54 protein-coding genes (2 of these 54 running past the window's edge) are annotated in these 54,853 nt (G+C 64.8%); 34 read left to right on the forward strand and 20 right to left on the reverse strand.

Annotated elements, in window-relative coordinates; genetic code table 11:
- From sufC to I6F09_RS03185, 6 genes are all read left to right on the forward strand, one after another.
- Positions 1-384: the 3' portion of a Fe-S cluster assembly ATPase SufC gene (sufC, locus tag I6F09_RS03160; protein ID WP_035999976.1), read on the forward strand. 369 nt of this gene lie to the left of the window's left edge; only the last 384 of its 753 coding nucleotides appear in the window; the start codon falls outside the window, past its left edge; its stop codon occupies positions 382-384.
- A gap of 11 nt (positions 385-395) precedes the next feature.
- Positions 396-1,700, forward strand: coding sequence for a Fe-S cluster assembly protein SufD (gene sufD, locus I6F09_RS03165; RefSeq protein ID WP_225187433.1), 1,305 nt, complete (start codon positions 396-398; stop codon positions 1,698-1,700).
- On the forward strand, positions 1,697-2,944 hold the full coding sequence (locus tag I6F09_RS03170; RefSeq protein WP_225187434.1) for a cysteine desulfurase: 1,248 nt from the start codon (positions 1,697-1,699) through the stop codon (positions 2,942-2,944). Before sufD ends, I6F09_RS03170 begins: the two co-directional genes overlap by 4 nt.
- A complete protein-coding gene (locus I6F09_RS03175; RefSeq protein WP_018641712.1) occupies positions 2,941-3,312 on the forward strand; it encodes an SUF system Fe-S cluster assembly protein in 372 nt (123 codons plus the stop codon). The genes I6F09_RS03170 and I6F09_RS03175 overlap by 4 nt, the downstream gene beginning before the upstream one ends.
- Positions 3,313-3,361: 49 nt before the next feature.
- Positions 3,362-3,772: an iron-sulfur cluster assembly accessory protein gene (locus tag I6F09_RS03180; protein WP_074447904.1), complete on the forward strand. Its 411-nt coding sequence runs from the start codon at positions 3,362-3,364 to the stop codon at positions 3,770-3,772.
- Positions 3,773-3,938: 166 nt separating this feature from the next.
- Positions 3,939-4,358 carry a TfoX/Sxy family protein gene (locus I6F09_RS03185; RefSeq protein ID WP_225125543.1) on the forward strand — a complete coding sequence of 140 codons (420 nt, stop codon included), beginning with the start codon at positions 3,939-3,941 and terminating at the stop codon, positions 4,356-4,358.
- 174 nt (positions 4,359-4,532) lie between these two features.
- Here I6F09_RS03185 and I6F09_RS03190 read toward each other — a convergent pair whose 3' ends face one another.
- The 3 genes from I6F09_RS03190 to I6F09_RS03200 form a co-directional block, all read right to left on the reverse strand.
- The gene (locus I6F09_RS03190; RefSeq protein WP_225187435.1) at positions 4,533-5,600 is read right to left on the reverse strand and encodes a GGDEF domain-containing protein; all 1,068 of its coding nucleotides are present in this window, start codon (positions 5,598-5,600) and stop codon (positions 4,533-4,535) included.
- Between the two features lie 164 nt (positions 5,601-5,764).
- On the reverse strand, positions 5,765-7,273 hold the full coding sequence (locus I6F09_RS03195; RefSeq protein ID WP_035999958.1) for a DEAD/DEAH box helicase: 1,509 nt from the start codon (positions 7,271-7,273) through the stop codon (positions 5,765-5,767).
- A gap of 300 nt (positions 7,274-7,573) precedes the next feature.
- Positions 7,574-8,539, reverse strand: a complete 966-nt coding sequence (locus I6F09_RS03200) for a helix-turn-helix domain-containing protein (RefSeq protein ID WP_225125541.1) — start codon at positions 8,537-8,539, stop codon at positions 7,574-7,576.
- A 203-nt stretch (positions 8,540-8,742) separates the two neighbouring features.
- Between I6F09_RS03200 and I6F09_RS03205 the strand changes: the two genes are divergently transcribed.
- From I6F09_RS03205 to I6F09_RS03220, 4 genes are all read left to right on the forward strand, one after another.
- Positions 8,743-10,257 carry a caspase family protein gene (locus tag I6F09_RS03205; RefSeq protein ID WP_225125540.1) on the forward strand — a complete coding sequence of 505 codons (1,515 nt, stop codon included), beginning with the start codon at positions 8,743-8,745 and terminating at the stop codon, positions 10,255-10,257.
- Positions 10,258-10,635: 378 nt separating this feature from the next.
- Positions 10,636-11,076, forward strand: a complete 441-nt coding sequence (locus I6F09_RS03210; RefSeq protein WP_225141822.1) for a hypothetical protein — start codon at positions 10,636-10,638, stop codon at positions 11,074-11,076.
- Positions 11,077-11,287: 211 nt separating this feature from the next.
- The gene (locus I6F09_RS03215) at positions 11,288-12,505 is read left to right on the forward strand and encodes an FAD-dependent oxidoreductase (RefSeq protein WP_225187436.1); all 1,218 of its coding nucleotides are present in this window, start codon (positions 11,288-11,290) and stop codon (positions 12,503-12,505) included.
- Between the two features lie 178 nt (positions 12,506-12,683).
- On the forward strand, positions 12,684-13,451 hold the full coding sequence (locus tag I6F09_RS03220; protein ID WP_036022935.1) for an outer membrane beta-barrel protein: 768 nt from the start codon (positions 12,684-12,686) through the stop codon (positions 13,449-13,451).
- A gap of 111 nt (positions 13,452-13,562) precedes the next feature.
- Here the strand turns inward: I6F09_RS03220 and I6F09_RS03225 are convergent, their stop codons facing one another.
- The 4 genes from I6F09_RS03225 to parE all read right to left on the reverse strand — a co-directional run bounded on the left by I6F09_RS03225 (position 13,563) and on the right by parE (position 17,994).
- Positions 13,563-14,333, reverse strand: coding sequence for a glucose 1-dehydrogenase (locus I6F09_RS03225; protein WP_035999947.1), 771 nt, complete (start codon positions 14,331-14,333; stop codon positions 13,563-13,565).
- A 21-nt stretch (positions 14,334-14,354) separates the two neighbouring features.
- Positions 14,355-14,540: a hypothetical protein gene (locus I6F09_RS03230; RefSeq protein WP_036000069.1), complete on the reverse strand. Its 186-nt coding sequence runs from the start codon at positions 14,538-14,540 to the stop codon at positions 14,355-14,357.
- 188 nt (positions 14,541-14,728) lie between these two features.
- Positions 14,729-15,511 (reverse strand): porin family protein, encoded by a 783-nt coding sequence (locus tag I6F09_RS03235; protein ID WP_225187437.1) that lies wholly within the window; start codon positions 15,509-15,511, stop codon positions 14,729-14,731.
- 440 nt (positions 15,512-15,951) lie between these two features.
- Entirely contained in the window at positions 15,952-17,994 is a 2,043-nt protein-coding gene (gene parE, locus I6F09_RS03240) for a DNA topoisomerase IV subunit B (RefSeq protein WP_035999934.1), read from the reverse strand.
- A gap of 274 nt (positions 17,995-18,268) precedes the next feature.
- Here parE and I6F09_RS03245 point away from each other — a divergent pair, with 274 nt between their 5' ends.
- Entirely contained in the window at positions 18,269-18,799 is a 531-nt protein-coding gene (locus tag I6F09_RS03245) for a DedA family protein (RefSeq protein WP_035999932.1), read from the forward strand.
- Positions 18,800-18,852: 53 nt separating this feature from the next.
- Here I6F09_RS03245 and I6F09_RS03250 read toward each other — a convergent pair whose 3' ends face one another.
- Complete coding sequence (locus I6F09_RS03250) at positions 18,853-19,848, reverse strand: MBL fold metallo-hydrolase (RefSeq protein WP_225187438.1); 996 nt, start codon at positions 19,846-19,848, stop codon at positions 18,853-18,855.
- Positions 19,849-20,216: 368 nt separating this feature from the next.
- Between I6F09_RS03250 and I6F09_RS03255 the strand changes: the two genes are divergently transcribed.
- Both I6F09_RS03255 and argC read left to right on the forward strand, forming a co-directional pair.
- Positions 20,217-20,882 (forward strand): FMN-binding negative transcriptional regulator, encoded by a 666-nt coding sequence (locus I6F09_RS03255; RefSeq protein WP_035999927.1) that lies wholly within the window; start codon positions 20,217-20,219, stop codon positions 20,880-20,882.
- Positions 20,879-21,862: an N-acetyl-gamma-glutamyl-phosphate reductase gene (gene argC / locus I6F09_RS03260; RefSeq protein ID WP_225187439.1), complete on the forward strand. Its 984-nt coding sequence runs from the start codon at positions 20,879-20,881 to the stop codon at positions 21,860-21,862. The genes I6F09_RS03255 and argC overlap by 4 nt, the downstream gene beginning before the upstream one ends.
- A gap of 116 nt (positions 21,863-21,978) precedes the next feature.
- Here the strand turns inward: argC and I6F09_RS03265 are convergent, their stop codons facing one another.
- Together I6F09_RS03265 and phaC are read right to left on the reverse strand one after the other, a co-directional pair.
- Positions 21,979-22,377 carry an MAPEG family protein gene (locus I6F09_RS03265; protein ID WP_035999918.1) on the reverse strand — a complete coding sequence of 133 codons (399 nt, stop codon included), beginning with the start codon at positions 22,375-22,377 and terminating at the stop codon, positions 21,979-21,981.
- A 122-nt stretch (positions 22,378-22,499) separates the two neighbouring features.
- A complete protein-coding gene (gene phaC / locus I6F09_RS03270; protein WP_225171209.1) occupies positions 22,500-24,308 on the reverse strand; it encodes a class I poly(R)-hydroxyalkanoic acid synthase in 1,809 nt (602 codons plus the stop codon).
- Positions 24,309-24,562: 254 nt separating this feature from the next.
- Between phaC and I6F09_RS03275 the strand changes: the two genes are divergently transcribed.
- The 4 genes from I6F09_RS03275 (at position 24,563) to glpX (ending at position 28,778) form a co-directional block, all read left to right on the forward strand.
- The gene (locus tag I6F09_RS03275; RefSeq protein WP_035999913.1) at positions 24,563-24,838 is read left to right on the forward strand and encodes a hypothetical protein; all 276 of its coding nucleotides are present in this window, start codon (positions 24,563-24,565) and stop codon (positions 24,836-24,838) included.
- Positions 24,839-25,066: 228 nt separating this feature from the next.
- On the forward strand, positions 25,067-26,287 hold the full coding sequence (locus tag I6F09_RS03280; protein ID WP_035999902.1) for an LL-diaminopimelate aminotransferase: 1,221 nt from the start codon (positions 25,067-25,069) through the stop codon (positions 26,285-26,287).
- A gap of 28 nt (positions 26,288-26,315) precedes the next feature.
- Positions 26,316-27,632: a homoserine dehydrogenase gene (locus I6F09_RS03285; protein WP_036022941.1), complete on the forward strand. Its 1,317-nt coding sequence runs from the start codon at positions 26,316-26,318 to the stop codon at positions 27,630-27,632.
- Between the two features lie 144 nt (positions 27,633-27,776).
- Positions 27,777-28,778 carry a class II fructose-bisphosphatase gene (gene glpX / locus I6F09_RS03290; RefSeq protein WP_036022942.1) on the forward strand — a complete coding sequence of 334 codons (1,002 nt, stop codon included), beginning with the start codon at positions 27,777-27,779 and terminating at the stop codon, positions 28,776-28,778.
- Positions 28,779-28,842: 64 nt separating this feature from the next.
- Here glpX and I6F09_RS03295 read toward each other — a convergent pair whose 3' ends face one another.
- Entirely contained in the window at positions 28,843-29,865 is a 1,023-nt protein-coding gene (locus tag I6F09_RS03295; RefSeq protein WP_225113557.1) for a hypothetical protein, read from the reverse strand.
- Positions 29,866-30,202: 337 nt separating this feature from the next.
- On the opposite strand from I6F09_RS03295, the gene I6F09_RS03300 reads away from it, so the two are divergent.
- Positions 30,203-30,931 carry a haloacid dehalogenase type II gene (locus I6F09_RS03300; RefSeq protein WP_036022944.1) on the forward strand — a complete coding sequence of 243 codons (729 nt, stop codon included), beginning with the start codon at positions 30,203-30,205 and terminating at the stop codon, positions 30,929-30,931.
- 23 nt (positions 30,932-30,954) lie between these two features.
- Entirely contained in the window at positions 30,955-31,464 is a 510-nt protein-coding gene (locus I6F09_RS03305) for a DUF4269 domain-containing protein (protein ID WP_109143886.1), read from the forward strand.
- 62 nt (positions 31,465-31,526) lie between these two features.
- Here the strand turns inward: I6F09_RS03305 and I6F09_RS03310 are convergent, their stop codons facing one another.
- Positions 31,527-32,498: an MBL fold metallo-hydrolase gene (locus I6F09_RS03310; protein WP_036022946.1), complete on the reverse strand. Its 972-nt coding sequence runs from the start codon at positions 32,496-32,498 to the stop codon at positions 31,527-31,529.
- 218 nt (positions 32,499-32,716) lie between these two features.
- Positions 32,717-33,382, reverse strand: a complete 666-nt coding sequence (locus I6F09_RS03315) for a GntR family transcriptional regulator (protein ID WP_036022947.1) — start codon at positions 33,380-33,382, stop codon at positions 32,717-32,719.
- 117 nt (positions 33,383-33,499) lie between these two features.
- Here I6F09_RS03315 and I6F09_RS03320 point away from each other — a divergent pair, with 117 nt between their 5' ends.
- From I6F09_RS03320 to I6F09_RS03355, 8 genes are all read left to right on the forward strand, one after another.
- Positions 33,500-34,294, forward strand: coding sequence for an enoyl-CoA hydratase/isomerase family protein (locus I6F09_RS03320; RefSeq protein WP_225125518.1), 795 nt, complete (start codon positions 33,500-33,502; stop codon positions 34,292-34,294).
- Between the two features lie 9 nt (positions 34,295-34,303).
- Positions 34,304-35,563 (forward strand): CoA transferase, encoded by a 1,260-nt coding sequence (locus I6F09_RS03325; protein ID WP_074447908.1) that lies wholly within the window; start codon positions 34,304-34,306, stop codon positions 35,561-35,563.
- A gap of 51 nt (positions 35,564-35,614) precedes the next feature.
- The gene (locus I6F09_RS03330) at positions 35,615-36,607 is read left to right on the forward strand and encodes a tripartite tricarboxylate transporter substrate-binding protein (RefSeq protein ID WP_225187440.1); all 993 of its coding nucleotides are present in this window, start codon (positions 35,615-35,617) and stop codon (positions 36,605-36,607) included.
- 177 nt (positions 36,608-36,784) lie between these two features.
- Entirely contained in the window at positions 36,785-37,267 is a 483-nt protein-coding gene (locus tag I6F09_RS03335; RefSeq protein ID WP_225125514.1) for a tripartite tricarboxylate transporter TctB family protein, read from the forward strand.
- Positions 37,268-37,279: 12 nt separating this feature from the next.
- Entirely contained in the window at positions 37,280-38,818 is a 1,539-nt protein-coding gene (locus I6F09_RS03340; RefSeq protein WP_057029102.1) for a tripartite tricarboxylate transporter permease, read from the forward strand.
- Positions 38,815-39,819 (forward strand): 4-hydroxythreonine-4-phosphate dehydrogenase PdxA, encoded by a 1,005-nt coding sequence (locus tag I6F09_RS03345; protein WP_225186002.1) that lies wholly within the window; start codon positions 38,815-38,817, stop codon positions 39,817-39,819. Before I6F09_RS03340 ends, I6F09_RS03345 begins: the two co-directional genes overlap by 4 nt.
- 136 nt (positions 39,820-39,955) lie before the next feature.
- Positions 39,956-40,171, forward strand: a complete 216-nt coding sequence (locus tag I6F09_RS03350; protein ID WP_074447910.1) for a hypothetical protein — start codon at positions 39,956-39,958, stop codon at positions 40,169-40,171.
- 131 nt (positions 40,172-40,302) lie between these two features.
- Positions 40,303-41,364 carry a glycosyltransferase family 4 protein gene (locus tag I6F09_RS03355; RefSeq protein WP_225136037.1) on the forward strand — a complete coding sequence of 354 codons (1,062 nt, stop codon included), beginning with the start codon at positions 40,303-40,305 and terminating at the stop codon, positions 41,362-41,364.
- A 188-nt stretch (positions 41,365-41,552) separates the two neighbouring features.
- Here I6F09_RS03355 and I6F09_RS03360 read toward each other — a convergent pair whose 3' ends face one another.
- Positions 41,553-42,629, reverse strand: a complete 1,077-nt coding sequence (locus tag I6F09_RS03360; RefSeq protein ID WP_225113566.1) for a methyl-accepting chemotaxis protein — start codon at positions 42,627-42,629, stop codon at positions 41,553-41,555.
- A 286-nt stretch (positions 42,630-42,915) separates the two neighbouring features.
- On the opposite strand from I6F09_RS03360, the gene recJ reads away from it, so the two are divergent.
- The 3 genes from recJ to I6F09_RS03375 all read left to right on the forward strand — a co-directional run bounded on the left by recJ (position 42,916) and on the right by I6F09_RS03375 (position 46,544).
- Positions 42,916-44,757 carry a single-stranded-DNA-specific exonuclease RecJ gene (gene recJ, locus I6F09_RS03365; RefSeq protein WP_225187441.1) on the forward strand — a complete coding sequence of 614 codons (1,842 nt, stop codon included), beginning with the start codon at positions 42,916-42,918 and terminating at the stop codon, positions 44,755-44,757.
- A gap of 82 nt (positions 44,758-44,839) precedes the next feature.
- The gene (locus tag I6F09_RS03370) at positions 44,840-45,649 is read left to right on the forward strand and encodes a glucose 1-dehydrogenase (RefSeq protein ID WP_225187442.1); all 810 of its coding nucleotides are present in this window, start codon (positions 44,840-44,842) and stop codon (positions 45,647-45,649) included.
- Positions 45,650-45,746: 97 nt separating this feature from the next.
- Complete coding sequence (locus I6F09_RS03375) at positions 45,747-46,544, forward strand: aldolase (RefSeq protein WP_225187443.1); 798 nt, start codon at positions 45,747-45,749, stop codon at positions 46,542-46,544.
- 37 nt (positions 46,545-46,581) lie between these two features.
- Here the strand turns inward: I6F09_RS03375 and I6F09_RS03380 are convergent, their stop codons facing one another.
- Positions 46,582-47,466 carry a LysR substrate-binding domain-containing protein gene (locus I6F09_RS03380; RefSeq protein WP_225187444.1) on the reverse strand — a complete coding sequence of 295 codons (885 nt, stop codon included), beginning with the start codon at positions 47,464-47,466 and terminating at the stop codon, positions 46,582-46,584.
- 108 nt (positions 47,467-47,574) lie between these two features.
- On the opposite strand from I6F09_RS03380, the gene I6F09_RS03385 reads away from it, so the two are divergent.
- A complete protein-coding gene (locus tag I6F09_RS03385) occupies positions 47,575-48,264 on the forward strand; it encodes an NAD(P)H-dependent oxidoreductase (RefSeq protein ID WP_225187445.1) in 690 nt (229 codons plus the stop codon).
- A gap of 51 nt (positions 48,265-48,315) precedes the next feature.
- On the opposite strand, the gene I6F09_RS03390 is transcribed toward I6F09_RS03385, so the two are convergent.
- Positions 48,316-49,545, reverse strand: a complete 1,230-nt coding sequence (locus I6F09_RS03390; protein ID WP_225113571.1) for a lytic murein transglycosylase — start codon at positions 49,543-49,545, stop codon at positions 48,316-48,318.
- A 191-nt stretch (positions 49,546-49,736) separates the two neighbouring features.
- On the opposite strand from I6F09_RS03390, the gene I6F09_RS03395 reads away from it, so the two are divergent.
- Positions 49,737-49,988, forward strand: coding sequence for a hypothetical protein (locus tag I6F09_RS03395; RefSeq protein WP_035999836.1), 252 nt, complete (start codon positions 49,737-49,739; stop codon positions 49,986-49,988).
- 35 nt (positions 49,989-50,023) lie between these two features.
- On the opposite strand, the gene I6F09_RS03400 is transcribed toward I6F09_RS03395, so the two are convergent.
- Positions 50,024-50,542, reverse strand: coding sequence for a MarR family transcriptional regulator (locus I6F09_RS03400; RefSeq protein ID WP_225187446.1), 519 nt, complete (start codon positions 50,540-50,542; stop codon positions 50,024-50,026).
- A gap of 54 nt (positions 50,543-50,596) precedes the next feature.
- Between I6F09_RS03400 and I6F09_RS03405 the strand changes: the two genes are divergently transcribed.
- Together I6F09_RS03405 and I6F09_RS03410 are read left to right on the forward strand one after the other, a co-directional pair.
- Positions 50,597-51,082, forward strand: coding sequence for a carboxymuconolactone decarboxylase family protein (locus tag I6F09_RS03405; protein WP_225187447.1), 486 nt, complete (start codon positions 50,597-50,599; stop codon positions 51,080-51,082).
- A gap of 14 nt (positions 51,083-51,096) precedes the next feature.
- Positions 51,097-51,600, forward strand: coding sequence for a cupin domain-containing protein (locus tag I6F09_RS03410; RefSeq protein ID WP_225141852.1), 504 nt, complete (start codon positions 51,097-51,099; stop codon positions 51,598-51,600).
- 29 nt (positions 51,601-51,629) lie between these two features.
- On the opposite strand, the gene I6F09_RS03415 is transcribed toward I6F09_RS03410, so the two are convergent.
- The 3 genes from I6F09_RS03415 to efp all read right to left on the reverse strand — a co-directional run.
- Positions 51,630-52,616, reverse strand: coding sequence for a DUF808 domain-containing protein (locus tag I6F09_RS03415; RefSeq protein WP_035999800.1), 987 nt, complete (start codon positions 52,614-52,616; stop codon positions 51,630-51,632).
- Between the two features lie 80 nt (positions 52,617-52,696).
- Positions 52,697-54,298 carry a M23 family peptidase gene (locus I6F09_RS03420; protein WP_225113574.1) on the reverse strand — a complete coding sequence of 534 codons (1,602 nt, stop codon included), beginning with the start codon at positions 54,296-54,298 and terminating at the stop codon, positions 52,697-52,699.
- Positions 54,299-54,343: 45 nt separating this feature from the next.
- On the reverse strand, positions 54,344-54,853 hold the 3' portion of the coding sequence (gene efp / locus I6F09_RS03425; RefSeq protein WP_028136595.1) for an elongation factor P. The gene runs 57 nt beyond the window's last position; 510 of the gene's 567 nt are visible here — the last part of the coding sequence; the start codon falls outside the window, past its right edge — the gene reads right to left on this strand; it ends in the stop codon at positions 54,344-54,346.

The raw sequence follows: 54,853 nt of genomic DNA on the forward strand, positions 1-54,853 counted from the left end.
AAGAAGGTCCGCGAAGTCTCGAAGTCGCTGAACATCCCGCAGGACATGCTCAAGCGCGGCGTCAATGTCGGCTTCTCCGGCGGCGAGAAGAAGCGCAACGAGGTGCTGCAGATGGCGCTGTTCGAGCCGAGCCTGTGCATCCTCGACGAGATGGATTCGGGCCTCGACATCGACGCGCTGCGCATCGCGGCCGACGGCGTCAACGCACTGCGCTCGCCGGGGCGCGCGATGGTCGTCATCACCCATTATCAGCGGCTGCTGAACTACATCGTGCCCGACGTCGTGCACGTGATGTCCAGGGGCCGCGTCGTGAAGAGCGGCGGCAAGGAATTGGCGCTGGAGCTGGAAGCCTCCGGCTACGCCCAGTTCGAGGATGCCGCGTAAGGAATTTTAAGATGAACGTTGCTGTGGCAAAGACCGGGAGCGGCCGCGCGGTGAGCGATCTCTTCGCCAGCGCCGAAGGCCGCCTGCCGGGTTCGCCTGACGTGATGGCGGCGCGCCGCGAGGCGTTCGAGACCTATGAGCGTCTCGGTCTGCCGCACCGCCGGATCGAGGAATGGAAATACACCGATCTGCGCGCGCTGGTCGGCGAGGTGCTGCCGCTGGCGGCCGTGCCCGATGCGACCGCGCTGAAGCGCGCCGCGGACGCGGTCAAGGCGCATGCCATCGCGGGCGCCCGCAAGCTGGTCCTGGTCGACGGCGTGTTCGCGGCTGAGCTTTCAGACGTGAAGGCGCTTGCGTCCGAGGTCGGCTTCAAGACTCTGCGCGAGACGCTGGATAAGGATGCCGGTCTCCTCAAGACCGCGTCCACCGATGCCGTGATCGCGGTCAACGCGGCGCTGGCGACCGACGGCGCGGTGCTGTCGATCGCGGATGGAACGCAGCTCTCTGCGCCGGTCCAGATCATCCATGTTGCGACCGCCGCATCGGCCTCGGCTTTCACCCGCTCGCAGGTGGCGATCGGGAAGGGCGCCCGCGCCACCATCATCGAGAGCTTCGTCGCCGCCGGCGCTGCGGCCTACCAGGTCAACGACGCCGTTATCATCTCGGTCGGCGACGACGCCGACGTCGCGCATATCCGCCTGATGGACGATGCCGCCGATGCGGTGAACATCACCTCGCAGTTCGTTACCGTCGGCGCCAACACCAAGCTGAACGTCTTCAACATGACCAGCGGCGCTGCGGTCAGCCGCTTGCAGGGCTTCATTACGCTGGCGGGCGAGGGCAGCGAGCTCTCGGTCAACGGCGTCAACCTCCTGAAGAAGACCGAGCACGGCGACACCACGCTGGTGGTCGACCATGCCGTGCCGAACTGCGTCAGCCGCGAGATCTTCCGTGCGGTGATCGACGACCGCGCCCATTCGGTGTTCCAGGGCCGCATCATCGTCCGTCCCGACGCGCAGAAGACCGACGGCAAGATGATGACGCGCGCGCTGCTGCTCTCGGACGAGGCCGAGGCCGACAACAAGCCCGAGCTCGAGATTTTTGCCGACGACGTCTCCTGCGGCCACGGCGCCACCGCCGGCGCGCTCGACGACAGTCTGCTGTTCTACCTGAAGGCCCGTGGCCTGCCGGAGAAGCAGGCCCAGGCGCTGCTGATCCAGGCCTTTGTCGGCGAGGCGATCGAGCAGATCGCCGATGATACTTTGCGCGAGCACGTGATCGGCATCGCCGAGCGCTGGCTGGAGCGGCGGTCATGAGCACGCATCCGGCGGTCAAGAACGGCGCCTATGACGTTGCGCGCGTGCGCCAGGATTTCCCGGCGCTCGCCATGCAGGTCTACGGCAAGCCGCTGGTCTATCTCGACAACGCCGCCTCGGCACAGAAGCCGAGCGCTGTGCTCGACCGCATGACGCAGGCCTATAGGTCCGAATACGCCAATGTGCATCGCGGCCTGCACTACCTCGCCAATGCCGCGACCGAAGCCTATGAGGGCGGCCGCACCAAGGTGGCGCAGTTCATCAACGCGGCGCGCACCGAGGAAGTCATTTTCACCCGCAACGCGACCGAGGCGATCAACTTGGTCGCGTCTTCGTGGGGCGCCCCCAATATCGGGGAAGGCGACGAGATCGTCATCTCCATCATGGAGCACCACTCGAATATCGTACCCTGGCACTTCCTGAGAGAACGCCAGGGCGCGGTGATCAAGTGGGCACCGGTCGACGATGAGGGCAATTTCCTCATCGACGAGTTCGAGAAGCTGCTGACCTCGAAGACCAAGCTGGTCGCGATCACGCAGATGTCGAACGCGCTCGGCACCATCGTCCCGGTCAAGGACGTCGTGAAGATTGCCCGCGCCCGCGGCATTCCGGTGCTGGTCGACGGCAGCCAGGGCGCCGTGCATCTGCCGGTCGACGTCCAGGACATCGGCTGCGACTTCTACGTCTTCACCGGCCACAAGGTCTATGGCCCGACCGGCATCGGCGTGCTCTGGGCCAAGTACGACCACCTCGTCGCGATGCGCCCCTTCAACGGCGGCGGCGAGATGATCCGCGAAGTCTCGCGCGATGTCGTCACCTATGGCGATCCCCCGCACAAGTTCGAGGCGGGCACGCCGGCGATCGTCGAGGCCGTCGGCCTTGGTGCCGCCATCGATTACGTCAACTCGATCGGCAAGGAACGCATCGCCGCCTACGAGGCGGACCTCACCGCGTACGCCCAGGAGCGCCTGCGCGAGATCAACTCGCTGCGGCTGATCGGCACGGCGCGGGGCAAGGGCCCCGTGATCTCCTTCGAGCTCAAGGGCGCGCACGCCCACGACGTCGCCACCGTGATCGACCGCCAGGGCATCGCGGTGCGCGCCGGCACCCATTGCGTCATGCCGCTTTTAGAGCGGTTCAACGTGACGGCGACATGCCGGGCCTCGTTCGGCATGTATAATACGCGGGAAGAAGTCGATCATCTGGCACAGGCGCTGCTGAAGGCGCGGGATTTGTTTGCATGAGTGACACGGCCGAAATCAAAGCCAATCCGATGGAGACCCATTCGGCATTGCCGCCGGAGGAGACCGAGCGGCTGACCCGCGAGATCATCGCCGGGCTCAAGACCGTGTTCGACCCGGAAATCCCCGCCGACATCTACGAGCTCGGCCTGATCTACAAGGTCGAGATCAAGGACGACCGTTCCGTGGACGTGCAGATGACGCTGACGACGCCGAACTGTCCGGCTGCCGGCGAGCTGCCGACCATGGTCGAGAACGCGGTCGCGAGCGTGCCCGGCGTCGGCGTGGTCGACGTCAAGGTCGTCTGGGAGCCGCCGTGGTCGCCGGAACGCATGAGCGACGAGGCCCGCCTCGTGCTGAACATGTGGTGACGCCCTCGGGCCGCATTGAATTCGCTCCGCAACGGACCACATAGACAACATGACCCAGATTTCGTCAGGCTCGACACCAGCATCCACTCCGAAGCCGCGGCGCCCGCGCCCGCAGGTGATGCGGCTGACGGATGCCGCTGCCCAGCGCATCACCGAGCTGACCCAACGCGCGGACTCGGAGATCGTGGGCTTGCGCGTCGGCGTGAAGAACGGCGGCTGCGCCGGCCAGTCCTACACGGTCGAATACGCCCACGACATCCGCCCGACCGACGAGGTCGTCGAGGATAAGGGCGTCAAGATCCTGGTCGATCCCAAGGCCGTGCTGTTCCTGCTCGGCACCGAGATGGACTACAAGGCCGACAAGATGCAGGCCCAGTTCGTCTTCAACAATCCCAACCAGGTCTCCGCCTGCGGTTGCGGCGAATCGGTCGAGTTGCGGCCGGCAAAGATCGACGGGTAGACTTTCCAGCGTCACTGCGAGGAGCCCGCGACAAAATTGCGAGCAATTTTGCGCTGGCGACAAAACAATCCAACCTGCCTCCGCGGCGGAAGTCTGGATTGCTTCGCTTCGCTCGCAATGACGGAAATGCTATGAAGGCTCACTTGCTTGCGCAGGGAAGCCTCCGATGGACCGCGAATTCCTGATCGACCTGTTCGCCGATTTCGGCCCGGTCACCATCCGGAAAATGTTCTCCGGCTACGGCATCTCCGCCGACGGCGTCAATTTCGCGCTGTCGCTGCGCGCCGGCCTGTTCTTTCGCGCCGACGAGACGACCATTCCCGACTTCGAGGCCGAAGGCTCGAAGCCGTTCCAGTATTCGACCCGCGCCAAGACCGTGGTTGTGAATTCCTACTGGGAGCTGCCGGCGCGCCTGTTCGACGATTCCCAGGAGCTTGCGCAATGGGCGAGGGCGGCGCTCACTGCCGCCCAGCGCGCCAAGGTGAAGAAGCGACCGAAGGCGAAGAAGGCGGCGGCGAAGAAGCCCCTTGCAAAGAAGCGACCGGCCAAGAAAACGGCGCGTAAGGCGGGTCGCCGTAGCTCATAAAGCGACGGCTGAATCGCGCGCATTACCGAGGCGGAGGTCTCGCTCTCAGGTCGCGGTCATTCCGGGGCGCGGGTATCGCCGCGAGCCCGGAATCCATAACCACCATCGGGAGTATGGATTCCGGGCTCGCGCCAAGAGGCGCGCCCCGGAATGACGGCGGGGAATTGATTTAGCCTACGCCACCCGGCTGTGGCTCTCGATCGCGAATTCCGGATCGGCTTCGCAGATCACGCGGTTGCGGCCGTTGCGCTTGGCGGCGTAGAGGCAGGCGTCGGCACGCTCGATCAGCGCGTCGGTGTCGTCGCCCTCCCTGAGCGTGGAGACGCCGACGGAGATGGTGACGCGGCCGAGGATCTCGCCGGTCGATTTCTTCTTCAATTCCTTCGCCATCACGGCGCGGCGAATGTGGTCGGCCACCGTCAGTGCCTGGCGCATCGCGGTGTTGGGGAGAACGACCGCGAATTCCTCGCCGCCGTAGCGCGCCGTGATGTCCTGGCCCTTGATGGTCTGCTTCAGCGAAAGGCCGACGAGCCGCAGCACCTGGTCGCCGGTGAGATGGCCGTAGGAATCGTTGAACGACTTGAAGTGATCGATGTCGAACAGCAGCAGCGACAGCGGCTCGCCCGAGACGAGCGCGCTCTGCACTGCGATGCCGATCATGCGGTCGAAATATTTGCGATTTCCCAGGCCCGTGAGCGGATCGGTCAGGCTTTCGGCGCGGATCGCCTCCAGGCTCTGCTGGAGATTGCTGATCTCGTTCTTCGACAGCGTCAGCCTCTCTTCGAGCGCCTTGTTGGTCTCGCGCATCTCGCTGGTGGAGCGCAGCAGCGCCTCGACGATCGCCTTGACCTGGTCGCGGTTCTCGACCGACGACAGTTTCTCGGTCGCATCCGACAGACTGGTATCGTAGGCCCCGGTCATGCCGAGCGCCTCGCCCAACACCTTCACGACGTCGTCGATCTCGCCGACGACGCGCGCGCCGACCTTGTCGATGCGGTCGGTGGTCTTGATGTGGGAGAGATAGGTCTCGTAGATCTGCTCGAGATCGGCCTCGGTCAGCTTGCCGCTGCGCGCCAGCGTCTCATTGATGATCTTGTTGAGCGGTGCGTTGTAGCCGGTGGCGTAGACGTACCAGATCTCGTAATTGCGGGGAATGGCCGTCTGTCGAAGCGATCGGATCTGACCGAGCGCCACCTCGGCGAACGCCAGGGTGCGTTCGTGTTCGTCGAGTACCTTGATCACTGAACATCCCCACAGCGGCCGACGCGCCATCGACCGCAGCAATCCTTAAATTATGTTCGTAGGCTAACGGACGATCGTGAACGCCCCGTAAATATACGTTCACGGGGCATCCAAAAAATTGTAGATCGAGGATCTTCAACCGAAATCTGGCGCGCCAGCGCGCTTCAGGCGCCGGCGGGGGAGCGCACCGGCCGCAGAAGAAACGCCGGCAGATGCGAGTGATCGCCCGGCTCGCTGTCGATCTCGCGCTGGCGGCGCGGCTCGGGACGGCCGATCGAGGGCACATGCGACGAATTCGCTTGCGGGCGCACACCATTGCGCGGCTCGGATGATTGCCTGGCTTCGCGCGGAGGCCGTGCCTCGCGTGCCGGCCTCGCCTCGGGAGCCGCCCGTGCCTCGCCACGCGCCTCGCGCGGCTCGTGGCTGCGCTCGCGGTCATGACCGCGCCGCTCGCCGCGCTGCGGCTTGCCGCGTCCGCCGCGTGAACGCTCGCGGCCGCGCTGCTCGCGCGGACGCTCGCCTTGTTCGCCCGCTTCGGCGTGGACGTCATAGTCGCCTTCGGCGCGCGGAATGCTCTGGCCGATCAGCTTCTCGATCGCCGCCATCGACTTCTGGTCGAGCGGTGTCACGATCGAGATCGCGGTGCCGGTTCGGCCGGCGCGGCCGGTGCGGCCGATGCGGTGGACGTAATCGTCGGCGTGGTGGGGAACGTCGAAATTGAAGACGTGGCTGACCTCGGGAATGTCGAGGCCGCGGGCGGCGACGTCGGAGGCGACGAGGAGGGGCAGCTCACCCTTGCGGAACTGGTCGAGCGCGGCCATGCGGGCCGGCTGGTCCATGTCGCCGTGCAGGGCACCGACGCTGAAGCCGTGCTTCTGCAGCGATTTGTGAACGATCGCGACCTCGCGCTTGCGATTGCAGAAGATGATCGCGTTCTTGAGGTCCTTGGCCTCGCGTAGCAAACGGCGGAGCAATTCGCGCTTCTCGTGCGCCTCGCGGCCGGCGGGCACCTGGGCTTGCGTAACGGTGACGGCGGTCGTGGCGGGCTTGGAGACCTCGACCTTCTGCGGATTGTGCAGGAAGGCTTCGGTGATGCGCCGGATTTCCGGCGGCATGGTCGCGGTGAAGAACAGGGTCTGCCGCGTGAAGGGAACGAGCTTGCAGATGCGCTCGATGTCGGGGATGAAGCCCATGTCCAGCATGCGGTCGGCTTCGTCGATGACGAGCAGTTCGACGCCGGTGAGCAACAGGCCGCCGCGCTCGGTATGGTCGAGCAGCCGGCCGGGGGTGGCGATCAGCACGTCGACGCCGCGCATCAGCTTGGCATCCTGGTCGCCGAAGGAGACGCCGCCGATCAGGAGGGCGACGTTGAGCTTCTGGCCGGCGCCGTAGCGATCGAAGTTTTCCTTCACCTGGGCCGCGAGCTCGCGGGTTGGCTCGAGGATCAGCGTGCGCGGCATGCGCGCCCGGGCGCGGCCCTTTTCGAGGATGGTGAGCATCGGCAGCACGAAGGCCGCGGTCTTGCCGGTGCCGGTCTGGGCGATGCCGAGCACGTCCTTGCGTGCGAGGACGTGGGGGATCGCCTGTTCCTGAATGGGGGTGGGGGTGGTGTAACCGGTGGCCGCCACTGCGGCGAGGACTTTTTCGGACAGTCCGAGATCTGAAAAGGACATTGAGCCTCTGGTCGAAACCGCCGTTCGGAATCGAGGGTAATAAGGCTGTCGCGTTCCACCCCGAAACGGCGCGCTCTCGAAGAAGCTGGGGGTGCTGACTCACGCGGACAAAGCGCAAGGCTCAGGAATCGCTCTTCGATCTGAGCCGCGTCGACCCGGAACATAGGCGGGAATTGGCCAAAGTCAATGGAGCGGGCGCGGGAAGAGCCTAAAAAGCCTGAGGTTTTTGCCCAAATCACGGGCGCGGCTGGGGTTTTCCCCCGAGCCCCCTCCGCTTGGCCGCAACCGCCAAGACAGCAGCTAACGGCCGTCCGTGCCTTTGGCCCGGAAATCACCTGGGGCCATGCCATAGGCGGCGTTGAACACCCGGTAATAGGTCGCCAGGCTCTCGAAGCCGCACGACGACGCGATGTCGGCGATCAGCCGTTCCGGCGCCTCGCGCAGCAGGCGGCGGCTCTGTTTCAGGCGCTCGTCGGTCACCGTCTGGGAAAAGCTCTTCTCTGCCATCTCGAACAGCATGTGCAGGTGACGAACGGAGACGCCGAGCAGGTCGGCCACCATGGCCGGCGCAAGATTGGGGTCCTGAAGGTGGCGCGCGATCAGCCGCCGGGCTTGCGAGAGGCGGGCGGTCCGCAGTGCCTGCTGTCCCCGCCGGCTGCCGGGCCGCACGACGCCGCGCTCGATCAGCGCCAGATGGGCCAAAGCCTGGACCAAGGACGCCTGGACGGCAGAGGCCGTATCGTCCGTGGCGATTTCGTTGAGATCGGCAAAGCAGGCCGCGAGCAGGGGCACCAGGGCCGGATCGTTGAAGGTCCGGGGCGCTAGATCGCGCATGCGCTTGTCCTGCACCGGGATGTGGCTCACGGGGATCTTGAGGATCCGCAGGTGGAAGCCCCCGGTGCCCAGCGGGGCGGTGCGGTACGGCAGGTCGGTATGGCTGGTGGCGAAGCTGCCATTGGCAATGGCAAAGTCGCTTGCGCGCATGCCGCCGAACCAGCCGCCGCTGCCAAGCTGTTGGTAGACGCAGATCGCCTCACCCGGGGCATAGGCGATGTCCGACGCGCTGCGCTCGACCGCGTAGGGCGAGGCCTTCAGCTCGACGAGGCCGGCGCCGCCCAGCTTACGCAGCGAGAATTCGCCGAAGAAGTCCGCGCGCCGCTCGCGCGCGAGCTCGGCGGTGACACCGAACAACCCCTTGGCGCGCACCTCGCGCCAATAGTCGAAGCGATCCTTCGGGTCGACCTCGTCCGTACACCAGTGCAACACGGCAGCCCCTCGCTTCCGGCGAAATTGTCCAAAAGGAAACAGATTCCAGCGGAATCGGCCATAGTCGGATCGTACAATCGGAGCCCCCGGGGTCCTTGAACCGTCGTCAGGTCTGGGCCGACTATCACACAGCGGCAGGGGGTCCCATGAACTGCCGTTCGAAGATCGGTGGCAGGGCCGGTTCTGCAACGGGAAATTTTGCGATGACGCGTCGGCTTTTCAGAATTCTGGCGGCCCTTGGCCTCGCGGTGGGCCTGAGCGGTTTCGCGGGGCCCGCCTGGGCCGCTAAGCGTGTCGCGCTCGTCGTCGGCAACAACGACTACAAGAACGTGCCGAAGCTGCTCAAGGCGGTCAACGACGCTCGCACCATGGGCGACACGCTGAAGCAGCTCGGCTTCTCGGTGATGGTCGCCGAAAACCAGAGCCGGCAGCAATTCTCCGAGACGCTGCTCGCCTTCGACAAGGCCATCGAGCCCGGCGACACCGCCTTCTTCTTCTATGCCGGCCACGGCTTCGAGATCGCGGGCCAGAACTATCTGCTGCCGACCGACGTGCCGGCTGCGACGGAAGGGCAGGAGGAGCTGGTGCGCGACGCCTCGATCCTGGCCGACCGCATCGTCGAGCGGCTGCAGAACAAGAAGGCGCGGACCTCGATCCTGGTGTTCGACGCCTGCCGCAACAATCCGTTCGAGCGCAAGGGCACCCGCGCGGTTGCCGGCGCCGGCGGGCTCGCGCCGATGACCCAGTTGCCGGAGGGCGTGTTCTCGGTGTTCTCCGCGGGTCCCCGCCAGACCGCGCTCGATCGGCTCTCCAATGACGACGCCAATCCAAACTCAGTGTTTACGCGCACCTTCGCCAAGGAGCTGCTCAAGCCCGGCGAGAATCTGGTGCAGGTGGCGCAGCGTACCCGCCGTGCCGTCAGCGAGCTCGCCGACACCGTGAAGCACAGGCAGGTGCCGGTCTATTTCGACCAGATGGTCGACGATGTCTTCCTCAGCGGCCTCGCCAAGGACACCGCCGCGCGTTCGGACGATCCGCCGCCCACGAAGCTTGCGGCGCTGCCGCCGGTGTCGGTGCCGCAGATGCCCAAGGAGGAGACCCTCAACGCGCCGATCGCGAGCTTCTCGCGTCACAATGGCGGCTGGAGCGTGACCTTCTCTTTCGCCGATCCGACGCTCGGCATTTCCTGGCGCATTGCCGGCACGGGCGATTTCCGCGAGACCGGGTTCATCGACACGCTCGATCCGCGCACCCGCAAGCGGATGCCGAACCCGTCGATCGAGCTGCCGCCGGATGCGCAGGCTGGCACCATCGAGGTCCGTTATGTCGATCAGTCCGGCGACATGCAGGGCCCGTTCCCGATCAGGTTCGATCCCGAGGCCGCGCTGATCCGCGACCAGCGCAAGATCCTCGACATGACCTCGACGAGCTGGCTGTCGTTCCGCGAGTTCAACGGGCTGCTCGTCTACTACACCCATCTCGTCTCCTACCGCTGCGCCATCCGCGAGGTGCGCATCGGCGTCGACAGCGCCGTGCCCAACCAGGTGCTGAAGATGCCGCCCTGCGACATGCGCGACCCCAGCGCGGTCAGCGCCGGCATGCCGCTCTACATGAAGCTCGCGCCAAGCACGAAATCCGTCTCGGTGGAGCTGACCTATCGCGACGGCAGCGTGTCGGAGATCAAGAGCTTCAGGAGCGCGAACCGGAGTAATAATTGACGTCCTGTTCGATTGTGACGGGATGATCTTGCGCAGCGGCCGAACTTAAATCGGACAAGCCAAGGTGAAAGTGCTAGAGCCGGGAATGACAAAATTCATTATTGTCGCGCTCCTTACGACGCTTCCGGTTCTGGCTCAAACGAATCCAGTTCCCACAGCCCCACCTCTCACCGATCGCGAACGCGTCCAGGCGGACCGCGCGAAGGCTGCCGAGGATGAGAAGGGGGCTCCGGCCACGCGACCATGGGATCGCGACGCCGATGGCAAACGGCCGTGGGACCGCAAGTCGCCAAAGTCCTGAGACGCGAAGCTCGCTTCCCCCGCGGAAGGAACAACTCCTGCCGGGCTGGATTGTCTGCCAAACCAGGGAGACGATCCATGATCCGTAAATCCATCCTCGTCACGATCGCTTGTGCTGCGCTTTCGACGGCCGCCCTTGCTCAAGGAGGCGGTGGTGGCGGAGGCGGTGGGGGTGGCGCAGGCGGCGGTGGCGCAGGTGCGGGTGCCGCGGCAGGCACGGGGACCGGCGGAACCAGCGGCGGATCTGCGGCCTCATCGGGCGCGGGAATTGGAACGTCACCCAGCAGTGCCAATTCCGGGCCGTCGGCTCCCTCCGGCATGGGAACGCAGGGCACCACCACAGGCGCCAACATCAACACCAATAACAGCCCGACCAATCCCAACGTTCAGGCGCCGACTGCCGCCGGCAAGTCGCCCACGGCAGCTCAGGCCGAGCGAAACATGGGTGCCGGGCGCGCTCCGAATGGGGTGCCGATCGGCAGTCCGGGGTCCGGGACCAGCAACGAGGATCAGAAATAGTCGAACGCGATTGTCACGGAAGGCCCGCACGAAGCGGGCCTTTCATTTGGCGCCGGTCTGCTGCTCCCAACCGGCATTGATCCAACTGCGCCCTGCATAATTAGGACTCTCTTTGACCTGAATCGCGCTAGTATCGGCGGACATCTCTTCATCGATACTCACCTCGCGGTTCGCGTCTGCAGTGACACCCAACCCACAATCTGACAGGACCATGAAAGTCCGCTGCTGCGTCGTCGGCGGGGGACCTGCCGGCATGATGCTCGGCTACCTCCTGGGACGCGCCGGCATCGACGTCGTGGTGCTGGAGAAGCATGCGGATTTCTTCCGCGACTTCCGCGGCGATACCGTGCATCCGTCGACGCTTGAAGTGATGGATGAGCTCGGCCTGATCGACGGCTTCCTGAAGCTGCCGCACCAGCGCCTGCAAAAGATGGACGGCCTGTTCGGCGGCACGCCTGTGCGCATTGCCGATCTCAGCCGGCTCCATACCAAATACCCCTTCATCGCCTTCATGCCGCAATGGGACTTCTTGAATTTTCTGCGCGAGGCGGGCAGGCGCTTTGCCTCGCTCGAGGTGATGATGAGCACGGAGGCGATCGATCTGATCCGCCGCGGCGAGACGATTGCCGGCGTGCGGGCGAAGACGCCTGAGGGCATCATCGACATCGAAGCCGATCTCACCATCGCCTGCGACGGCCGGCATTCGACGGTGCGTGAGCGCGCCGGCCTTAGCGTCGAGGAGATCGGCGCGCCGATGGACGTGCTGTGGTTTCGCGCCGGCCGCAAACCCGACGAAACCGAGAACGTGTTCGCTCGGGTCGAGCCCGGCAAGATGATGATCACCTTCGACCGCGGCGAATATTGGCAGTGCGCCTATGTCATCGCCAAGGGACAGTACGATGCGGTGAAGGCGAGGGGACTTTCGGCGCTGCTCGACGACGTCGTGCGCATGGCGCCGATCCTCCGCTCCGGCATCGCCGAGGTGAAGAGCTTCGACGACGTCAAGCTGCTCACCGTCGCGATCAACCGCCTAGCGCGCTGGACGCAGCCGGGCCTATTGTGCATCGGCGACGCCGCGCATGCGATGTCGCCAATCGGCGGCGTGGGCGTCAATCTCGCCGTGCAGGATGCGGTTGCGACCGCAAACCTCCTGGCGCACAAGCTGCAGCATGGCTGCCCGTCCGAGCACGAGCTCGATGCCATCAGGCGCCGTCGCGCGTTCCCGGTGAAGATGACGCAAGCTATGCAGGTGGTCGTGCAGAACAACATCATCAGTGGCGCCTTGCAGGGCGGCGACCGGCCGCTGAAGGTGCCGCTGGTCGTGCGCCTCATCACCGCGCTGCCATGGCTCCAGGGCATTCCAGCGCGCCTGCTTGCGCTCGGCGTGCGGCCCGAGCACGTGCATTTGCGCGCCGCGCCGCAATCCTAGCGGAGGACTTCGGTAGGGATAACGCGGCGTGAATTCGCGCGCGATGCGTTGCACGCTTGCAACATCGCCATCGGATTCACGGCGCGATGCGGGCCCAACCGCCACGTTAACCGTGTTGATTTCAATTTTAGTAAGAGCCGTCTGTGACCGTGCGTCCATCAAGGACACGGGGTGTACCATGCGTAATAAGTTGATTGCCGCCTTTGCCTGCACGACGGCTCTGGTTTCGACCGGTGCGGCCTCCGCCGCCGATCTCGGTGCGCGTTACACGAAGGCGCCCGCCTATGTCGAGCCGCTTTTCAACTGGACCGGCTTCTATGTCGGCGGCCACATCGGTGGCGCATGGACCAACCAGCAGTTCATCAACAACGGCACCGGCGCGGCGTTCGGCGATCTGCTGCCGGGAGAGGGCTATCGCCAGCGCAACGCGGGCGTCATGGGCGGCGCGCAGATCGGCTACAATTGGCAGGCCAACAATTACGTGTTCGGCGTGGAAGGCACGATTTCGGGTCTCGACAACAAGGGCTCGTTCACGAACACCGTGTTTGGCGCCGCGGATGACGTGTTCTCCTGGCGTACCAACGTGCTCGCGACCGTGGTCGGGCGCGCCGGCTTCGCCGTGCAGAACAACCTCTTCTACATCAAGGGCGGCTATGCCGGCGCGAACAACCGCCTCTCGGTCACCGACACCGTCGGTGTGGCGACGGGCTCGGGCGGACAAACCCATTGGGCCAACGGCTGGACCGTCGGCGCCGGCTGGGAATACGGCGTCACCCGCAACTGGATCGTCGGCCTCGAATACAATTACGCGGCCTTCACCAGCCAGACCTATCAGCTCGGCGGCACCTCCGGAAACTACACCTTCGATGCCAAGCCGCGCGACATCCAATGGGCCGTGGTGCGCGCGAGCTACAAGTTCGACGCACCCACCATCGCCCGCTACTGAGCACGTCGACGCAACGCGACCAACGATCAAGAAAAGCACTGTCTCAATTCAAAAGCCCCGGCGTCGTCCGGGGCTTCTTTTTTGCGTTGTTGGATGGCGGGCAGGCCGGCTTCAGGCCATCACCGAGAATCCGCCGTCGACCGGGATCGCCGTACCCGTGACGAAATTCGACGCGGGCGATGCCAGGAACACGGCGATGCCGGCGAAGTCGTCGATGTCGCCCCAGCGCCCCGCAGGCGTGCGCGCCAGCACGCGCTCGTGCAGCCCCGAGACCTGCTGTCGCGCGCCGCGGGTGAGATCGGTGTCGATCCAGCCCGGCAGGATGGCGTTGACCTGGATGTTGTCCGGCGCCCAGGCATTGGCGCAGGCGCGCGTATACTGCACGATGCCGCCCTTGCTGGCCGCATAGGCGGTCGCGAAGCTCGCGCCGAAGATCGACATCATCGAGCCGATGTTGATCACCTTGCCGTTGCCGGACGCCTTCAGCGCCGGATAGGCCAGCTTCGAGCACACGAAGGCGCTGGTGAGGTTGGTGTCGATCACCTTGTTCCACTCGTCGAGCTCGAGCTCGTGCGGCGGCTTGCGGATGCTCATGCCGGCATTGTTGACGAGGATGTCGATGCGGCCGAGCTCCTTGACGACACGGTCGATCATGGCTGCGACCGCCGCCTTGTCGGTCACGTCGGTGGCGACGGCGATCGCCTTCACGCCGCGCTGCCTGAGATCGGCCACGGCGGCGGCGGACTTGCTCTCGTTGCGTCCGACCACGGCGATGTCGGCGCCGGCATCGGCGAGGCCGCGCGCCATGCCGAGCCCGATGCCGCCATTGCCTCCCGTGACGATCGCGACCTTGCCGCGGAGATCGAACCGGCTGGATGTCATGCTTGGATTCCCTGGTTTCTTCTATTGGTTGCTCTGCCAGATCAGCACCAGCCCGAACCCGGCCATGGCTGCGCCATAGCCGGCCCAGTGCAGCTGGTTGACCATGAAGCTCGATCGCGGCCACGGAACCGTGCCCGTGCCCTGTCCGATCCAGAGCAGCCCGAGAGCGGTTGCAAACAGGCCTGCCACCAGCAGAAATCTGCGCATGCCTTCCTCCCATCGGTCCGCTTCTGTCGCGCTCCACGGCATCAACGACTGCCGCAGCCACGAAAACTTGCCGACAGACTAGCCGTAGCTCTGGTACGGACACAATGGGCCGTGGCCGCAAGGACGCTAGGCCCAAACGAAAAAGCCCCGGCGATGCCGGGGCTTTGACGCTTGATCGTGCGATCAGATCAGTACTTCGCGACGACCGGACCGGTCCAGTTGAAGCGGTAGACCAGCGAGGTCGAGATCGTCTGGTTCCAGCTGTTGGCGCGCACGCTGTTGATGGTCGGGAGGTCGCCGATATCGGTGCGGATAGCCTCAGTCTTGGCATTGTAGAAGGCCGAACGGTACTCGGTCTTCATGAACCAGCCGGGCGAGGTGATGCCGAAGATGTTCAGGCTGTTCTCGACGCCGCCGCCGATGAACCAGCCGTGACGATCGTAGCCATTGAGGTGAACACCGGCCGGGGTACCGCCGAGCGTCGTGAAGTTGGTGCGGCCGAAGTGAGCGCCGGAGTAACCGCCGTTGACGTAGGAGAGAACGTTCGGAGCGACCAGCCAGCCGAGGCGCACGCCCGCCGCCCAAGAGGTCTCCAGCTTCTGGTTACCAGTGATGTCGAAGGTCGGATCCTGGATGGTGGAGCGGATGCTGCCGAACTGAGCGTCGCCAAACACACCGGCGACCCAGGTGCCGCTGAACTGCCAGTCGTAACCAGCGCCGACCGTACCAAACCAACCGGAACCGCCCTGACGCTGGGTGATGGTCAGCGGGGTACCCGTGGCGGTGTCGACAATCTGCTGGTCAGCATTGGAGAGGCCGCCGCCGCCGCCGCCGAAGACGTAGAAGCCGGTCCAGTTGGCGACGGGCGCCGGCATCGGGGCCTTCGCGTAGGGACGGGCGCCCAAGTCGGCAGCCGAGGCCGAGCCGGTCATCGCCGCAACCGCGGTCAGAGCGAGCAATGTCTTCTTCATTTTAAATCCCCAAACCTTGTCGGCGCGAGCGCACTGAAGTCCGTGTCATCTGATGACCGGACTATAGACGGTTCTTGCCGAAATGCTGTTGCCGGACAGGCACAGTCGCCGGAAAACGCCGGTGTGGGGGTATTTTGCGGCGGCCTCGCCCAGATCTAGAAAATTGTTATGTTTCAAGGCCTTGACCGAATTCTGGCGACTCGATTTTGAGTAAGGTTTCGTTAGTAAATTCGGTTTTGTCCGAGACGGAGGCAATCCTGCTCCCGGCCGCAGCATCCGCTGAGTCGCTGGCCGAGTCGCCGCGAGACGAATCCGGAAAGCAACGAAGATCCCGGCAGCACACAAGGCAAACTGGTCCGAAACGGCGGCCGCTGCCCCAAAGACACAGCCCCGGCTTTGGGCCGGGGCTGTGTTGGCGTGCAGCCGGTTTGGTTGCCGCCTCAAACGTCCAGCAGCTCGTCGCTGGCAAACTCGGCCTTGTCCGAGATGAAGGCAAAGCGCGCCTCGGCCTTGGTGCCCATCAGCCGCTCGACCGAATCCGCCGTGGTGTCGCGGTCGTCGGCCAGCAGCACCACCTTGAGCAACGTCCGCCTGGCCGGGTCCATGGTGGTCTCCTTGAGCTGCGCCGGCATCATCTCGCCGAGCCCTTTGAAGCGGTTCACCTCGACCTTGGCGTTGGCGTTGAACGCGCTCTTGAGCAGCGCCTCCTTGTGCGCGTCGTCGCGGGCGTAGACCGACTTGGAGCCGTGGGTCAGCTTGTAGAGCGGCGGCACCGCGAGGAAGAGATGGCCTTCGTCGATCAGCCGCGGCATCTGGCGATAGAAGAAGGTGATCAGGAGCGAGGCGATGTGGGCGCCGTCGACGTCGGCGTCGGTCATGATGATGATGCGCTGATAGCGCAGATCCTCCTCGCGATATTGCGCGAGCGTGCCGCAGCCGATCGCCTGCACGAGGTCGGAGAGCTGCGCATTCGCCGTCAGCTTGTCCTTGCCGGCGGAGGCGACGTTGAGGATCTTGCCGCGCAGCGGCAGCACGGCCTGGGTCTTGCGGTCGCGCGCCTGCTTGGCGCTGCCGCCGGCCGAGTCACCCTCGACGATGAACAGCTCCGAGCCCTCGGTGCCGGCATCGGTGCAGTCGGCGAGCTTGCCGGGCAGGCGCAGCTTCTTGCCGGCCGTCTTGCGTGCGGTCTCCTTCTCCTGCCGCCGCCGCAGCCGCTCCTCGGCGCGGTCGATGACGAAGTCGAGCAGCCGGTTGGCCATGTTCGGATTGCCCGACAGCCAATGGTCGAACGGGTCCTTCATCGCCTGCTCGACGATGCGCTGCGCTTCGGCGGTGGCGAGGCGATCCTTGGTCTGGCCCTGGAATTCGGGCTCGCGCACGAACACCGAAAGCATCACGGCGGCGCCCACCATCACGTCTTCCGAGGTGACGGAGGCGGCGCGCTTGCCCTGGCCGACGCGCTCGGCGTGATCCTTCAAGCCGCGCAGCAGCGCGCTGCGCAGGCCGGATTCGTGGGTGCCGCCGTCGGGCGTCGGCACGGTGTTGGTATAGGAGGAAAGGAAGCCGTCGGCATCCGCGGTCCAGGCCACCGCCCATTCGCAGGCGCCGTGCGCGCCGTTGCGTCCCGACTTGCCGGAGAAGATGTCCGGATGCACCAGCGTGTCGGCGTGGATCGCAGCAGCGAGATAGTCCTTGAGGCCGCCCGGGAAGTGGAACGTCGCTTCCGCCGGCACGTCCTCTACGCCTTTGAGCAGCTCGGGCGCGCAGTTCCAGCGGATCTCGACGCCGCCGAACAGGTAGGCCTTCGAGCGCGTCATCTTGAACAGGCGCTGCGGCTTGAACGCGGCCTTCTGCCCGAAGATGTCGGTGTCGGGCTTGAAGCGCACGCGCGTGCCGCGGCGGTTGTTGACCTTGCCGAGGTCCTCGAGCTTGCCCTTGGGATGGCCGCGCTCGAAGGTCATGCGGTAGAGCTTCTGGCTGCGCGCGACCTCGACCTCGAGACGCGAGGAGAGGGCGTTCACCACGGAGATGCCGACGCCGTGCAGACCGCCCGAGGTCTCGTAGACCTTGCTGTCGAACTTGCCGCCCGAATGCAGCGTGCACATGATGACTTCGAGCGCCGACTTCTTCGGGAATTTCGGATGCGGATCGATCGGGATGCCGCGGCCGTTGTCGGTGACGGTCAGGAAACCGTCCGCACTCAGCTCGACTCCGATGAAGGTCGCATGCCCGGCCAACGCCTCGTCCATCGAGTTGTCGATGACTTCGGCGAACAGATGATGCAGCGCCTTCTCGTCGGTGCCGCCGATATACATGCCAGGCCGACGCCGCACCGGTTCCAGCCCCTCGAGCACCTCGATGTCGGCTGCCGTGTAATCGGCTTCCCCGCCACTGCGCGGCGCCGCCTTGACGGCTGTGCGGGGCTTCGGCTCGTCACCGCCGAAGAAATCGTCTTTTGCTTTTGGCTTCAACTGCTTGGACATATATCTTGATACGTTTTGAGGGCCGCAGAAGCGGCGAATCGGTTAAGCCGACTATGCCACTTCTGACTTGGAAAGGTTACCGTAGGGCGGACTGGGCGCTGTGGGTTGGGAGCGAATCCGGGCGATTTTACGCCGCAGCCTCGCCATTTCCCGGCAATTTGACGTGCCGGCTTGGTGATGTCGGGGTTTTGTGACTTGATGTCACACAAGTCCTTGGCTTACCAGTCCTTTTCATCGAGCAGCACCTTGAGACGGGGCGGGAAGGCTATTTTGGATGGAGCAGTTTGCGCACGCCCTCACTGACTTCGTGCGCGTTCACCAGGCTTGGGCAGCGCCAATCGTGTTCGTGCTGGCCTTCGGAGAGTCGCTCGCCTTCATCTCGCTGCTGGTCCCGGCCTGGGGCGCGCTGGTGGCAATCGGTGCGCTGATCGGGGTCAGCGGCATCAACTTTTTTCCGGTCTGGATTGCCGGCGCCCTCGGCGCGGCGCTGGGTGACTGGGTCTCCTACTGGTTCGGCTACCGCTACAAGGAGAAGGTCGCCGAGATGTGGCCGCTCTCGCGCTATCCGGGACTGCTCCCCAGAGGCGAGGCTTTCGTGCGCAGCTGGGGCGTCCCCAGCATATTCATCGGGCGCTTCTTCGGACCCCTGCGCGCCTCGGTGCCGCTCGCGGCCGGCATCTTCGAGATGCCCTATTGGACCTTCCAGGCGGCCAATTTCGTCTCGGCCCTGATCTGGTCGGCCGTGCTCCTGCTGTTCGGCGACGTGCTCGCCAAGATCATGGAATGGATCTGGCGGGTGATCTGACCGGGCAACGGGGCCGCCCGGTCAGGGCGTCAGGCCAAGCCTTCTAAGCAAGCCTACAGCGATGCGTTCCAGATCGCGGGGATCCAGCGATATCCGGAGCCGTCCTTCTCGACCCGGACGAGACCGGGGAAGGCGGCGTGGAAGGCCTGGATCGGCATCTTCTCGGCAATCGCCATGTCGTAGAGCTTGCGGCGCGTCTGCTGGGCCAGCGGTTTGTCGACGTCGGATGCGATGTTCCATTCGGGATGCTTCACGAACAGGAACGCTGCGCCCGCGGTGATATCCACCTGCACCAGCACCTTCTCGGCGCCGGAGGCGACGATGAAGGAATTGTGGCCTGGCGTGTGGCCGGGGCTCGCCACCGAGGTGATCCCGGGCGCGACTTCCTTGCCGGCCTCATATTGCGTGACCTTGCGGCCCAGGGCATCGAACACGCGGCGGATGTTCTTGAAATTGTTCTCGAGGATCGGATTGCCCATCCCCTTGCTCATCTCGCCGTCATCCATCCAGAACTTCCATTCCACCGCCGGCACCATGATCTCGGCATTGGGGAAGGCGGGCTTGTTCTCGGCCGCCAGCAGGCCGTTGATGTGGTCGCCATGGAAGTGGGAGATGATGACGGTATCGACCGCCGTGCGGTCGATACCGGCGGCGGCGAGATTGTTCTGGAATTGGCCGACCTTGCCCTTCGAGTGCGTGAACTGGTCGGGACCGAGCCCGGTATCGATGACGACGAGCTTCGGTCCGGTGTTGACCACGACCGGGTTGAAGGTGTGGGTGACCTTGTCGGCCGGCAGGTGGTGCTCGGCGAACACTTTGTTGATGTCATCCTTGCTGGCGCCGGCGGCGTAATTGTCGGTCAGATTGACGGTCGCAACGCCGTCGCAGACCACCGTGACCTGGTGGGTGCCGACATTGTAGCGATAGAAGCTCGCATTCTGCTTCTCGGCCAGCGGCGCGGCGGCGCCCGCGGGCGAAATCTTCACGAAAGGCAGGAGCGCCGATGCGGCGGCGCCGGCTAGCGTTGCGCGACGAGTAATCTCGGTCATGGTGATGTCCTGAGGCTGGGTGCGAACGGCTCGGGGCCGGCGAAGAGGTTGTGTCCCGCCGGTCGTTCTCGAAAACCCCTACTTCTAGTAGAAATTCCACGGCGGTCCGATGACATCTGTGTGCATCCTGCCGTCCCACTGAACCGATTTGCTCTTGACCATGGAACCTGGTGGCATTATAGCCGCGCGCCATGATCAACGCCGCGACCATTCTGTTCGCCCGTCGCCGCCGCCGCAGCTTAGCGGTTTGGGCGGTCGATCGCGTTTGAGATCATCGTCTTTGCCGCTGGACCAGATCCGCGGCATCCTCTCTCCTGTCAGCGCGATCTGATCCGGCGGCCCCTTAGGAGGCCCAGCAGGAGACCACGATGTACACGCCACCCTTTTTCAAGCAGGACCGCGCCGCGAGCCTGAAATTCGCCGAGGAGCGCGGCTTCGGCACGATGTGCGCGTTCGATGGCAAGCGGCCGATCGCCTCGCCGTTGCCGTTCTATTTGACCTATGCCGCAGATGGCACGCCGCAGGCTGCCTTTCATCTCGCCCGTCACAATCCGCTGCTAAAGCTGGCGGGCGGCGAGGCGTCGTGGCTGCTCGCGGTCAACGGCCCGGATGCCTATGTATCGCCGGACTGGTACGTCTCGCCGGATCAGGTTCCGACCTGGCTCTACCAGTCGGTGCATCTGAGCGGGCCGGTTCGGCTGTTGTCGGATGACGAGCTGGCGGTGCAGCTCGAGGTGCTCAGCGCCAAGTTCGAGAGCTGGCTGCTGCCGAAAAAGCCGTGGACGTCGGCCAAGATGACGGCGGGTCGGCTGGAGACGATGAAGAAAGGGATCGTTGGGCTGGTCATGACCGTTGAGGAGGTCGAAGGCAGCTTCAAGCTGAACCAGCACAAGTCGGATGCCGATTATGCAGCGATCGCGAATGCGCTTGACGGCGGCGATGCCGATGCCAAGCGGATCTCACAATTGATGCGGCAGGCAAGGCCGCAGATTTTCGCAGACGACACGAACATGCTCGAAGGGAGCGCATCATGAGCCTCGCTGACACCACCAAAGCTCCGGCCACCAGCGCGGCCAAGAAGCCGGCCACCGTCTTCGTCGATGGCGGCTCCGGCACCACCGGCCTCGGCATCAATGAGCGGCTGAAGCTCCAAAGCGACGTCGCGGTGAAGACCATTGCCGACGACAAGCGCAAGGATCCCGCGGCCAAGAAGGCGCTGATGGAGGAGGTGGATCTCGTCATACTCTGCCTTCCCGACGATGCCGCCAAGGAAACCGTTGCCCTGGTCGACGGCATGGGGGCTCACGCGCCCAAGGTGCTGGATGCCTCGACCGCCTACCGGGTCGCGCCGGACTGGGCTTACGGCTTTGCGGAGCTCACGCCTGACCAGGCCGGCAAGATCAAGGCGGCGAAGAAGGTCTCCAATCCCGGCTGCTATCCGACCGGCGCGATCGCGCTGCTGCGGCCGATCGTCGATGCTGGCCTGCTGCCGCCTGATTATCCCGTCACCGTCAACGCGGTGAGCGGCTATTCCGGCGGTGGCAAGTCGATGATCGCAAGCTTCGAGGATGGCAGCGCCCCGTCCTTCGAGCTCTACGGCCTCGGCTTCGAGCACAAGCATCTGCCGGAGATGCAGCTCTATTCGAACCTGACGCGGCGGCCGATCTTTATTCCCTCGGTCGGCAACTACCGGCAGGGCATGCTGGTCTCGGTGCCGCTCCAGCTCGACACGCTGCCGGGCAAGCCTGGCGGCGCCGACCTGCAAACCGCGATGGCAAAGCGTTACGCCGGCTCGAAATACGTCAAGGTGATGCCGCTGCAGAACGAGGCGAGCAAGGGCGGCCGGCTCGAGCCGGAGGCGCTCAACGAGACCAACATGCTCGAGCTCTACGTCTTCGCCAGCGACAAATATCACCAGGCGCTATTGGTCGCCCGGCTCGACAATCTCGGCAAGGGGGCATCCGGCGCAGCCGTGCAGAACATGCGGCTGATGCTCGGCCTGCCGGAGGAGTGAGGCAGGCCTCTATCCTCCGTCATTGCGAGCGAAGCGAAGCAATCCAGAGCTTCCACCGCGGAAATAGTCTGGATTGCTTCGTCGCAAGGGCTCCTCGCAATGACGTGGAAAGTGCTTCAAACCACCCTGAAGATCGCCAGCACCAGCACGGCCTGGGCGAAGAAGCCGACGGTGAAGGCGAGGGTGCGGAACACCGGAATTCCGAGCGCATAGACGATGATGTGCGCGATGCGCGACCAGAAATAGACGGCGCAGGCGAGCACCGTCCATTTCGTGGAATAGTCGATCGCGTTCAGGATCAGCACCAGCGGGGCGAAGATGACGAGGTTCTCGACCGCGTTGTCATGGGCGAACATCAGCCGGTTGGCCCACTCCGCCTGCGGCTTGTCGCCGCGCGAGGGGTTGGCCATGGCACCGCTCAAACCGCGAACCTGGCAGCGGTTGATGATGTAGGGAACCCACAGAACGCCCGTCAGGATCACCGTCAGTGTCAGCCAGAACAATTCGCGTGTCATAGTGCCGGTCCCCTGTGTCGTCGCTGGATTGAGGCTAGAGCATGATCCGGAAAAGTGAGTAGCGGTTTTCCGAAAAGATCATGCTCAAACAATTAGTCTATACGAAAGCGCGCCGGATTCCGCTACGCGCGAACTCTGACATAGCTGCCGGGCGCGTCCTCGATCGGCGGAAATGCGTCGCTGCCGACCACGCGCGCCGGGACTTCCTCGGGGTCGAGCTCGCCCAGCCACTCCCGCCAGTCCGGCCACCACGAGCCCTTGTGCTCGGTGGCGCCCTTCATCCACTGCGCGACGCTGACGTTCTTGATGTTGTCGTTGGTCCAATACTGGTACTTGTTCGCGGCAGGCGGATTGACCACGCCCGCGATGTGGCCCGAGCCGGACAGCACGTATTTCACCGGGCCGCCGAAGAATTGCGAGCCGTAGAGCACCGATTCCGCGGGCGCGATGTGATCCTCGCGGGTGGCGAGATTGTAGACCGGCACCTTCACCTTGGAGAGATCGAGCAGGGTGTTGTCGAGCGCCATCGTACCGGTGGAGAGCCGGTTCTCCAGATAGCAATTGCGCAGGTAATAGGAATGGTTGGCCTGGGTCATCCGTGTCGCATCGGAGTTCCAATGCAACAGGTCGAATGCGCTCGGCTGCTGGCCCTTCAGATAATTGCTGACCACGTAGGACCAGATCAGGTCGTTGGACCGCAGCATGTTGAAGGCCATGGCCATCTTCGAGCCTTCGAGCACACCGGCCGTCTTCATGTCCTGCTCGATCGCGGCGATCTGCTCCTCGTCGACGAACACGAGCAGATCGCCCGCATGAGTGAAGTCGACCTGGGCCGCGAAGAACGTCGCGGACGACACGCGCTGGCGGCGCTTCTCGGCGAGCCAGGCCAGCGTGGTCGCGAGCATCGTGCCGCCGACGCAATAGCCGGCGGTGTGCACCTTCATCTCGCCGGTGATCTTCTCGATCACGTCCATCGCCGTGAGCGGGCCTTCCTTCATGTAGTCTTCCCAGCCCTTGTTGCCGAGCCGCTTGTCGGGATTGACCCATGAGATCACGAAGACGGTGATGCCCTGATCGACGCACCACTTGATGTAGGATTTCTCCGGCTTGAGATCGAGGATGTAGAACTTGTTGATCCAGGGCGGCACGATCAGGAGCGGGGTGCGCAGCACCTTCTCCGTCGTCGGCGAATACTGGATCAGCTGCATCATCTCGTTCTGGTAGATCACCTTGCCCGGCGTCGTCGCCATGTTGACGCCGACGACGAGATTGTCCGGGTTGGACTGGCGGATCTTCAGCATGCCCTTGCCGGCGGCGATGTCCTCGGCCAGCATCTTCAGGCCGCGCGCGAGGTTCTCGCCGCTGGACGCCACCGTCTCGCGCAGCACTTCGGGGTTGGTCAGCACGAAGTTCGACGGCGAGAGCGCGTTGGTGACCTGCTGGACGTAGAACTCGGCCTTGCGGCGCGTGTGCGGATCGAGCCCTTCGGCGTCGCGCACCAGCTCCTGCGCCCATTTGGTCGTGAGCAGATAGAGCTGCATGACGAAGTCGAAGAACTGGTTCGACTTCCATTCCGGATCGGCAAAGCGCTTGTCGCGCGGCGAGGGCGCGATCGCGGGCTCGGCGTCCTGACCGGCCATGCGACGCACCGCCGAGCCCCACAGGTCGAGATAATCCTTGGCAAGCTTGGTCTGGAGATCGGACGAGCGGGACGTGTCCGACAGCCAATATTCGGCGACCGACGTGAACGTCTTGACGACCTCGGCAAGCTCGGCCGGCGGGCGGTCCTGCACCTCGCCGCTCTCGCGCGGCTTGAGATAGGCGGCGAGCGCCTTGCCGCCGCTCTCCATCGCCCGCGCGACGTTCATCGCAAAGGCTTCGGCGTCGAACTTCGTCTCGGGTTTCGGCGTATCGGTCGTGGCCATACTCATGAGCAGAACAGTAACGATTCATTCCGTATTCGTCACCGCGAAGCTCGCATGTTTGACGTTAAACACTCTCGAAGATGTGTTGCACTGCGACAAATCTTCTTGGTTCCGTCACAATGGAGCCGCACGGCTCGGCTTGTTGGGCATCGGTTGTTTTCTCGCTCGCACCATTTGGGCAGCAATGGTTTGAGCTTGGGCACGGTCTTGGGTAAGCTTGCCCCGGGGCCGTGCATTGGGACGAGTAGGGGATTTCCCAAGTGTTGGCGTTGTGGGACCTGCAAAAGACGCTGCCGATCTGCGGCGCGGTGCTGATCGCGGCGCTCGCCCTGGGCGGGTGTTCGAGCCAACTCGCGGATCTGGCGCCCGCGGATGCGCCGCCGCGTACCAGGGAGCCCGGCAGCTATCTGCCCGTGCACGATCTGCCCCCGGATCGCGATCAGGCGATCATCCCGCTGGAGCAGCGCGCCAAGATCGAGGCCGAGCTCGCCGCCGCGCGCGATCGCCAGGCCGCTGCCGCCAAGGACGCCAAATAGGCCCGTGGCCGCGAGACTGCCAACGTAATCGCTGGCGCCTCCGCTTTGCCGTGCTAAAAGACCTCGGTTCAGCCTGGAGTCAGGGCGAACGACTTCAATCTTCGTTGCCGACGATTGCTCTAAGTATTTGATTCTGAGTAATTTTCGCGATGGAGCCTGAGTGCTTTCGTGCCGGCCCTCGCGGCCCGTCGATTCTGTCCTGACCGGTTGCCCGGAGCCTAGAGAGCCATGGAAGAATTTTACCGCATTCGCCGCCTTCCGCCTTACGTGTTCGAGCAGGTCAACCGGGCCAAGGCGGCTGCGCGCAATGCCGGCGCCGACATCATTGACCTCGGCATGGGCAATCCGGACCTGCCGGCGCCGGCGCATGTGCTGGACAAGCTGAAGGAGACGCTCGGCAAGCCGCGCACCGACCGCTACTCGGCCTCGCGCGGCATCCCCGGGCTGCGCCGGGCCCAGGCCGCCTATTACGCCCGCCGCTTCGGCGTGAAGCTGAACCCCGACACCCAGGTCGTGGCGACGCTGGGCTCGAAGGAAGGTTTCGCCAACGTGGCGCAGGCGATCACCGCGCCGGGCGACGTCATCCTCTGTCCGAACCCGAGCTACCCGATTCACGCCTTCGGTTTCTTGATGGCGGGCGGCGTCATCCGCTCGGTGCCGTCGGAGCCGACGCCGCAGTTCTTCGAGGCGGCGGAGCGGGCGATCGTGCATTCGATCCCCAAGCCGCTCGCGCTCGTCGTCTGCTATCCCTCGAACCCGACCGCCTATGTCGCGAGCCTCGACTTCTACAAGGACCTCGTCGCCTTCGCGAAGAAGCACGAGATCCTGATCCTGTCCGATCTCGCTTATGCCGAGGTCTATTTCGACGAGAGCAACCCGCCGCCCTCGGTGCTGGAGGTGCCGGGCGCGATGGACTGCACCGTCGAGTTCACATCGATGTCGAAGACCTATTCGATGGCCGGCTGGCGCATGGGCTTTGCAGTCGGCAATGAGCGCGTGATCGCCGCGCTCGCCCGCGTCAAATCCTATCTCGATTACGGCGCCTTCACGCCGGTGCAGGTCGCGGCGACCGCGGCGCTGAACGGTCCGGACGATTGCATCAAGGAGATGCGCGACACCTACCGCAAGCGCCGCGACGCGCTGGTGGAATCGTTCGGCCGGGCGGGGTGGGAAATCCCGGCGCCGGAGGCCTCGATGTTCGCCTGGGTGCCGCTGCCGGAAGCCTTCCGCAGCGTCGGCAGCATGCAGTTCGCGACCCTGTTGGTGGAGAAATCCGGCGTCGCGGTCTCGCCCGGCGTCGGCTTCGGCGAGCATGGTGAAGGATATGTCCGCATCGCCATGGTGGAAAACGAGCAACGGATCAGGCAGGCCGCGCGCGGCGTCCGCCGCTTCCTTGAAAGCGGCATCGAAACGTTGCACAACGTGGTTCCTCTCGCCAATCGGCGGTAATTCTCTTCTGCAGGTTTTCTGAAGTATCATGGTCGCACCGCTGAAAGTGGGCATAGCGGGGCTCGGCACCGTGGGTGCCGAGGTTATCCGCTTGATCGAAACACAGGCGCGCGTGCTCGCAGGGCGCAGCGGCCGGGGCATCCGCGTGGTTGCGGTCACAGCGCGTTCGAAGGCGAAGAAACGCGGCATCGACCTGCGCGGCTTCGATTGGGCGAAGGACCCGATCGCGCTCGCCACGCATCCGGAGGTCGATTGCTTCGTCGAGCTGATGGGCGGCGCCGGCGATCCCGCGCTGTCGGCGGTGGACGCTGCGCTCGGTGCCGGCAAGTCGGTCGTCACAGCCAACAAAGCGCTGCTCGCCAAGCACGGCCTCAAGCTGGCCAAGGCGGCTGAAAAGCACGGCGGTGCGCTGAATTTCGAGGCAGCGGTCGGCGCCGCGATCCCCGTCATCAAGACGTTGCGCGAAGGGCTTGCCGGAACCGGCGTCAACCGCGTCTACGGCATCCTCAACGGCACCTGCAATTACATCCTGACCCGGATGGAGCAGGAGGGCCTGTCCTTCGCCGAATGCCTCAAGGATGCCCAGCGGCTCGGCTATGCCGAGGCCAATCCGTCCTTCGACGTCGACGGCCACGACACCGCGCAGAAGCTCGCCATTCTCGCCAGCCTCGCTTTCGGCACGAAAGTTGCTCAAAGTGCGGTGTATGTCGAAGGCATCTCCTCCATCGCGCCGGAAGATCTTCGCGCCGCCGACGATCTCGGTTATCGGCTCAAACTGCTCGGTGTCGCCGTTCGCACCGCCAAGGGCATCGAGCAGCGCGTGCATCCGACCATGGTGCCGAAATCCTCCTCGATCGCGCAGGTGATGGGTGTCACCAATGCGGTCACGATCGATGGCGAAGGCATTCCGCCGATCACGCTGGTCGGCCCCGGCGCGGGCGGTGCCGCGACCGCATCCGCCGTCGTCGCCGACATCGCCGACGTCGCGCGCGGCATCCGCGCCAATCCGTTCGGCCGGCCGATCGGGCAGCTGCGCGACACCAAGAAGGCGCCGATGGAGCGCCACGAGGGCGGCTATTACATTCGCCTGCTCGCCCGCGATTTCCCCGGCACTGCGGCCGCGATCGCGACGCGGCTTGCCGAGCAGAAGATTTCGATCGAGTCGATCGTGCAGCGTCATCCCAATGGCGGCGCTGCGCCCACTGACGGCAAGGCTGTCCCGGTGCCCGTCATCCTGATCACCTATGCCACTCACGAGGATGCCGTGCGCCGTGCGCTCGCCGCCGTGCAGAAGGACAAGGTGATCAGCGGACGGCCGCAGGTGATCCGGATCGAGAAGAACTAGAGCATGACCTCGGAAAAGTGTGAGCGGTTTTCCGGTAAGGTCATGCTCAAGCCATAAGGCGGTCGTTCGTTCGAACGAACACCGGGCGTTGTGAGTTGATGCGGGCGGAGATTTCCGTCCCAAACGTTTCGAAGGAGTAAGCCGATGTCGACCCATATTGAAGTCCCCCCGCACGCCTTGCTCGAGCGCATTCTCACGCTGGAGATCGTGCGGGTGACGGAGCGGGCGGCGGTGTCGTCGGCGCGGTTGCGCGGCCACGGCAACGAGAAGGCGGCCGACCAGGCCGCCGTCGACGCCATGAGGCGCGAGCTCAACAAGCTGCCGATCCAGGGCACCATCGTGATCGGCGAGGGCGAACGCGACGAGGCGCCGATGCTCTATATCGGCGAGCAGGTCGGCCTCAAGGCAGGTCCCGAGGTCGATATCGCGGTCGACCCGCTCGAAGGCACCACGCTGTGCGCCAAGAACATGCCGGGCTCGATCGCCACCATGGCGATGGCTGACGGCGGCACGCTGCTGCACGCCCCCGACGTCTACATGCAGAAGCTCGCGATCGGCCCCGGCTACGACAAGGGCGTCGTCGATCTCGATGCCTCGCCGGCCGACAATGTCCGCCGCCTCGCCAAGGCCAAGGGCGTGAAGCCCGAGGGCATCACCGTTCTCGTGCTCGACCGTCCGCGCCATGCCGACATCATTTCGAGCGTGCGCTCGACCGGTGCGGCCGTACGCCTGATCACCGACGGCGACGTTGCCGGCGTCATCCATTGCGCCGACCCCGACAACACCGGCGTCGACATGTATCTCGGCACCGGCGGTGCACCGGAAGGCGTGCTCGCCGCCGTGGCGCTGCGCTGCATCGGCGGCCAGATGCAGTGCCGCCTCATCCTCGATTCCGAGGAGAAGCGCGAGCGCGCCGCCAAGATGGGCGTCAACGATCCCAAGATGATCTACGGCATCGAGGACATGGCACGCGGCGACTGCCTGTTCGCCGCCACCGGCGTCACCACGGGCTCGCTGCTCTCAGGCGTCAAGTTCCGCAAGGATGGTGTGATCGAGACCGAGACGGTGGTGATGCGCTCCGTCACCGGCACCGTGCGCTACATCAAGGCCGAGCATCGCGAGCTGGCAAAGTTCCATCTGGATTGAGGCCGCGGTCATCCGCGCGCGATTGCTCGGCGCTTTGGTCGCAGACGGATCCGTCGTCTGTCTGCTATGGGCTGCGATGCGGTGCCGGGGCGAACATGTGCAGGTCGCGCAACATCAGAGCCAGCATGACGGCCCCCTGGAGCTGCCCAACCTCATCGGCCCAGGGCTGAAGAATGGACTTCGCGGTCGCCATGTCTCCGCGCGCGAGCGCGCTGCGCGCGTTTATGTCGGCCTCGGCATAGGTGTCAGTTGCAATCATACGGGACAGCGCCTGCGCGAGGCCTTCATCGAAGCTCTCCAGGCGTACTTCGGAGACGTAGTGATCAGGCTTGAGACCGATTTTGTTTCTTGGATGCGCCGGATCGAAATGCCCAACCTTTGCCAGCATGATCAGCAGAGGATGATTTCCGGCGATGGAAGGAGGAATGATCGGATAGGTCCTGATTCTCCCCGATCGATCATCAAGAGATGAGAAGGAGATGACCGGCCCAAGGTTGAAGCGCGACTTGCGATGGAGCACAGCAACGCGATGGTCGATCTCGGAGTCCGGTTTGAACACCTCACCGTTCTTGAAGCTCGCGTCGGGGTCGGCAGCGATGAGAAATGCCGAGAGCTGGGCAACCCGGCCGGTGACGGTGCGTTCGTCAAGCCCGTCCACCTCAAACTCGATCTCTCGTCCAGCGAACGCGGACAATCCGAGCGTATAAGCTCCCAGGGTCTTGCCGGAACGGAAGGGGACGATGTCCATCCACAATCCGAACGGCTGATCTGGATACGCCTCGAACGCGCGGCTTGACTGCTCCAGCCACATCTCGGGGGAACGGCCGATTTTTCCGTCCCAGATGACGGCGACAACATTAGGCAGTGCCGCAACCACGGCACCCACAAAGGCGGTCGTGAGGTACGTATTCTCGGCAAAATCCAGCGCTTTCGTTTCCGTATTGCCTTCGGCAGAGCCCATCGGCGCGACCACGAGGTGCGCACGATGGCGTCGAGCGGCGTGGAAAGCTTCCGGCCACAGCCAGGAAGCCCGCTCCCACAATTGCTGATCGAAAGGTATCGGCGCAGGCATCAGGAGGATCGTCATGAGATGATCTCCTGCGCGGATGAACAGGGGACCGTCAGCACCGTCGCTCGGTGCGAAGGTGCTACGGTTCCAGCGTATGTCGGCATGACGAACGCGTAAGAACTGGATCAAAGCCTCCTCGTCCGGGAGGCGGGCATCCTCGAGCAATATGTATGCGACAGAGACGGTTGTCATGGCCGGTGCGCTTCACCCCGACGAGTTGAGGTAGGCGACCAAACTCGTCCCTCACGTGCTTGATGCGCCGAACTAGCGCTATTGTTGCATGGAACGGATCATGCTTTAAAGCCCTCGATCTCGGCCGGCTAGCCGGGCCAAAACAAAATCAGCGGAGCGAAGCATGACCACACCATCCAATCTCTCCGCCGTCAAAGCCCTCGTCTTCGACGTGTTCGGCACAGTCGTGGACTGGCGCACCAGCCTGATTACCGACTTCATGTGGTGGAGCAAGCAGCGCGGCATCACCGCCGATTGGACCGCGCTGGTCGACGGCTGGCGCGGCATGTACATGGCCTCGATGGACGACGTGCGCCAACATCCCGAGCGCGGCTACGTCATGCTCGACGATCTGCATCGCCGCTCGCTGGAGCAGCTGGTCGATCAATTCGCGATCAGGGGCCTCACCGAGGCCGATCTCGACTACCTCACCAAAGGCTGGCACCGCCTGCATCCCTGGCCCGACAGCGTCGCCGGCTTGATGCGGCTGAAATCAAAGTTCGTGATCTCGCCGCTCTCGAACGGCAACGTCGCGCTGCTCACCAACATGGCGAAGTTCGCCGGCCTGCCGTGGGACCTCATCATGTCGGCCGAGCTGTTCGAGCACTACAAGCCCGATCCGGAAACCTATCTCGGCGCAGCAAAGCTGCTCTGCCTCAAGCCGGAAGAGGTGATGATGGTCGCGGCCCACAATGGCGATCTCGCTGCCGCCCAGAAGAACGGATTGAAGACCGCCTTCGTGGCGCGACCGACCGAATACGGCCCGCTTCAGAAGGTCGATTTCGAAGCAACCGGCAAGTGGGACATCGTCGCGAAGGATTTTGGCGGCATCGCCGATCAGCTCGGCTGCTGACATTCGCGGCGCAGCGGCGATCAATGGACTACGAAAGTGCGATCGGCAGTTCGGGATTGCTCGACGAGCTGCGGGAGTTCGATCCACGCGTGGTCGGGACGCTGCCTTTGGGGCTTGCGACGCCATTGAGCGACATCGATGTCGTCTGCCATGTTCTGGACGCGGTGGCTTTCGCCGAAGTGATCTGGCGCCGGTACCGCGCCTGTGGCGGGTTTGCGCTCTACCAATGGTGCTCCAGCCGGCGGCCGGTGGTCGCCCGCTTCGAGTGGGACGGCTGGCCGTTCGAGCTGTTCGGCGATCCCAGGCCGGTCGATCAGCAGGAAGGCTGGCTGCACTTCGAAATCGAGCGGAGATTGCTCGCGCTCGACGACGGGCGTCTGCGCAAAGCCGTGGCCGACCATAGGGCGCGCGGGATGAAGACCGAGCCCGCGTTTGCCGCCGCGCTCGGCATTGCCGGGGACCCGTATTCCGCATTGCTTGCATTGGGCCGTGAGAGCGACGCCCAGCTGCGGGCCCGCCTGGAGTGCCTGTAAGGTTCGCCGCGTGGGACCGCACAGATCCGGGCGGCTCGCGCCGCCCGGATCTGAACTGACGGCTACAACGTCATCTTCATCGGCTCCGGATAGTAGCGGAAACCATCTCCGGCTTTGGCGACATGGCCATAGCCTGGCCAGGCGAAGTGATAGGACATCACCGGGATCTTGTTCGCCGCCAGCATCGTCAGCAGCTTGACGCGCGACTCCGCCGCCTGCTTCGGGTCGGAATCGTAGGAGAACTCCATCCGTGGCTTCTCCAGCAGCAGCACCGAATGGTGCGAGAGATCGCCGAGGAAGGCGAACGACTTGCCGGCCGACGTCACCATGAAGATGGTGTGGCCGACGGTGTGGCCGGGGGCCGCGATCGCCTGCACGCCGGGCAGGAATTCCTCGCCATCCTTGAAGAATTTGATCCGATCCCGGACCGGCAGCAGGTTCTTGCGGGCGTGGATGACGAAATCCTTGGCCGCGCTGCCGAGCTTGCCTTCGTCGGTCCAGAAGTCGAAATCGCTCTGGGCAATGTAGACTTGCGCGTTGGGGAACAGCGGCTTGCCGCCCTCGTCGACGATGCCGCCGATATGATCGATATGGGCATGCGAGCATACGACGGCATCGATGTCGCCCGGCTTGATGCCGGCCTCCGTCATGCTCTTCTGCTGCCGTCCGGTGCTGGCGCCGAACATCTTCGATGAGCCCATGCCCGTGTCGAACAGGATGAGCTTGTCACCGGTGTTCACGATCGGAGAGTTCTGTTCGAGCACGACATTGTCCGGCGACAGGAAATTGTCGGCCAGCATCTTCTTGACCTCTTCCTTGGGAACGCCGGTGAAGGTCCCGGAGGGATCGCCGAGCGGAAGCGGTCCGTCGGATACGACGGTCACCTCGGCATCGCCGAGAATGAAGCGGTGCCAGTAGGGCGTCTGAGTGCCGAGCTTGGGCGCCCGCGCCATCGCGCTGCTGCCGAGCATGGCGCTGGCGCCGAGACCGGCCCCAAGTGCGAGTAGGGACCGACGCGAGACATCGAGTGTCATTCTTTTCCTCCGCTTTCGTCTTCTGTTTTGCGCAATCGTTGGCGCGGTAAGCGGCCGCCCGATCGGCCACGTGGCCGGAGGGCGGCGGAAAGCATGCTGCGCCGGTTGCGACAAGCTAGCAAGTGGAATTACCCGGTACGGCACGCTGAACGAGAACGATAGCCGGAGCGCGAAAGCGACGTCCAAAGGCAGGCTGCGCCAAGGCGCGGAATTGCGCGTTACGCAATTCTCAACGTGACGTCATTGCCTTCCGTCTCGGCAAAGCCCGCCTGCAGCACCTCTTCGCGCTTGTGACGCAGATGCGCACGCAGGATGTGGGCGAGCCCGACACCGTCGCGGCGCTGAAGCGCGTTCAGGATTGCCTCGTGCTCCTTCACGGCGAGCGCCCAGCGCTGCGCCGTCATCGGCGTGACATAGCGCGCGCGCCGGATGCGCGCGGTCACCGAGGCGTAAAGCCCGGCGAGCACAGGATTTCCCGCTGCGGTCACGATGGCTTCGTGAATCGCACGGTTGCCGCGGTAGTACTGGATCAGGTCGCGCTCGCGATAGTGCTGCACCATGTCCGCGTGCGCGGCGGCGATCGCATCGATCTCGGCGTCGCTGATGCGCTCGCAGGCGAGTTCGCCCGCGAGAGCCTCCAAGCCTTGGCAGACCTCGAACAGGTCGCGCATGTCCTTGTCGGTCAGCTTTGCTGCCCGCGAGCCGCGATGCGGCAGCAGCTGCACGAGCCCTTCCGCCGCCAGCACCTTGAGCGCCTCGCGCAGCGGCGTCCGCGAGATCTCGAGCCGCTCGCACAGCTCGCGCTCGGGAATCCGCGCGCCCGGCGGGATTTCGCCGTCGAGGAGGATGGCGCGGATGCGGTTGACGACCTCGTCGTGAAGCATGGCTCTGAGCTCAGTTTTGAATGCAAAAATGAACTTATACGCCCATATGGCCAAGTTCCAGCTTGAAAATCCAAAGTTTTGCATTCAAAAATGTAAAAAACAGAAAGGTATGAGGAAATGGATCTGCAAGTGGAGGCAGAAGACCTCGTGTTCGAGCGCGACGGCGGCATCGGGCGGATCACCTTCAACCGCCCGCAGGCCCGCAACGCCTTCACCTTCGCCATGTACGAGCGGCTCGCCGCGATCTGCGAGGAGGCCAACCGCGACCATGACATCAAGGTGCTGGTGCTGCGCGGGGCCGGCGACAAGGCCTTCGCCTCGGGCACCGACATCAATCAGTTTCGCGAATTCAGGACGCCGCAGGACGCCATCGACTACGAGAACCGTATCGACCGCGTTCTGACCACACTCGAGCAATGCCGGGTCCCCACGATCGCGGCGATCAACGGGTTCTGTACCGGCGGCGGGGCGGGCATTGCCGCGGCCTGCGACCTCCGCATCGGCACAAAAGCTGCGAAGATCGGATTCCCCATCGCCAGGACGCTCGGCAATTGCCTGTCGATGTCCAATGTCAGCCGTCTCACCGCGCTGATCGGCGCTGCGCGCGTCAAGGATCTCATCTTCACTGCGCGCCTCGTCGACGCCGCGGAAGCCGCAAGTGTCGGGCTGCTCGGTGAGGTCGTCGACGATCTTGCCGCCCTTGAACGACGCGCCGACGAGGTGGCCCGGCTCGTCGCGAGCCATGCGCCGCTGACGCTGAACGCGACCAAGCAGGCTGTCAGCCGTCTGCAGCGCCGGCTGACGCAGGACGAGGGCGAAGACCTCATCCTGATGTGCTACACGAGCCAGGATTTTCGCGAAGGGCTCGATGCTTTCCTCAACAAGCGCGCGCCGCAATGGCGCGGCCAATAGGACGAGCCGATGCAAAGCGATCCATCGCAATCCACCTCCCGCCGTTCGGGACCGCTGGCCGGCCTCAAGGTCATTGATCTCACTCACGTCATGGCGGGACCGACCTGCACCTTGATGCTCGCCGACATGGGCGCCGACGTGATCAAGATCGAGAAATGGCCGAACGGCGACGACACCCGTCATTCGGTGCCGCCGAAGATCGGGGACGAGGCGGCCTCCTTCCTGATGATGAACCGCAACAAGCGCGGCATCGTGCTGGACCTGAAGACCGACGGCGGCAAAGAGGTGCTGCGCCGGCTGATCGCCGATGCCGACGTGCTGGTCGAGAACTTTGCGCCGGGCGCGATGGAGCGCCTCGGCTTCGGCTATGAGGCGCTGCACGCGGAATTCCCGGCGCTGATCTATTGCTCGCTGTCGGGCTTCGGCCGCACCGGCCCCTACAAGCATCGCAGGGGGTTCGATCTCGTCGCGCAAGCCATGAGCGGCATCATGAGTTTTACCGGCGAGCGGCCCGACGGTCCGCCCGTCAAGTGCGGCCCGCCGCTGTCGGACATCACCGCCGGCCTGCTCGCGAGCATGGGCATCCTGGCCGCCTACACCCATCGCCTCAAGACCGGTGAAGGCCAATGGGTCGAGACCTCGCTTTATGAAGCCGCCTTGGTGCAGACCTATTGGCAGTCGACCATCGCGCTCGCCGCGGGCACCGCGCCGCGCGCGATGGGCTCGGCGCATCCGCTCAACGCGCCGTACCAGGCGTTTGAAGCCTCGGACGGCTGGCTCGTGGTCGGCGGCGCCAACAAGAAGCATTGGCTGTTGATGCTGGAAGCGCTCGGCGCGAGCGAGCTCGCCGACGATCCGCGCTTCGTCACCGGTGCCGATCGCATGGCCAACCTGAAGGAGCTCGAAGCCGTCCTCAGCGAACGCTTCCGCAAGCAATCGCGGGCGCATTGGCTCGCGGCGCTGGACGAGAAGGGCGTGCCGTGCGGCCCCGTGCACGACATGCTGGAGGCGCTGAGCGATCCGCAGACGCTGGCGCGCGAGATGGTCGTCGAGGTCGAGCACTCCACGCTCGGGTCCGTCAAGACGATCGGGCTTCCCATCAAGTTTTCGGAGACCCCGGGCAAAGTGCGATCAGGCGCACCGGTCTATGGAGAGCACACGAAAGAGGTTCTGGCCGAGCATGGGTTCGACCAGTCACGAATCGAAGCGCTCGAAAAAGAAGGCGCAATCGTCTCGGCCCGGGAACGACGCGAGGAACACGTCGCCTGACCGGACGTCGATACGACAACAACAAAAGATAAAGATCAGCTGGAGGAAATCATGGGTCGGACGCCAACATTTCTGCTCTCCGCAGCCGCAGCCGTGCTCGCCGGCACCATGCCGGCGCTCAGCGCCTGGCAACCGCAAAAGCCGATCGAGTTCGTGGCCACCGCCGGCCCCGGCGGCGGCACCGACAATCTCGCGCGCGCGGTGCAGAACATCATCACCAAGCACAAGCTGATCGAGCAGCCGATCGTCGTCGTCAACAAGGGGGGCGGCAGTGGCGCTGAAGGCTATGTCTACGGCAAGGCCTCCGCCGGTGATCCCTACAAGGTGATCTTCGGCACCTCGAATGCCTGGCAGCAGCCGCTCGTCTCCAAGGTCGCCTTCAACTACACCGATCTCACGCCGATCGCGGCGATGGCGCAGGACGAGTTCCTGCTCTGGGTCAAGCAGGACGCGCCGTACAAGACTGCGAGCGATTATCTGAAGGCGGCCGCATCGGGCGAATTCAAGATGGGCGGCGCGCAGTCCAAGGACACCGACGAGGTGCTGACGCGCATGATCGAGAAGGCCGGCAAGGTCAAGCTGACCTATATCCCGTTCAAGAGCGGCGCCGAGACCGCCGTGCAGCTCGCCGGCGGACACCTCGATTCCCACGTCAACAACCCCAGCGAAAGCCTCGGGCAATGGCGCGGCAGCACGCAGCGCCCGCTCTGCGTGTTCAGCCCGAAGCGGCTGCCGCAGGGGCCGAAGGTCACCGCGACGGAAGGCTGGGGCGACGTTCCAACCTGCGTCGAGCAGGGTCTCGACATCAACCAATATGAGCAGCCGCGCACGGTGTGGCTGCCCGGCAAGGTCGCGCCGGAGCAGGCCGCGTTCTATGTCGACCTCATGAAGAAGGTGCAGGCGACGCCGGAGTGGAAGGACTACATCGAGAAGACCTCCCAGGTCGACACGTTCCTCACCGGTGCCGAGCTCGAAAAATTCATCAAGGAGGACCTCGAGCGCATCAAGCAGGTCGCGGGCGAGCAGGGCTGGCTGGTCAAGTGAGGCCGAGGATGGGCTTCGATCGCGCCGCCAACTGTAGCCCTGGTCCTCATCCTGAGGGCCCGCCGGAGGCGGGCGTCTCGAAGGATGGCCGCGGATGCGATGTCGCCTGGAGCCGTCCTTCGACACGCGCGAAAAAGCGCGCTCCTCAGGACGAGGACTGTTTCGCCGGAGCTGCCCATGATCTCCCGTCGCGCGCTTGAACTTGCGACCGCCGTGCTCACCGGCAGCTTCGGCGTAGCCGTCGTCGTCTCCAGCCTCGACAACGGCATCGGCTGGTCGAGCGCAGGCGTGGACGCCGGCACATTCCCGTTCCTGACCGGGATCATCGTCGTGCTCGGCAGCCTCTACAATCTGGTGCGAGGCGTGGTGCCGGCCGCGACGCTCGCAAACGTTCCCATCGCGATCACGTCGATCGAGCTGCGCCGGCTCGTCGGCCTGTTCGTGCCGGCTGCCATCTTCGTCGCTGCGATCCCGCTCGCCGGGATGTATGTCGCCTCCGCTCTCTATGTCTTCGCGGTGCTGGCGATTCCCCGACACCAATCCGTGCCGCGCGCCCTGGCTATGGCAGGAGCTACGGCGCTCGCGCTCTACCTCGTGTTCGAGCGCATGTTCCAGGTCAGTCTGCCGCGCGGCGCACTGGCTTCCGCGCTCGGGTTCTGAGGGAGCAGCGGGATGGACAATCTCCAGGAGCTCCTGCACGGCTTCACCATCGCGGTCACGGTGCCGCATCTGGTCCTGATGGTGGTCGGCGTGCTGCTCGGCATTCTCGTCGGCGTGCTGCCGGGGCTGGGCGCGCCGAACGGCGTGTCGCTGCTCCTGCCGCTCACCTTCGGCATGCAGCCGGTCTCGGCCATCATCCTGCTCTCCAGCATGTATTGGGGCGCGCTATTCGGGGGATCGGTGACCTCCATCCTGTTCAATATCCCGGGGGAGCCGTCGTCGGTGGCGACCACCTTCGACGGCTATCCGATGGCGCGCGACGGCAGGCCGACCACCGCGCTCGCGACCGCCTTCGGTTCGGCGGCGTTCGGCGCGCTGGTCGGCGTCATCCTGATCACCTTCCTCGCCTCCTGGGTGGCGCAGGCTGCGCTCGCGTTCGGGCCGGCCGAGTATTTTGCCGTCTATTTTCTCGCCTTTGCCAGCTTCGTCGGCATGGGCGGTGCGGCGCCGATCAAGACCGTCGTGGCGCTGGCGCTCGGCTTTGCCATCGCCGCCATCGGCATCGACACAGTCTCCGGCAGCGTGCGCCTCACCATGGGCGTGGACGAACTCGTCAAGGGCGTCAGCTTCGTCGTGGCGGTGATGGGCCTGTTCGGCATTGGCGAACTGCTTGTCGCCGTCGAGGAGGAATTTCACGCGCGCGCCGTCTCGTCCAAGATCGATTGGCGCGAGGTGTTTCGCGCCGTCGGCCGCCTGCCGCGGCACGGCGTCGCCCTGCTGCGCAGCGCCGCGATCGGCTGCTGGATGGGCATCACGCCGGGCGGCCCGACCGCGGCCTCCTTCATGAGCTACGGCATCGCGCGCCGCTTTTCACGGCGCGGCCGACATTTCGGCACGGGCGAGGTCGAAGGCATCGTCTCGCCGGAGACGGCCGATCATGCCGCCGGCACCAGCGCGCTGCTGCCGATGCTCTCGCTCGGCATTCCGGGCTCGGCAACCGCGGCCGTGATGATGGGCGGGTTGATGATCTGGGGCCTCAATCCCGGGCCCATGCTGTTCGTGGACCAAAAGGATTTTGTCTGGGGCCTGATCGCCTCGATGTATGTCGGCAACATCGTCGCCGTCGCCCTGGTGCTGCTGACGGTCCCGGTGTTCGCCGCCCTGATGCGGATTCCCTTCGTGGTGATCGCGCCGCTGATCGTGATCATCTGCGTCGTCGGCGCCTATTCGGTGTCGAACTCCTATCTCGACGTCGTCATGATGCTCGGCTTCGGGGTCGTCGGCTATCTCTTCAAGAAGCTGTTCTATCCGCTGGCGCCGCTCGTGCTCGCGATCGTCATCGGCGACAAGGCCGAGGACGCCTTCCGGCAGTCGATGCTGATCTCCAAGGGATCTCTCGGCATTTTCTTTGCGAACAAGCTGGTGACGTGCTTGATCGTGGGCGGCATCGCGCTGCTGCTGCTTCCGCTTCTGTTGCAGCTGCCGCGGCTCTGGCGCAAACCTGCGTCGCCCGCGACCGATGCGCCAGTCCAGGAAAGGGCGATCATATGACCGCAAAGCCGCTGATTGCGCTGGCCATGGGAGATCCAGCCGGCATCAGCCCGGAGCTGACGGCCAAGCTCGTGGCGCAGGACGACATCCGCGCGCGCTGCCGGCTCGTCGTCATCGGCGACCGCCGCATTTTCGACGAGGGCGCGCGCATTGCCGGCGTCAAGCCGGAGCTGAAGATGCTAGAGCAGGGCGCCGATCTTCGCGCAGCGCAGGAAGATGCGCTGTTCGTCGATCTCCGCCACCTCGACCCCAGAGAGGTCGAGCCGAAGAAAGCGACCCTTGCCGGCGGAAAATTTGCGCTGGCCAATTACAGGCATGCGCTCGAGCGCGGCCGCGACGGCCATGTCGACGCGGTCTGCTTCACCCCCTTTAACAAGCAGGCGATGCGCCTTGCCCGTGCCGAGTACGACGACGAGATCGCGTTCTCCGCCGAGGTCGTCGGTCTCAAGACGCCGGCAAGCGAATTCAACGTGCTGGACCGGCTCTGGAACGCACGGGTCACCTCGCACATCCCGCTCAGGGACGTCGCTGCGAAGCTATCCGGCGAACGCATCCATCGCGCGCTCAGACTAACCGATTCCTGCATGCGCAACGCCGGCTTTGCGCGGCCACGCATCGCGGTCGCAGGCCTCAACCCCCATGCCGGCGACGGCGGCAATTTCGGCCGCGAGGAGATCGACGTGATTGCGCCGGTGGTCGCAGCAAGCCAGAGCGAGGGCATTGCCGCGGAGGGACCGTTTCCGGCCGACACCGTGTTCCTGCGCGCCAAGGCCGGCGCCTTCGATGCCGTGCTGACGATGTATCACGACCAGGGCCAGATCGCGATGAAGCTGATGGGTTTCGCTCGCGGCGTGACCTTGCTCGGCGGCTTCCCGTTCCCGATCTGCACGCCCGCGCACGGCACCGCCTACGACATCGCGGGTCAAGGTATCGCATCGATTGGCGCCAGCCGCGCGGCGTTGCTGCTCGCCGCGGAGATGGCGGCGCGTCGTCTCGGCTGAACTTGCACGCGCGAAGGGAGCGACCGCTGATTGCGCTCGCCTTGCGCGCAGACTTAGACTTTAGGGAAAAACTGGAAACTTCCGCCGTCGCGAGGAGTTGGCGCCCCATGAACATCTTCCACGTCGGAGCTGGAACATGGTCGACGACAGCCCGCTACGAACAGCGGTGGACACCGCTTGGTGCGTGTACCTTGCCCGGCATCGCAGCGTCGATGCAGCGGATGGCCGTCGTTGCCTGCTCGAGCGTCATCTGCAAGGGAGGCGGGAAGCGCGCGAGAGTAACGGTGATGCCCAGGAACTCGCAGCATTCGGGCTTGCCTATCTCGAGCGGCTTTCCGATGACGAATGTTGAGGCTCATCGAGGGCGGTATCTGTCGGCTGGCTAGCGCGAGCGCAAGGCCGGATTGGACCTTGCTCGCGATTTCGAACCTTCTGTCTGCGGCCATCGTGCTGATCGTGCGTTCAGCGATATAGCGAGCTCCAATGCGTATCGCCCAGCTGGCTCCGCTTGCCGAAAGCGTCCCTCCGAAGCTCTACGGCGGCACCGAGCGGGTGGTAGCCTGGCTTGTGGATGAGCTTGTCGAGCTCGGTCACGACGTCACGCTGTTTGCCAGCGGTGACTCCCGAACGAGAGGCAAACTCCACCCGGTATGGCCACGCGCGCTGCGTCTCGGCCGGAAGGGCGCCGATCCGAACGCAGCCTGCGCGATGCTGCTGGAAGCGATCGCGAGACGAGCCAACGACTTCGACGTGATCCACGCCCATCTCGACTGGCTTCCGCTGCCGTTGCTCAGTCGCGTTGGCGTACCGTTCCTGACGACCATGCACGGCCGCCTTGACTTGCCTGGCTTGCCTGACGTGGTTCGGCAGTTCCCAGAAGCATGCTTCGTGTCGATCTCGGATCACCAGCGCCTGCCGCTTCCGGATGCGAAATGGATTGGGACGATCCAGCACGGGCTGCCGTCGGAGCTGTTGGACCCATCCTATGAGGAGGGATCCTATCTGGCGTTTCTTGGCCGTCTCACGGAGGATAAGGGTCCGGAGGACGCCATCCGCATCGCGCACGCAGCCCGGATGCCTCTTCGCATCGCCGCGAAGATTCCACGCGCCGAGACTGCCTACTTCAGGAAACACCTTGCGCCCCGGATCGACGGCGAGATGATCCAGCTTATCGGCGAAGTCGACGACGTGAAGAAGCAATCATTCCTTGGCGGAGCAGCCGCTCTGCTATTTCCGATCGCTTGGCCGGAGCCTTTCGGGCTGGTCATGATCGAGGCGATGGCGTGCGGAACGCCCGTGATCGCCTATCGCTCCGGCTCTGTCCCTGAGGTCATCGAGCACGGCCTAACCGGTTTCATCGTCGAGAACGAGGAGCAGGCGGTCAAGGCGGTCGGCGAATTGGGCAAGCTGGATCGAAGGAGAGTGCGCGCCCGCTTCGAGGAACGCTTCACCGCATACCGAATGGCGCGCCAGTACGAAGATCAGTACCGCAAGCTGGCTGCCGCGGCAGCTCGGAAGGTCAACACGCAAATGTCGGAAAGGTGAAGGGAGGCGGCGATGTCGCTGTGCTAGATCGCCGCGCCCAATGAGGTGTCGCCGAGCCGGATTCCTTCTGTTTTGCCCGACGTGTCAAAGAATCTTCGCGCGTGCAAAAACAGCGAGGTAAGACAACCCCTTGGCTACTGTGCATGGGGTTGTTTTCGCGAGTTTTGATCGAGGCGGGCCCGCTCGCCTCACGCGCCGCAGACGATCACGCCGTACCAGCCGAGCCCGCGATAGGTCTCGTAGCCTGGGGTGGCATGGAACGCGACCAGTGTGCCCGTGCGTTCCTGATAGAAGCCGGAGCGCTGGCCGTTCAGCGACAGCGAGATGCGTTCGCTGAGGATGCCCTGGCCGTCGGAGGCCGCGATCACGCGAAAATTGGAATCGACCAGCAGCACGCGCGCCTTGTCGCTGTCGCCGACGCGCACGCCCTGCACGATGGCGCGGGCCTGCGGCTCCCAGTCGAAATGGATGGCGAGCACCCCGATCGGTGCGCCATGAGCCTGGCCGCCGGCGCGGACGCTGGCGCAATAGGTCGCGACCTGCGCATTGCCGAGCAGCGGCTGGTTCTCGACGTCGCCGGCGACATAATCGTCGCCGGAGCGAAGGCCTTTCGCATCGCGAAACCATCTGGTGTGGGCGACGTTCTGGCCGACGACGCGGAAGCGGTCGGCGCGGCCGTTGGCGATGACGTTGCCGTCGAGGTCGCAGAGCCAGAGATCGAGATAGACGGTGTAGGCCCCGAGGATCACGCCGAGGCGCTGCGAGGCATGGGAGACGGCCGCAGCACTGGGCGAGGCCGCGCAATCGACCACGGCGGAATCGGTCGCCCACCAGCGCACATCGCAGGTGCGTTCGTAGAGATTGCGGTCGATCAGCTCGATCGCGTTGAGCGACAGGTCGACCATGCGCTCGCCGCGGGAGCGCTGGCTCATGCGGTCGATCGAGGCGACGAGATCGCCGGTGCGTTTGGTCAATTGGGTCTCGAGCTCGCGGGCGATGGTCTCGACCTGCTGGCCGACGCCGCGCACCTCCTGCGCCACCACCGCAAAGCCCGCGCCTTGCGCGCCGGCGCGCGAGCTCTCGATCAGCGCGTTGAGCGCCAGCATCTTCATCTGGTTGGTGATCTGCTGGATCGACTTGGTCTTGTCGACCGCGATCTGGTTGACCTCGGCGGTGAGACGGTTGATCAGCGCGGAGATGTCGGAATCATCGTCCGCGGGCTCGGTGGCGATCGGCTTGGCTTTCAGACCCAGCGCAGCAGACATCGGGGACTTCCCTTGGCAATGAGGTCTGATCTGCAATGAACCCGGAACAACGACTTACAGATCGAATACGATTCTTTTTCGAGGATTCCGCCTAACGCCTGCTTAATTTGCTGTTTGACGGGATGCCTAAATGATAGTCAGTGCGCCCGTCGGGGCGGCCATCCACCGCTTTGTGCGGCCGGACCGTTGCAAATCCGTCCCGGATGCCGACCAATCCCCTGAAGCCAGTGACTCTGCGTTCGCGTGACCGCCTGGCCCTTCGAGTTCCCCAACATCTGCCTCTGTCATGACGCCGCCAGCCACCGCCTTGCCTATCGAAGCGCCCCAGGCCTTCCTGGGCGTGGCGCGCTCGCTCACCGACAAGCTGTGGCGCGACCGGCTTGATGCCCGCGGGGCAGCCCAGGCGCTCGCCATCGTGCAGCGGCACCAATTGCCGGAACTGCTGGCGCGGGTACTGGCGGGCCGCGGTGTCGACATCGACGCGGTGTCCGACTTTCTCGATCCGACCATCCGAAAGCTGCTGCCGGACCCGTTCACGGTGACGGAGATGGAGGCCGCTGCCAAACGCATTGCGGATGCCGCGACCAAGGGCGAGAAGGTTGCGATCTTCGGCGACTACGACGTCGACGGCGCGACCTCGGCGGCGCTGCTGGCCTGGCATCTGCGCCATTGCGGGCTCGATCCGCTGATCCATATTCCCGACCGGATTTTCGAGGGCTATGGCCCCAACACGGAAGCGGTGCGCGCGCTCGCGGCCAAGGGCGCCACGCTGCTGATCACAGTCGATTGCGGCACCACCAGCATAGAGCCGCTCGCCGAGGCCAAGCGCCTCGGCATGTCCGTGGTCGTGATCGACCATCACCAGGCTGGCACGGAGCTGCCGGTGGTGGATGCGCTGGTCAATCCGAACCGGCTCGACGATCTCTCCGGCCTCGGTCATCTCGCCGCCGTCGGCCTCGTGCTGGTGACGCTGGTGGCGGTCAATCGCGAGCTGCGCCAGCGCGGCTTCTGGACCAGCGAGATGCCCGAGCCCGATCTCCTGGGCATGCTGCATCACGTCGCGCTCGGCACCGTCGCCGACGTCGCGCCGCTGATCGGTCTCAACCGCGCCTTCGTCGCCAAGGGGCTGATCGCGATGCGGCGGCGCGACCATGTCGGCCACACCGCGCTGATGGACGTGGCGCGGCTCAATGGCCCGCCGGAGGCCTGGCATCTCGGCTTCATGCTGGGCCCGCGTGTCAATGCCGGTGGCCGTATCGGCCGCGCCGATCTCGGCGTGCGGCTGCTGCTCGAAGGCGACAGCGTCGAGGCAGCGCGGATCGCGGCCGAGCTCGACCGTCTCAACAGCGAACGTCGCGTCATCGAGCAGGCGGCGGAAGCCCAGGCCGAAGCCGAGGCGCTGGCCTCGATCGGGTTGGAGGACAAGCTCGCCGTGATCGTCACGGCCTCGGAAGGGTGGCATCCCGGCGTGGTCGGCCTCGTTGCCTCCCGCCTGAAGGAGAAGTTCTCGCGGCCGGCCTTTACCATTGCGCTGGAGCCGGGCGGCATCGGCACCGGCTCCGGTCGCTCGATCGCCGGCGTCGATCTCGGCAAGGCGGTGCGGCAGGCGGTCGCCGACGGCATCCTGCTCAAGGGCGGCGGCCACGCGATGGCCGCGGGCGTGACGCTGCGCAAGGAGAAGCTCGCCGAATTCCGCGCCTATCTCGAGACCGCGCTGGCGCGCGACGTCGCCGAGGCGCGCCACGTCAACGAGCTCTATATCGACGGCGCAGTCACCGCCCGTGCGGTGACGCCGGAGCTTGCGGCGACGCTCAATCGCGCCGGTCCCTTCGGCAGCGGCAATCCGGAGCCGGTGCTGGCGCTGCCGGCGCACCAGCTCGTGTTTGCCGACGAGGTCGGCCAGTCGCATCTGCGCCTGCGCTTCAAGGCGGGCGACGGCGCCATCGTCAACGGCATCGCGTTCCGTTCAGTCGGCCAAAAGCTCGGCAATGCGCTGCTCGCCAATCGCGGCCAGCAGATGCATGTCGCGGGCTCGTTGTCGGTCGATCGCTACCAGGGCGCCGAGCGCGTGCAATTCCGTGTCGTCGACGTCGCGCTACCGGATCAGGGGCCATCCGTGATTAGATGATGCATGATCCGGAAAAGTGCGAAGCGGTTTTCCGACAACGATCAAAGACAACGGTTCCAAACAACAAAAAAGGGAGTGAGGGATGGCAGGGCAGGTTGAGGGCAAGGTCGCATTGGTGACGGGCGGCGCCTCCGGCATTGGCGAGGCTACCGTCGAGCTGTTCGCACGCGAAGGCGCTACGGTCATCGCGACCGACATCGATGAGCTGAGGGGCCCCGAGCTGGTCAGGCGCATCACCAGGGAGGGCGGCAAGGCGATCTTTCTGGAGCAGGATGTCACCAGCGAAGAGCGCTGGATCGAGATCGTCGCCGAGATCGCAAAGCGCTTCGGCCGGCTCGACGTGCTCGTCTCCAATGCGGGTATCGGCATTTCGGTGCCGTCGATCGTCGACATGACGCTCGCGGACTGGCGCAAGCAGAATGCGATCAATCTCGATGGCGTGTTTCTTTCGGTGAAGCATTGCCTGCCCCTGATGCGCAAAACCGGCGGCGGCTCGATCGTCATGATGTCCTCGCTCGCCGGCCTGCGCGGCTCGCCCGGATTGTCGGCCTATTCGGCGACCAAGGGTGGCGTGCGGCTGTTCGCCAAATCCATTGCGATGGAGTGCGCGGCGGCGGGCGACGGCATCCGGGTCAACTCGGTTCACCCCGGCATCATCGACACCCCGATCTGGGGCAAGATCCCGACGGGGGCGGCCGGCGCCGGCCAGAACGCCCCGATCGATCCGGAGGAGCGCGCCAAGGTGGTGACGCCGCTTGGTCGTGCGGGCCAGGCGGCGGAGATCGCCTCGGGCGTGCTATACTTGGCTTCCGATGCCTCGCGCTACGTCACCGGCAGCGAGCTCGTCATCGACGGCGGCATGAATGCCGGCGGCGTGCCGCGGCGCGCTTGAGCTGCGCAGGGCAGGGTGGCGGCCGCAGGGGCTGACGCGCAGGCGCAGTCCCTGTACAACACTGGGCAGCTCCCGACCGAAAGAGGTGTCCTTCGCCATGGCGCACAGCCTTCACGCTTCTTCACCCGCGCCCGCGCCATTCCGTTCCAACCGGCCGGATCTCGCCACCGACGCGATCCGCACCGCGCGCGAGGATCTCGCCGCCTGCTTCCGCATGGCCGCGCGCAACGGCTTTGAGGAGGGCATCTGCAACCACTTCTCGGCGGTCGTGCCGGGCCATGACGACCTGTTCCTCGTCAATCCCTACGGCTACGCTTTCCGCGAGCTGACCGCGTCGAAGCTGTTGATCTGCGACTTCCACGGCAACGTGCTCGACGGCGAGGGTGTGCCCGAGGCGACCGCCTTCTACATCCATGCCGAGATGCACAGGCTGCTGCCGCGCGCCAAGGTCGCCTTTCACACCCACATGCCCTACGCGACAGCGCTGTCGATGATCGAGGGCGAGCCCCTGATCTGGGCCGGCCAGACCGCGCTGAAATTCTACGGCCGCACCGCGGTCGACCGCGACTACAACGGCCTCGCGCTCGACAGCCGCGAAGGTGCCCGCATCGCGTCCGCCGTCGGCGATGCCGACATCGTCTTCATGCAGCATCACGGCGTGATGGTGCTGGCGCCGACCATCGCGGAAGCCTGGGACGATCTCTATTATCTCGAGCGCGCCGCCGAGGTGCAGGTGCTGGCGATGTCGACGGGGCGGAAGGTGCTGCCGGTCGATCCCGCGGTTGCGGCGGAGACCTACAGGCAGATGCGCGAGGGCGATACCGAATCCGCCCGGCTGCATCTCGCCGCGATCCGGCGGCAGCTCGATGCGGAAGAGCCGCAATATCGGCACTGACCACGATGTCATTCCGGGCGCGCTAGAGCTGCGCGCATCAGCGGGCCGCGTCGAACTCTGACTTCAGCCAGTGTCGTACAGCCTCGACCGGCTCGGTGAGCGGCCGGTCGCGGCTGCGGACCAAGTGCAGCGAAGAGCCTTCCAGCTCCGGCCCGAATGGTGCGACCAGCGTTCCCTGCGAAAGTTCGTCGGCGACGAGCACAAGACTGTGCAAAGCGACACCAGCGCCGGCGACGGTTGCCTGGATGGCATGGGTTTCATCGCTGAAACGCACGCCGGCGCGCGCATCAACGTCGTCAATGCCGGCCGTCTTGAACCAGCGCCGCCAGGTCGGATTTCGGGCATCACGACGGTGCCAGTCGAAATGTAGCAGCGTTGCTGAGCGCAGGTCGCTCGGTCTTCGGATGCCCAAGCGCGGACTGACCACCGGTGCGAAACGATCGACCGTGAGCGGCTCGGCAATCAGATCGGGATAAGGACCGGAACCGTAGCGAAGTGCGAGGTCCGCGGTCGAATTGAGATCGGCCACCTCCAAGCTCGCAAGCAATGTGAGATCAATGTCGGCTCTCTTCTTTCGGAGCCCAGCAAGACGCGGCACCAGCCATTTGGCTGTGAAAGCCGGCGTCGCCGAAAGTGTGACCACCGCCCGGCGTCGCTTGCGGCTCAATCCCTCCAGAACACGCGCAAACGCATCAAAGCCGTCGCGCAGGACCGGAAGCAGGACCTGACCTTCCGCGGTGAGCAGAACCTGCCGCGTCCGGCGCTCGAACAGCCTGACTCCGACCGTCTGCTCCAGCTGTCGCACCTGATGGCTGATCGCGGTCGGCGTGACGTGAAGTTCATCGGCGGCGCGCTTGAAGCTGAGGTGACGTGCCGCCGCTTCAAATGCACGCAATCCCGCCAGCGGAGGAAGCCTTCTCATCGCGAACTCAAGGATGAATGCAGTTCATCCATAGGCTGAGCAACTTTCGTTTGTCAACGACGGGACCTGAACCGATCTATTGGGCAAATAGATGAGAGGAGTGCTGCAATGCAACTGCTACAAATCGATTCAAGCGCGCGGTTCGAGCCTTCAGATGCAAATCCGCGCGGTTCGCACACCAGGCGTCTGACTCAGCGTTTCGTCCAACGATGGCTACAGTCGCGGCCGGGGGATCGCGTCGTCAGCCGCGACCTCGGTCGCTTCGCACCGAGTCCGGTGACGGACGACTGGGTCAAGGCGGCCTTCGCGAAGCCCGATCGGCGCGAGCCATGGATGAGAGAGGCTTTGGCGGAAAGCGATGCGCTGGTCGACGAGTTGATCTCAGCTGATCTGATCGTCGCGGGCGTGCCAATGTACAACTTCGGTGTGCCAGCGCAGTTCAAGGCATACATAGACAACATCGTTCGGGTCGGACGCACGTTTGGCTTCGACCGATCACGCCCGGACAATCCATATTCGGCGCTGCTTGAGGGCATGGACAAGCGTCTTGTCCTGCTCGGTTCGCGCGGAGACTACGGGTACGATCCGGGCGGGCGTATGGCCGCCGTCAATCATGTCGAAGGAGCCGTCCGGGACGTGTTTGCTTTCATCGGGATCACGGCCTTCCACAGCATCGCAGTCGAGTACGACGAATTCGCCGACGATCGGTTGCAGGCGTCGATTGCCGCGGCCGAGCGTGCCGTGGATGACCTCGTCGACGAGATGCTGAAGCTGACAGAACAGCGAAACGCGGCTTAAGGGTCGGCTGCAGCGGCGGCGGAGGCGCCAGCACCGACGCTCCCAGCCGTGCTAGTTGGTTTGCCGCAGCTTGGCCAGCACTTTGAGCCCGCCGTAGCCGTCGGCGGGCGCGATCCCGACCTTCTGCTGAAACTCCTTGACTGCCTTCATGGTGTCGTTGCCGACCCGGCCGTCGGTGCCGCCGGTGTCGAAGCCGGCCTTGGTCAGGCGCGTCTGCATCTCCTGCACTTCGGCGAGCGTCAACGCACGCTCGGAGCCCGGGAAGGGCTGGATGAAGGGCGGAGCTCCCAGGCAGCGATCCCCGAGATGGCAGATCGCCAGCGCGTAGTTCATGGAAGGGTTGTAGCTCTTCACCGAGTAGAAATTCGGCCCGAGCAGGAAGGTCGGCCCGCCCGCAACCGGCGTCCACATCTGCGCGGATGCGTTGGGCTGCGGAAACGGTTGGCCGTCGGCACGCGTCACGCCGGCCGCCTGCCAGGCCGCATAGGTCCGGCTGCCGCTCATGTTGGCGGGCGCGCGCACCTCGTAGCCCCAGTGCTCGCCGCGATGCCACTTGCCACGATTGACGAGATACTTTGCCGTCGAGCCCAGCGCGTCGTCGGGCTTGCCGAATGGCGAGACCTTGCCGTTGCCGTCATAGTCGATGCCGACATTGAGCCAGACCTCCGGCATCCATTGCGAATGGCCCATCGCGCCGGCCCATGATCCCCGCATGTCCTCAGGCGTGGACCAGCCCTTGTCGACGATGCGCAGTGCATTGATCAGCTCGGTCTCCCAATAGGCCTTGCGGCGCGGCTCGTTCCAGGCGAGCGCGGCGAGCGAGGGAAACACCGGCCTCATGTGGTTCTGCTGCACCAACGGATCGCCATAGGCGGACTCGACGCCCCATAGCGCCAGCAGCGTGCCGCGCTCGACCCCGAAATCGCGCTCGATGCGGGCGAACAGCGCCTCATTGTTCTTCAGCGCGATCTTGCCGTTGATGATGCGCCAGTCCGAAACGCGGCGGTTGATGTACTGCCAAACCTGCTCGCGGAATTCGGGCTGGTTGCGCATCTGCGCGAACACGCTCATGTCCGGTTCGACCCGTCCCATCGCGCGCTGCCATGTCGCGGCGGAAATGCCTTTTGCCATCGCGCGCGCACGGAAGCTCTCGCGCCATTCGTCGAAGCCGGGAGGCGCGGCGAGAGCGCGGGTGGGAAGCGCGAGCAAAGCGGCTGCACCGAGCGTCGATTGGAGCAGCGCGCGGCGTGTGTGACGGGGCGTGGAATCAGTGTGCTTCATGGGCACATTCTAGCCGGAAACATGGCACGTGTGAGTCGGTTCCGAAATGGCCGCGTGCGTCAACTCGGCCCGACCCCGTCGGTCGTTCCCACCGGAACAAGTGCCGCACTCCCGCATTCCTCCCACGCCAGGAGGAGAAGAGTCGGTCCTGGTACGGCCGTCCTTCCTGTTCATCGAAGCATTGGGGTGGAATGAAGATACGCACACATGCCGAAAGCCATATCGTCGAACTCGACGACGGATCGCAATGGAAGATCTTTCCCGGCGACCTCGCGACGACGCTGAGCTGGAAGCCCGAAACCGATCTGCGTCTGGAGCCGAGCGGTGAGCGGGTGAATTCGCACGTGCTGGTCAATCCCGCCGACCAGACCCGCGTGCGGGTGATCGCGGCCGACGAGAGCTGGCCGGACGGCGCAGTCAAGAACGCCTTGAAAGGCGGGTAGCACCAAGGGCCACGATAGCCGCGAATGCCGGCCGCCTAGTCCTCCTTAAGGTCAGCCGCGATTCCGGAAAGCCAACGCCGGATCGTGGTTTCCGCCTTTGAATCCAAATTGCGAGCGAGGCGCTTCTCCAATTCGAGCACACGCTGCCGGCACGCCTTCAAAAGACTCGCGCCTCGCGGCGTCAGCGTCCATTGCTGGATGCGGCCGTGAACGGGATGAGGCGTCATCGCAATCGCGCCGTCGCGCTCGAGATTGCGGATGATGACGCCGACGGTCTGGGGCGTCAGGAAGGTGAGACGGGCGACATCGGCCCCCGACAAGCCCGGATAGGCGTTCAGCATCGTCAGCACCGCAAATTGCGGCGAGGTCACGCCGAGATCGGCGAGCGTGCGCTCCATCGTCAGGCGAACCGCGGCGTGGGCCTGGCGCAGCAAGTAGCCGAGATAGCCTTGCTCGCCGCGCTTGCCTTCGCCCGGTGCCGGGACATGCACCGCGCCGGCTGCAACGGCCTTGCGGCCCGATTGCAATGTCATGACATTCGTCTTGCGCGACATATAAGAGCTCTTATAATGAATTCGAGCTCTTATAACAAGCCGAGGTGAATGGCAATGGCACACGCCCGCAGCGAATACGAAGATTTCAAGCGGATCGCGCCCGATGCGTTTGATCTGGTGCTGGCGCTGGGCCAGCTTGCGGCCAAGGCCGGCCTCGACAAGCAGCTGCTCGAGCTGGTCAAGCTGCGCGCCTCGCAGATCAACGGCTGCGCGTTCTGCGTGCAGCATCACGTCCTGCTGTCGGAACGGATCGGCGTTCCCCTCGACAAGCTTCATCTGCTCGCGGTCTGGCGCGAGGCGCCGATCTTTTCGCCGCGCGAGCGGGCTGCGCTCGCCTGGGCCGAGGCGCTGACCTGTCTGCCTGACAGGGTCAGCGAGGAGGTTTACGCCGAGGCGTCCCGCGAATTCTCCGAGACTGAACTGACGTATCTGACCTCAGCAGTCGCCTCGATCAACGTCTGGAACCGTTTTGGTGCGGCGTTTCGCTGGACGCCTGCAAAGCGGCCGGTCGCAGCGGCCGCCGCTGCAGCTTCGTCCTGACGGAGAAGATCACGATGACAGCCATGAGCCTTTCGGCCGTGCAGTACCCGTTGCCGTCACGTTCGACGGCGTTCGCCGTCATCGCAGGATTAGTCTGCGCGCTGGCAATCGGCAAAGCTCTGCCAGTGACGATCGACAGCGTGTCCAGCGCCCTCGCGCCGCTCTGCGCGACGGCGGCGGAAGGCTCTCCGCTCGACAAGGTTGAGCCGATCGGCTCCTACGCGCTTCCGAACGTGCCCGGCAAACGCGTTACCATCGTGCGCGTGTCCTACGGTCCGGGCGGGTTTTCGCGGCCGCATCGTCACTCCGGCTCCGTCACCGCCTACATCACCAAGGGCGAGATCCGCTCGCAGCTCGGCGGCGGCCCGGTCGAGACGTTCGGCGTCGGCCAGTCCTTCTTCGAACCGCCGGGCTCGACGCATCTGGTCTCGGCCAATGCCAGCATGACCGAGCCGGCGGAACTGATCGCGGTGTTCGTGGCGGATGAGGGCGCGCAGCTGACGACGTTCCTGGAATAGGCTGCGCGCGTCATCCGCAATGGCCGTGCTCAGGCCGATCGCGATCGCCTCAACCGCTTCCAGGCCGGCGCGAGTCCGTATTGGACGACCGGAATGGCGACTGCGCCGACGAGCAGTCCAAGCGCACCCGAGATGGCTGCCTCGACCGACCATTCGACGATGCCGGCAACGGATGGAAGGAGATGTGCGGCAGCCTCGGTTATGGCATGGACCGTGTGGCCGATCGCGGGTGGGCCGTACTTCTCGATGCCGTGCAGGATGATGCCACCGCCGACCCAGATCATGGCGGCGGTGCCGATCGTGCTCAGCACCGCCAGGAAAACGGGCATGCCGCGGACGAGCGCGCGCCCAAGCAATCGGATCGCGCCGCCGGCGAGCGAGGCGCCGTCGAACCGCGCGAGGGCGATGCCGGCATCGTCCGCTTTCACGATCAGGGCCACCACGCCATAGACACCAACGGTGATGAAGAGGCCGACCAGCGCCAGCACCAGCGCCTGCGTCCAGATGCTGCCCGCCGGGAGGGCCGCCAGCGTGATCGCCATGATCTCCGCCGACAGGATGAAATCCGTCTTGATGGCGCCAGCGACCTTCTCGTCCTCGACCGACTGGGCATTCAACGCAATCGGCTCGAGCTGAGCTTCGTGCTGGTGCGCATGATGCGGCATCACGGCTTCGAGCACCTTTTCGGCGCCTTCATAGCAGAGAAAGGCGCCGCCCAGCATCAGCAGCGGCGTGACCGCAGCGGGAAGGAAATAGCCGAGCAGCAGGGCAATCGGCAGCAAGATCAGCAGTTTGTTGCGTAGCGATCCGACCGCGATCTTGCCGACGATCGGCAGCTCGCGTTTCGAAGCGAAACCGATGACGTAGTTCGGCGTGACCGCCGCATCGTCGATGACCACGCCAGCCGCCTTTGTGCCTGCCTTGGCTGCCTGGCTAGCGACATCGTCGAGCGAGGCTGCAGCCACCTTTGCGATCCCCGCGATATCGTCGAGAAGACCGATCAGTCCGACACTCATCAACCCATCCTTCTTCGTTCGAGCGGGGGGGTGCGCGACCAGATGCGTCCTGCCCGCTCCAGCAACGAACCAGTACGCTGTCAGTTCTCCTCGCCGCCCGCTCCCTCGCGCAAGTCAGGCTTGAGCACGTCTTCCGGCAGCGCATGGGCCACCGGCTGCGCCGTGACCGCGATCTCCGGGCCGATCTCGCGGCCGCGCGCGCGGATCAGCCGTTCATAGGCCGAGACCAGCGTCGCGTAGGGGCTGACCCAGATCCAGCCATCGCGGGTGAACACCTGGACGTCGAAATGCAGGTGCATCGAGGTGCCGGCGGGACGGTCGAGGTAGTTCGAGATCACGCCGATCTTCTCGCCTTCGGTGACGATGCGGCCGTTGATGACGCCATCGGCGTTCATCGCATGCGGATTCATGTGCATGTAGCGGAAACGGATGTGCTCGGTGCGGCTATTGACCTGAAGCGTTGCGGCCTGGTCCTTGGCGCCACGGATAACGATCGCGTCACGCACGGCGACGACGCCGCGCCGCTTGGAATCGCAGGGCTCGCGGCCTTCGCCGGGCGGCGGGCAGTCGGCGGCGCGGATGTCCTCGCCCTGGTGGCCGTAACCTCCGCCGCATTGCCACACCTCGAAACTACGCGACTCGCAGAAATTGTCGCGCCAGGGATAAGCGGTCGGGCCTTCGCTCTTGTCGCGCTTGCCGAAGGATTGGGAGCGCACGAAGGCGGGCGCCTTCTCCAAGGGAAAGCGGATCTGGGCATAGGCCATGGCGTCGGGATGACCGCCCTGCTTGCGGTAGCCGGTGTTCGGAATGATGTCGCCGCTCGGCCGGTAGCTGAAATCCGGTGAACGCACCGCGGGCCGGTCGATAATGTTGGAGGCAACGTCCGCCAGGGGCCGCATGCGCTGGCCCCCTGCGACGCGCAGTGCCTTGAGGAAGCGCTCGGCGACTGGATAGGCCTCCTTGCAGGCGAGCCGCCGTGGCCTCGCGACACTGTCGAGGCACTGGATCGAGACCACATAGGTGGCGCCGAAGCGGGTGAAGGCGTAGCGCACATAGCCTTCCCGGATGAACCTACGCAGATCCGGGTAGGTTGCGGCGAGCGGCTTGACTGGCTCGCCCTTGCCCCCGGCCGGATCGGCGATGTCGTAGATCAGCGCCGAGCCCGTGATCTGCACCTCGACGGGCTTTGCGTACACCCGGCTCGGCATGCCGTCACCGGCGCCGGGCTCGAGCGAGAAGGTCGCGCTGTAGCCGGCAGGACCGGCATCGAACATGTCGACGGGATTGAAGTCGGCCTGGTAGCGCGACAGCGCGAGCGTCGCCGGCGCGCCGCTGCGCTGCGCATCGAGATACGCGGCGGCGTCGAACGGCAGCAGCACGGGGACGGGACTTCGGGTAATGCCGGTGAAGAAGCGCGAGGAGACCGCGTTGAGCTGCACCAGTGCCGGCATCGCGCGCGGATCGTAGCGCGGCACCGAACGGCGCGGTGCGAAGATGAAGTCGCCCGCAATTTGCGGACGGCTGTTGATCTCGCTGCGAAGCTGATCGAGCGCCGCGCGCCACTCGATGCGCAGGGCCGTCAGCGAGGGACTGCGGAACTCGTCCGCAGCGATCGGTGCAGCAACGAGGAGCGACGGCAACGCCAGGAGAAGCGAGACGAAGCGGAGACTGTTCCTGCCCACTGCTTCGCCCCCCGGCGGTACCTGTTCCGATCCTCGATGGCTCGTTTAGTCCTTAGCACGCTCGGAGTAGGAGCCGTCTTCGGTCATCACCACAATGCGCGTGCCGACCGAGATGTGCGGCGGCACGGTGGTGCGCACGCCGTTGGACAGCACCGCCGGCTTGTAGGAGGAGGAGGCGGTCTGGCCCTTGGTCACCGGCTCGGTCTCCACCACTTCCAGCGTCACGCGCTGCGGCAGTGCGATCGACACCGGATTGGTGTCATGCATCGACAGTTTGACGGTCATGTCCGGCTGGAGATACGCGGCCGCGTCGCCGACGACGTCCTTGGAAACCTGAACCTGGTCGTAGGTCTCCGGGTTCATGAAGTGGTAGCCATCGCCATCTTCGTAAAGGAAGGTGTAGTTGCGCTCTTCGATGGTGGCCTTTTCGACCTGGTCGGTGGTCTTGTAGCGTTCCGAGATCTTTACCCCGTCCGAGATTCGGCGCATTTCGATCTGGCTGACCGGGGTTCCCTTGCCGGGATGGATGTTCTCGGCGCTCACGACGACATAGAG

It is taken from the genome of Bradyrhizobium sp. IC3195, assembly GCF_020193585.1.
In the GTDB taxonomy this organism is placed as follows: domain Bacteria; phylum Pseudomonadota; class Alphaproteobacteria; order Rhizobiales; family Xanthobacteraceae; genus Bradyrhizobium; species Bradyrhizobium yuanmingense.

What these genes read in the sequence shown, in the direction of transcription:
- sufD (WP_225187433.1), top strand. Translation starts at nt 396, where the DNA reads ATGAACGTTGCTGTGGCAAAGACCGGGAGCGGCCGCGCGGTGAGCGAT.
- I6F09_RS03170 (WP_225187434.1), top strand. Translation starts at nt 1,697, where the DNA reads ATGAGCACGCATCCGGCGGTCAAGAACGGCGCCTATGACGTTGCGCGC.
- I6F09_RS03175 (WP_018641712.1), top strand. Translation starts at nt 2,941, where the DNA reads ATGAGTGACACGGCCGAAATCAAAGCCAATCCGATGGAGACCCATTCG.
- I6F09_RS03180 (WP_074447904.1), top strand. Translation starts at nt 3,362, where the DNA reads ATGACCCAGATTTCGTCAGGCTCGACACCAGCATCCACTCCGAAGCCG.
- I6F09_RS03185 (WP_225125543.1), top strand. Translation starts at nt 3,939, where the DNA reads ATGGACCGCGAATTCCTGATCGACCTGTTCGCCGATTTCGGCCCGGTC.
- I6F09_RS03195 (WP_035999958.1), bottom strand. Translation starts at nt 7,273, where the DNA reads ATGTCCTTTTCAGATCTCGGACTGTCCGAAAAAGTCCTCGCCGCAGTG.
- I6F09_RS03205 (WP_225125540.1), top strand. Translation starts at nt 8,743, where the DNA reads ATGACGCGTCGGCTTTTCAGAATTCTGGCGGCCCTTGGCCTCGCGGTG.
- I6F09_RS03210 (WP_225141822.1), top strand. Translation starts at nt 10,636, where the DNA reads ATGATCCGTAAATCCATCCTCGTCACGATCGCTTGTGCTGCGCTTTCG.
- I6F09_RS03215 (WP_225187436.1), top strand. Translation starts at nt 11,288, where the DNA reads ATGAAAGTCCGCTGCTGCGTCGTCGGCGGGGGACCTGCCGGCATGATG.
- I6F09_RS03220 (WP_036022935.1), top strand. Translation starts at nt 12,684, where the DNA reads ATGCGTAATAAGTTGATTGCCGCCTTTGCCTGCACGACGGCTCTGGTT.
- I6F09_RS03225 (WP_035999947.1), bottom strand. Translation starts at nt 14,333, where the DNA reads ATGACATCCAGCCGGTTCGATCTCCGCGGCAAGGTCGCGATCGTCACG.
- I6F09_RS03230 (WP_036000069.1), bottom strand. Translation starts at nt 14,540, where the DNA reads ATGCGCAGATTTCTGCTGGTGGCAGGCCTGTTTGCAACCGCTCTCGGG.
- I6F09_RS03235 (WP_225187437.1), bottom strand. Translation starts at nt 15,511, where the DNA reads ATGAAGAAGACATTGCTCGCTCTGACCGCGGTTGCGGCGATGACCGGC.
- parE (WP_035999934.1), bottom strand. Translation starts at nt 17,994, where the DNA reads ATGTCCAAGCAGTTGAAGCCAAAAGCAAAAGACGATTTCTTCGGCGGT.
- I6F09_RS03245 (WP_035999932.1), top strand. Translation starts at nt 18,269, where the DNA reads ATGGAGCAGTTTGCGCACGCCCTCACTGACTTCGTGCGCGTTCACCAG.
- I6F09_RS03250 (WP_225187438.1), bottom strand. Translation starts at nt 19,848, where the DNA reads ATGACCGAGATTACTCGTCGCGCAACGCTAGCCGGCGCCGCCGCATCG.
- I6F09_RS03255 (WP_035999927.1), top strand. Translation starts at nt 20,217, where the DNA reads ATGTACACGCCACCCTTTTTCAAGCAGGACCGCGCCGCGAGCCTGAAA.
- argC (WP_225187439.1), top strand. Translation starts at nt 20,879, where the DNA reads ATGAGCCTCGCTGACACCACCAAAGCTCCGGCCACCAGCGCGGCCAAG.
- I6F09_RS03265 (WP_035999918.1), bottom strand. Translation starts at nt 22,377, where the DNA reads ATGACACGCGAATTGTTCTGGCTGACACTGACGGTGATCCTGACGGGC.
- phaC (WP_225171209.1), bottom strand. Translation starts at nt 24,308, where the DNA reads ATGAGTATGGCCACGACCGATACGCCGAAACCCGAGACGAAGTTCGAC.
- I6F09_RS03280 (WP_035999902.1), top strand. Translation starts at nt 25,067, where the DNA reads ATGGAAGAATTTTACCGCATTCGCCGCCTTCCGCCTTACGTGTTCGAG.
- I6F09_RS03285 (WP_036022941.1), top strand. Translation starts at nt 26,316, where the DNA reads ATGGTCGCACCGCTGAAAGTGGGCATAGCGGGGCTCGGCACCGTGGGT.
- glpX (WP_036022942.1), top strand. Translation starts at nt 27,777, where the DNA reads ATGTCGACCCATATTGAAGTCCCCCCGCACGCCTTGCTCGAGCGCATT.
- I6F09_RS03295 (WP_225113557.1), bottom strand. Translation starts at nt 29,865, where the DNA reads ATGACGATCCTCCTGATGCCTGCGCCGATACCTTTCGATCAGCAATTG.
- I6F09_RS03300 (WP_036022944.1), top strand. Translation starts at nt 30,203, where the DNA reads ATGACCACACCATCCAATCTCTCCGCCGTCAAAGCCCTCGTCTTCGAC.
- I6F09_RS03305 (WP_109143886.1), top strand. Translation starts at nt 30,955, where the DNA reads ATGGACTACGAAAGTGCGATCGGCAGTTCGGGATTGCTCGACGAGCTG.
- I6F09_RS03310 (WP_036022946.1), bottom strand. Translation starts at nt 32,498, where the DNA reads ATGACACTCGATGTCTCGCGTCGGTCCCTACTCGCACTTGGGGCCGGT.
- I6F09_RS03315 (WP_036022947.1), bottom strand. Translation starts at nt 33,382, where the DNA reads ATGCTTCACGACGAGGTCGTCAACCGCATCCGCGCCATCCTCCTCGAC.
- I6F09_RS03320 (WP_225125518.1), top strand. Translation starts at nt 33,500, where the DNA reads ATGGATCTGCAAGTGGAGGCAGAAGACCTCGTGTTCGAGCGCGACGGC.
- I6F09_RS03325 (WP_074447908.1), top strand. Translation starts at nt 34,304, where the DNA reads ATGCAAAGCGATCCATCGCAATCCACCTCCCGCCGTTCGGGACCGCTG.
- I6F09_RS03330 (WP_225187440.1), top strand. Translation starts at nt 35,615, where the DNA reads ATGGGTCGGACGCCAACATTTCTGCTCTCCGCAGCCGCAGCCGTGCTC.
- I6F09_RS03335 (WP_225125514.1), top strand. Translation starts at nt 36,785, where the DNA reads ATGATCTCCCGTCGCGCGCTTGAACTTGCGACCGCCGTGCTCACCGGC.
- I6F09_RS03340 (WP_057029102.1), top strand. Translation starts at nt 37,280, where the DNA reads ATGGACAATCTCCAGGAGCTCCTGCACGGCTTCACCATCGCGGTCACG.
- I6F09_RS03345 (WP_225186002.1), top strand. Translation starts at nt 38,815, where the DNA reads ATGACCGCAAAGCCGCTGATTGCGCTGGCCATGGGAGATCCAGCCGGC.
- I6F09_RS03350 (WP_074447910.1), top strand. Translation starts at nt 39,956, where the DNA reads ATGGTCGACGACAGCCCGCTACGAACAGCGGTGGACACCGCTTGGTGC.
- I6F09_RS03355 (WP_225136037.1), top strand. Translation starts at nt 40,303, where the DNA reads ATGCGTATCGCCCAGCTGGCTCCGCTTGCCGAAAGCGTCCCTCCGAAG.
- I6F09_RS03360 (WP_225113566.1), bottom strand. Translation starts at nt 42,629, where the DNA reads ATGTCTGCTGCGCTGGGTCTGAAAGCCAAGCCGATCGCCACCGAGCCC.
- recJ (WP_225187441.1), top strand. Translation starts at nt 42,916, where the DNA reads ATGACGCCGCCAGCCACCGCCTTGCCTATCGAAGCGCCCCAGGCCTTC.
- I6F09_RS03370 (WP_225187442.1), top strand. Translation starts at nt 44,840, where the DNA reads ATGGCAGGGCAGGTTGAGGGCAAGGTCGCATTGGTGACGGGCGGCGCC.
- I6F09_RS03375 (WP_225187443.1), top strand. Translation starts at nt 45,747, where the DNA reads ATGGCGCACAGCCTTCACGCTTCTTCACCCGCGCCCGCGCCATTCCGT.
- I6F09_RS03380 (WP_225187444.1), bottom strand. Translation starts at nt 47,466, where the DNA reads ATGAGAAGGCTTCCTCCGCTGGCGGGATTGCGTGCATTTGAAGCGGCG.
- I6F09_RS03385 (WP_225187445.1), top strand. Translation starts at nt 47,575, where the DNA reads ATGCAACTGCTACAAATCGATTCAAGCGCGCGGTTCGAGCCTTCAGAT.
- I6F09_RS03390 (WP_225113571.1), bottom strand. Translation starts at nt 49,545, where the DNA reads ATGAAGCACACTGATTCCACGCCCCGTCACACACGCCGCGCGCTGCTC.
- I6F09_RS03395 (WP_035999836.1), top strand. Translation starts at nt 49,737, where the DNA reads ATGAAGATACGCACACATGCCGAAAGCCATATCGTCGAACTCGACGAC.
- I6F09_RS03400 (WP_225187446.1), bottom strand. Translation starts at nt 50,542, where the DNA reads ATGTCGCGCAAGACGAATGTCATGACATTGCAATCGGGCCGCAAGGCC.
- I6F09_RS03405 (WP_225187447.1), top strand. Translation starts at nt 50,597, where the DNA reads ATGGCACACGCCCGCAGCGAATACGAAGATTTCAAGCGGATCGCGCCC.
- I6F09_RS03410 (WP_225141852.1), top strand. Translation starts at nt 51,097, where the DNA reads ATGACAGCCATGAGCCTTTCGGCCGTGCAGTACCCGTTGCCGTCACGT.
- I6F09_RS03415 (WP_035999800.1), bottom strand. Translation starts at nt 52,616, where the DNA reads ATGAGTGTCGGACTGATCGGTCTTCTCGACGATATCGCGGGGATCGCA.